The following is a 55,001-nucleotide window of genomic DNA, read 5'->3' as shown; positions in this document are numbered from 1 at the left end:
GACGAGACCGTCCAGCCGGGCCACGGCGGCCGCCGCCCGTGCCGGGTCGTCCGGCGACAGCAGGGCGGCGAGGCCGCCGGAGCGCTGGACCAGCCGCGGATAGGCGGACGGGAGCAGGGCAGCGGGGAGCTCCCAGACACCCCAGCGGGCGACCGGCTCCAAGTAGGTGGTGACGCCGATGAGCGGTACGGACATGGCGGGGCCCTCCGGTCGGCCGCCTTCGGGCGGACCCGGTTCAATGGTGCTGAGAAATACCTTTGCGTTCCGATGGGCTGCCGCGCAAGCGGTCAGGCCAGGAATCCGCGCAGCAGCGCCGCCGTGCCCGCGCAGTGTTCGCGCATCAGGGCGCGTGCCGCCTCGGCGTCCCCGTCGAGCACCGCTTCGACGAGCGCGGTGTGCTGATGCTGCGAGTGCTCCAGGTTCCGTACGAGTAGCGGTATGCAGTCCAGCAGGTCGTTCACCGTGGCCCGGACGGCCGCGTACTGCGCGGCCAGCGTGGCGGATCCGGACAGTTCCGCGAGTGTCAGGTGCAGGAGCGTGTCGCGCCTGCGGTAGTCGGGCAGAGGTGCATCGTGTGTCGCAGCCAGAGCCGTACGCAGTCCTTCCGCGCCCTCGTCGGTCAGCCCGTGCATGGCGCACAGTTCGGCCGCCCCGGTCTCCAGCACCTCGCGGAAGCGCAGGAGGTCCTCGACGTCGACGGCCGCCACCCGGCGCCGCAGCTCGTCCTCGCCGGGGCTGCCGGTGCGCGGGAGCACGAACGTACCGCCGTACCTCCCGCGTCTGCTCTCCACCAGCCCCTGGTCCTGCAGCACTTTCAGGACCTCCCGCAGGGTGACGCGGCTGATCCCGAGCCGCTCGGCGAGCTCGCGCTCCGCGGGCAGCCGCTCGCCACCCGGCACCAGACCGAGCCTGACCACCTGCAGGATCTGTTCGAGCGCTTCCTCGAAGCCGTTCCCCGCCCGCACGGGCCGCAGGACAGGCCGCAGCGCCGGCTGCGGTCCCTCGATGGGCTCGCTTTCCTCCGCCACGTCCCGGCTTCCCTTCCCAACAATGGTTCTCACGCCTACCTTAGACCGACCGGCTGACCGAAGGAGGATCTTCCCGTGGCAGACCGCACAGCCCCGCTCGCGGTCGAGGAGCTACGGCTTCTCGTCGAGAGCGGTGAGATCGACACCGTCGTCCTTGCCTTCCCCGACATGCAGGGGCGGCTGCAGGGCAAGCGGTTCGCCGCCGCCTTCTTCCTCGAAGAGGTCATGGAGCATGGCACCGAGGGATGCAACTACCTGCTCGCCGTCGACACCGACATGAACACCGTCGACGGCTTCGCGATGTCCTCCTGGGAGCGCGGATACGGCGACTTCGCCATGCACGCCGACCTCACGACCCTGCGCCGGGTCCCCTGGAACGACGGCACGGCCATGGTCATCGCCGACCTCGCGTGGGAGGACGGCTCGCCCGTCGTCGCCGCCCCCCGCCAGATCCTCCGCCGCCAGCTGCAGCGCCTTGCCGAGCACGGTCTCACCGCCCATGCGGGCACCGAGCTCGAATTCATCGTCTTCAAGGACACCTACGAACAGGCCTGGAACCGCAACTACCGCGATCTGACCCCCGCCAACCAGTACAACGTCGACTACTCGGTCCTCGGCACCGGCCGCATCGAGCCCCTGCTGCGCCGCATCCGCAACGAGATGGCGGCCGCGGGCCTGACCGTCGAGTCCGCCAAGGGCGAATGCAACCCAGGCCAGCACGAGATCGTGTTCCGTTACAAGGAGGCACTGGTCACCTGCGACCAGCACGCCGTCTACAAGACCGGCTCCAAGGAGATCGCCGCCCAGGAGGGCGTCGCGCTCACCTTCATGGCCAAGTTCAACGAGCGTGAGGGCAACTCCTGCCACATCCACCTCTCCCTCCAGGACGCCGACGGACGCAACGTCATGGCAGGCGAACAGGGCGGCATGGCACCGGTGATGCGCCACTTCCTCGCCGGACAGCTCGCCGCCCTGCGCGTCTTCTCCCTGCTCTACGCGCCGAACATCAACTCGTACAAACGCTTCCAGCCCGGCTCGTTCGCCCCGACCGCCGTCGCCTGGGGCCACGACAACCGCACCTGTGCCTTCCGTGTCGTCGGCCACGGCCGCTCGACGCGGTTCGAGAACCGGCTGCCCGGCGGTGACGTCAACCCGTATCTCGCCGTCGCCGGAATGATCGCCGCCGGCCTGCACGGCATCGAGCAGAAGCTCGAACTCCCCGATCCCTGCGAGGGCAACGCCTACACCGCCGCGTACGACCACGTTCCCACCACACTCCGCGAAGCCGCCGACCTCTGGGAGAAGAGCGACCTGGCCAGGGCGGCCTTCGGCGAGGACGTCGTCGCGCACTACCGCAACATGGCGCGCGTCGAACTCGACGCCTTCGACGCCGCGGTGACCGACTGGGAGCTCCGCCGCGCCTTCGAACGTCTGTGAGGAGCGACATGACCACCGAGATCACCAAGACCGCCGAGATCACCGAGCACCTGGTTCTCGACCCCGCGACCGAGGAAGTCGTGGCGGCCGTCCCGGCCACCACCGCCGCCGAGGTCGACGCGGCCGTCGTACGGGCAGCCGCCGCGCAGCTCACCTGGGCGGCGATGGCCCCCGCCGACCGCGCCCGGCTGCTGCGCCGCTTTGCCGTCGTTGTCGACGAACACCGCGAGGAACTGGCCCGGCTGGAGGTCCGCGAGGCCGGTCACACCCTCGCCAACGCCCGCTGGGAGGCGGGCAACATCCGCGATCTGCTCGACTTCGCCGCCGGGGGAGTGGAGCGGCTGAGCGGCCGGCAGATCCCGGTCCCCGGCGGCATCGACCTCACTCTGCTCGAACCTCTCGGTGTCATCGGCGTGATCGCCCCGTGGAACTTCCCCATGCCGATCGCCGCCTGGGGCACCGCCCCCGCGCTCGCCGCGGGCAACGCCGTCATCCTCAAACCCGCCGAGACCACCCCGCTCACCGCACTGCGGCTCGCCCGGCTGGCCGTGGAAGCGGGCCTTCCCGAGCACCTCTTCCAGGTGCTGCCCGGCGCGGGCGATGTGGCGGGCAACGCCCTCGTCGAGCACCCTGGCGTCGCCAAGATCGTCTTCACCGGCTCCACCCGCGTCGGCAAACAGATCATGGCCAGGTGCGCCGCGCGCGTGAAGCGGCTGACCCTCGAACTCGGCGGCAAGAGCCCCAACATCGTCTTCGCCGACGCCGACATCGAGGCCGCCGCGGCAGCCGCCCCCATGGCGTTCCTCGACAACGCGGGCCAGGACTGCTGCGCCCGCACCCGCATTCTCGTCGAACGCTCCGTCCACGACCGCTTCCTCGGACTCCTCGCCCCAGCCGTCGCCTCGGTCGTCGTCGGCGACCCGTTCGACGAGAAGACCCGGATGGGCCCGCTGATCTCCCGGACCCAGCGGGAACGCGTACGGTCGTACGTCCCCGAGGGAGCGAACGCGATCCGCGGCAGCGCCCCCGAGGGTCCCGGCTTCTGGTTCCCGCCCACCGTGCTGACCGACGTCGAACCGGACTCCCCGGTGGCCACCGACGAGGTCTTCGGACCGGTCGCGGTCGTCCTGCCCTTCGAGGACGAAGCGGACGCCGTGCGACTCGCGAACGCCACCGAGTACGGCCTCGCCGGCTCGCTCTGGACTCGTGACGTCGGCCGCGCGCTGCGCGTCTCCCAGGCGGTCCGGGCCGGGAACCTGTCCGTCAACTCCCACTCCAGCGTCCGCTACTGGACCCCGTTCGGCGGATACAAGCAGTCCGGTCTCGGCCGGGAACTGGGCCCCGACGCCCTCACCGCCTTCACCGAAACCAAGAACGTCTTCATCAGCACGGAGGTCTGAACCGGCATGACCACAGACACCGAGAACATCTGCCGCCGCCTGGCCGGCCGCACCGCCGTCATCACCGGCGCCGGCAGCGGCATCGGCCTCGCCACCGCCCGCCGCCTGGCATCCGAGGGCGCCCACGTCGTCTGCGCGGACATCGACGAGAACGCGGGCAAGGCCGCGGCCGACGAGGTGGGCGGCCTCTTCGTACGCACCGATGTCACCGACCCCGAACAGGTCGAGGCGCTCTTCAAGGCCGCCTACGACACCTACGGCTCCGTCGACATCGCCTTCAACAACGCGGGCATCTCGCCGCCCGACGACGACTCCATCCTCACCACCGGGCTCGAGGCATGGAAGCGCGTCCAGGACGTCAACCTCACCTCCGTCTACCTCTGTTGCAAGGCCGCCCTGCCCTACATGCGACGGCAGGGCCGCGGTTCGATCATCAACACCGCGTCCTTCGTGGCGATCATGGGGGCGGCCACCAGCCAGATCTCGTACACCGCGTCCAAAGGCGGCGTCCTCGCCATGTCCCGCGAGCTCGGTGTGCAGTTCGCCCGTGAAGGCATCCGGGTCAACGCACTCTGCCCCGGGCCGGTCAACACCCCGCTGCTCCAGGAGCTGTTCGCCAAGGACCCGGAGCGCGCGGCCCGCCGGCTGGTGCATATCCCGATCGGCCGGTTCGCCGAGGCGACGGAGATCGCCGCCGCGGTCGCGTTCCTCGCCAGCGACGACTCCTCGTTCGTCAACGCCACCGACTTCCTCGTCGACGGCGGAATCTCCGGCGCGTACGTCACGCCCGTCTGATCCCGTCCGCTCCCGTGCGGGACGACGCTCCGGGCAGGCGCCCGCGCACGCCTCAAGCAGCCTGCCTGGAACTCCCGTTGACAGCGGAACTCCAGAGTGGAGGCATGAGCGGCGCGACCCCGCCCGGCCGGTATCCGGACGCCGCCGCACCGGGGTACCGGCCGAGCGCGGGACGGCACCGCACGGGCCGCCTACACGCCCTGGTGCCGCACTCCCCGCCTCGGCCGACAGGTCAGAGGAACGTCTGCCCCTCGCCCCGGTACGTCGGCACCGTCGCCGTCACCCGGTCGCCCTCGATCAGCTGCAGCTCGTTGAAACGCTCGCACAGCTCACCGGCCTTCGCGTGCCGGAACCACACCTTGTCGCCGATCAGCAGATCGTCGGCCGGGGCGCCGAGCAGCGGCGTCTGCACCTCGCCCGGACCCTCCTGCGGGTCGTAGCGCAGCCCCTCCGGCAGATACGGGACAGGCAGCCGGTCCGCACCCGCGGCCCCCGATGCCGGGTAGCCGCCGCCGAGCACCGTCACCACACCCACGCCGGGCCGCCGCACCACGGGCTGCGCGAACAGCGCCGCCGGGCGGGCGGTGAACGACGTGTAGTTGTCGAACAGCCGCGGCACGTAGAGCCCCGACCCGGCCGCGATCTCGGTCACCGCGGACTCCGCCGCCGTGTGCTGCACGCTGCCCGTACCGCCGCCGTTCACGAACTCCAGGTCCGGCGCCACCGCGCGCACTGCCCGGACCGCCTCCGCCCGGCGGGCTGCCAGCTCCTTGCGGGCCGTCGCCTGCATCAGCCGGATCGCCCGGGACCGCAACGGCCGGCCCGCGACCGCGTCCCCGACCCCGGCGATGTGCCCCTCGTACGCCATCAGACCGACCAGCCGGAAACCGGGCCTGCGCGCCACCGAGCGCGCCAGCTCCGCCAGCTGGGCGGGGGAGCGCAACGGCGAACGCCGCGCCCCGATCCTGACCCGGCCGCCGAGCAGCTGCAGCGAGGTGTCCAGCTCCAGACAGACCCGGATCTCCTCCTGGCCACCGGCCCGCGCCGCATCGATCAGTTCCAGCTGTGCGTGGTCGTCCACCATCACCGTCACCGCGGCGGCGAGCTTCGGGTCGGCGGCCAGCTCGGCGAAGGCGGACCGGTCGGCCGACGGGTAGGCCAGCAGGACGTCGTCGAACCCGGCCCGGGCCAGCCACAGCGACTCGGCGAGTGTGAACGACATGATCCCGGCGAAGCCCGGCCGTGCGAGCACCCGCTCCAGCAGGGTCCGGCAGCGCACCGACTTGCTCGCGACCCGGATCGGCTTGCCCGCTGCCCGGCGGACGAGATCGTCGGCGTTCGCGTCGAAGGCGTCCAGATCGACGACGGCGATGGGGGCGTCGAGGTGGGCGGTGGCCCGGTCGTAGCGGGTCCGGTCAGCGGCGCGGGCAGTCATGGCCGCAGCTTGCCAGACGCCACTACCGCTGGGTAGGGGGACGATCCGGGCAGATCCCGAGGGGCTGCGACGCCCCGCTCCCACCCGACCCCTCCCAGCCCGTAGAGTGACGGGCACGCGGTCACCAACGGGCCTGCCTGTGAAGGTGATCCGCGAGCGGTACGGATCGTGGACCAGGGGGGCGGATGAGTACCGAGGCGCAGCGCGCTCCCGTGCCGCCCCGCCCGACGACGCCGCCCCGCCCGGCCGGACCCCCGGCCCTGCCCACCGCGTCCCCGGCCCAGGCGACCCCCGGCCCGAATCCGGCGCAGCATCCCGCTCCACCGCAGAGCCAGAACCAGAACCAGAACCAGAACCGGACCGAGAGCCGGCCCCGGAACCCGGCCCCGGAGCAGAGGCCTGTGGAGACGACCACCCGGCTCCGTCCGGTGAGCCCGATGGCCGCCCCCGCCCCCGCACCCCCTCCGCCCCGCCCCGAGGTGCCGCCCGCCGCTACCCGCCGTCGGCCGGTCGGTGCCGTCGATCTCACACCGCGGCCCGGCGCGACACCGCCCCCGCCGTACCCGGGCGGCCCTCTCCCGTACCCCCACGGCCACCGTCCGTACCCCGCTCCCGAGACGCCCGCCGAGACCACCACCCGGCTGCGCCCCGTCCCCACCCGTCACCCGGCCAGGGCCGCGGCCGCGGCGGCCTGTGTCGTGCTCGGGCTCGGGCTGATCGGCGGCGCCGTCACCGGGGCCTATCTCACCAGCGAGTCCTCTGCCGATCCCGTTGCCCGTGACCCCTACGTCACCGGCCGCACCGCCTGGCGTGACATCCCCGTGGACACCCTTTTCCCGCGCACCCTCAAGGGCGAAGGCGCGGGTCCCGGCGGTGCGGACCGGGTCTGGACCCGGATCGGCGTCGCCCCGGACAGCGGCTGCACGAGCGGGCTCGACCCCCTGCTCCTCAAGACGCTCCGACCGGTCGGCTGCGAACGGCTGCTGCGAGCCACGTACGCCGACGCCACGTCGAGCAGCGTCACCACGGTCGGCATGGTCTTCACCGAGGGCGGAACGGACGAGATGAGGGCGCTGAGCACTCGCTTCACCGACCAGCACCTCGACATCCGCACCGACCTCATGCCCCGTACGTACGCCGTCAAGGACACTGCTGCCGCCGGGTTCGGCGACGGACAGCGCGCCACCTGGACCGTCCATGTGCTGACCGAGGTACCGGTCGTCGTGTTCGCCGTCTCCGGCTTCGCCGACGGGCGTACGGTCACCCATCCGCAGCCCGTCGCCAAGGCGCTGGCCGCGGACTCCACGGCGGCCGTGGCGCAAGCCGGTCTCGGTCATGAGGCCAAGGGCATCGCCGACCGGATCGAGCGCGGGCTGCGCCGGACCGTCACCGACCTCTCGGAGAAGCCGCGATGAGCAGCCGACGCCCTCACCGCCGCGCACTCGGCGCGGTCTGCGCCGCCACCGCGTTCGCGCTGCTGCCCGCCGTTCCCGCCCGCGCGGACACGATCCGGCCCCAGCAGTGGGGCCTCCAGGCGCTCCACACCGACCGGGCCTGGCAGACCACCAGGGGCAAGGGGGTCACCGTCGCCGTCGTCGACACCGGGGTCGACGGCAGCCTCCCCGACTTGGCGGGCCAGGTGCTGCCCGGCAAGGACATGATCGGTTTCGGCGCGGGGCGCGGCGACCGTTCCTGGGCCCGGCACGGCACCGCGATGGCCGGCATCATCGCGGGCCGCGGTCACGGCATCGGCCGCGGCGACGGGGTGCTCGGCATCGCCCCCGAGGCGAAGATCCTTCCGGTCAGGGTGATCCTCGAAGCCTCCGACCCGTCCCGCGCCAAGGCCCGCGAGTCCCGCGGTACGGCCCTGGCCGACGGCATCCGCTGGGCCGCCGACCACGGCGCCGACGTCATCAACCTCTCCCTCGGCGACGACAGCGAGTCCGCGCACCCCGAGGGCGGTGAGGACGCCGCCATCCAGTACGCGCTGAAGAAGGGTGCCGTCGTCGTCGCGTCGGCGGGCAACGGGGGCGAGAAGGGCGACCACATCTCGTATCCCGCCGCCTACCCCGGTGTGATCGCGGTCGCCGCCGTCGACCGGTACGGCTCGCACGCGGCGTTCTCCACCCGCCGCTGGTACGCCACTGTCAGCGCCCCCGGCGTCGACATCGTCGTCCCGTCCCCCGACCGTCACTACTACATCGAGTGGGGAACCTCGGCCGCCTCGGCGTTCGTCTCCGGCGCGGTCGCGCTGGTCCGGGCCGCACACCCGGGGCTGTCGCCCGCCCAGGTCAAGAAGCTCCTCATGGACACCGCGCGCGACTCACCCGAGGGCGGCCGCGACGACTCCCGGGGCTACGGCATCGTCGACCCGGCAGCCGCGATCAAGGCGGGCGGCGCGCTCCGCCCGGCCGGGATCAAAGCCGATTCGGCCGCGTCCGCCGACTCCGCGAAGGCCGGCTACAGCAGCCGGTACTTCGGTCCGGGCCCCACCTCGCGGCACAAGGGCGAAGCTCCCGTCGGCTGGCTCGCCCCGGTCGCGGGCGGCCTCGGAGCCGTACTGCTGGCGCTGGCCGTACTGCTGTGGCGCGGCAGGAAGTCCTCCGTGCGCCGCTGAAGCAGAGCCGGGGCGCGCTCACCGCGCCTCGTCGAGCACCCTCACCGCGGCCTTCGCGACCGACTCCACCCGCTCGATGCCCGTCTCCTTCGTCGGCTGCTCGGCGGAGAGCACCGCCACCAGATACGTGTGCCCGTCGGCCTTCACCCGCCCGATGCTGTTGATGTCCCACAGCCCGGTGGCGCTCCGCGGCATCCAGCCGTTCTTCAGCGCCCAGTCGCTGCCCGCCGCCGACACCCCCCAGTGCTGGTCGGCCGCCACGTGGCGCATCAGCCCCTGCAGATACGTACGGGAGGCCCCGGTCAGCTTCGAGTCCGTACCGAACACCGTCTGCAGCAGCTTCAGCTGATCCGCCGACGTCGTCTGTGTCAGTCCCCAGGCCTGGGCGGCGGTCGTACGCGTCAGACCGAACCGCTCGTTGGCTGCGTCGAGTCCGGCGGCCCCGCCGATCGCCCGCATCAGCGAGGTCGCGGCGTCGTTGTCACTGTTCTCGATCATGGTGACGGCCCGGCTGCGCTCGTAGCCGGTGAGCTTCCGCTCGTCGTCCTGGGCCTGGAGCAGCAGTGCCGCGAGGATGTCGACCTTCACGATGCTCGCGGTGGCGTACATCCGCTTCCCGTACACCGCGCCGGCGCCGCTGCCGGTGTCCAGCACCGCGGCCGACATGGTGGAGTCACCGGTCAGCGGCGCCACCACCGCTGCCAGCTCCGCGTCGAGATCCACCTGGGGCTCCTTGCTCGTCACCACCGGGCCCGGCGGCGTCGGAGCCGGTGAGTCCGTGGCCGACGACGCGGGCGCCGTCGACGATACGGAGGCGACGGGACGGGGCGCCGCATCCGAGGGCCGGCCCATCAGATACATGCCTCCCGCGGCCGAACCTGCCGGCAGGACCACGGCCGTCATAGCGGCGGACAGCACGGACGTGCGCACCCCCGGCATCGGCATCGGCAGGGACATGGAGCGGACGCTGGGAAGAGGACCTGGCAGCGGGCTGTGGCGCACCTGAGGGCATCGTGAGAAACCGCACCGACTACGCTCGCCCTGTGGCGATGAAGAACATTCCGGACCCCGGTTACTCCGACGACGACGGCACGGCCGACCCCGCACTCACCGCGGCGCTCGCCGCCTGGGCCGAGGACCGGACGGCCGTCGGCCCGGTCCTCGAAGCGCTGAAGGGAACCAGGCTCCTGGTCCCCGTCGTCGCCGTCCTCGGAGAGGTGGAGCAGGACGAGGAGGACAGTCGCGAAGCGCCCGGCAAGGGTGGTGGGCGACGGGTGGGCGGGCTGCGCCGCGAGAAGACGAGTGACATGGCCGTCCCCACCCTCCAGGCCGGAGACCGTCGCGCACTGCCCGCTTTCACCTCCACCGCCTCGCTGGCCCGCTGGGACCCGAAGGCCCGCCCCGTCGCCGTACCCCTGCACCAGGCGCTGCAGGCGGCCGCACACGAGAAGGCGGACACGGTCGTGCTCGACCTCGCCGGTCCCGTGGCGTACGAACTGACCGGCTCCGCGCTGCTCGCCCTTGCCGAGGGCCGTACCAGCGCCGACCCGCTGGACGACCCGGCGGTCACCTCCGCGGTACGCGACGCGGTCGCCGCCGAGCCCGCCGTGCTCCGCGCCCACCTCGTCCCGGGACGGTCGGGCGGCACTCTCGCCCTGGTCCTGGCGCCCGAAGCGGCCCCCGCCGAGACGGCCCGCCGGGTTGCGGAATCGCTCGCCGCCGACGAGGTCCTGCGGGCACGCCTGGTGCGGGGCCTGGACCTCGCGCTCCTTCCGGCCGACACGGTCGCGCCCGGTGAGCCCCTCTTCACACGCTGATCACTGAGACCGACCGGCCCACCCCGCCCCGGGGTGTGCGGAGTTCAGCTGGGCGTGACGCGGAGATGCAGTGAGCCCCTGCCCGGACGCGGGCAGGGGCTCACGGTCGTACGGAGGGAACGAGAGGGACGGTGGCTCAGCCGAAGACGGGGCCGGTGTACTTCTCGCCGGGGCCCTGGCCCGGCTCGTCCGGTACCAGCGAGGCCTCGCGGAACGCCAGCTGCAGCGACTTCAGTCCGTCCCGCAGCGGCGCCGCGTGGAACGAGCTGATCTCCGTGGCGCTCGCGTCCAGCAGGCCGGCCAGCGCGTGGACCAGCTTGCGGGCCTCGTCGAGGTCCTTGTGCTTGTCGCCGTCCTCGGTGAGGCCGAGCTTCACGGCGGCCGCGCTCATCAGGTTGACGGCGACCGTCACGATCACCTCGACCGCGGGGACCTCGGCGATGTCGCGGGTCATGTCGTCGAAGCCGGGGGTTTCACTGCTGGGGGTCGCGTCGCTCATGCGCCATACGATAGGCCCACGCCGGCCCGGCTCCGTCTGCGGGAGTGGGCTGCGGCAGTCGGTTAGCGCCCGCCTTGGCGAGCTGCTAACCTGGTGTAACGACCGGCTGGGCAGCTATGAGCCCGGCCCGCAAGTGGAGGCTCCGATCTCCCACCTGACCATCCTCCGGGACGGCAGGTCACCGGTCAGGTGGCGCCCATCGTTCCGTACGGACGATGGAGCCGCCCGATAGCCCCGCGGTTGGCCGCGGCGGTGTTCCGGTTTTCCAGGAGCCCCGCCTGCGTCCCGTCCGGGGCATTTTTCATGCACTGGTGCGGTTGGTCTCACGAAACAGACGTTACGTGGCTGTCCGCCAGGCGGCCGCGTGGTGCTACCGAGGAGGATCCATCAGCGCCGAGCCCCGCATTAACGACCGGATTCGCGTTCCCGAGGTGCGACTTGTCGGTCCCAGCGGCGAGCAGGTCGGGATTGTTCCGCTTGCCAAGGCCCTGGAACTCGCACAGGAGTACGACCTCGACCTGGTCGAGGTGGCGGCGACCGCCCGTCCGCCCGTGTGCAAGCTCATGGACTACGGGAAGTTCAAGTACGAGTCGGCCATGAAGGCCCGTGAGGCGCGCAAGAACCAGGCGCACACGGTCATCAAGGAGATGAAGCTCCGGCCGAAGATCGACCCGCACGACTATGACACCAAGAAGGGTCACGTCGTCCGGTTCCTCAAGCAGGGCGACAAGGTCAAGATCACGATCATGTTCCGTGGTCGTGAGCAGTCCCGCCCTGAGCTGGGCTTCCGTCTGCTCCAGCGTCTCGCTTCGGATGTCGAGGAACTCGGCTTCATCGAGTCGAACCCGAAGCAGGACGGCCGGAACATGATCATGGTTCTGGGCCCGCACAAGAAGAAGACCGAAGCCATGGCCGAGGCCCGTGAGGCCCAGGCCGCCCGCAAGGCGGGGCGTCAGGGTTCCACCCCGGACGCCGAGGCTGCTGCGGAAGAGGCTGCCCAGGCTCCGGCCGAGGCGCAGCCCGAGGCTTCGGCCGAGACACCTTCCGAGGCGTGACCTCAGGGGGCGCCATCCAGGCGGCCCCGGGTCCCCTCGGGATCCCCACCAAGATCTGACGCCCCTGCTGTCCGGTGCCTGCACCGCGAGGGGCGCCACTTACGAGGAGAGAACGGCGCGATGCCGAAGAACAAGACGCACAGCGGTGCCAGCAAGCGATTCAAGATCACCGGCTCCGGCAAGGTGCTCCGCGAGAAGGCCGGCAAGCGCCACCTGCTCGAGCACAAGTCGTCCAAGAAGACCCGCTCGCTGACCGGCACGGTCGTCGTGGCTCCGGCCGACGCCAAGAAGATCAAGAAGCTTCTCGGCAAGTGAGGTTCGGCCCCCGGTGAATCCGGGGGCGCGACCTCGATCACACCGGGACCAATTCGTTTCCGGGCCGTGTGAGTCCAACCACGGCCCCGCTACAAGGAGTTAACAAGTGGCACGCGTCAAGCGGGCAGTCAACGCCCACAAGAAGCGCCGGGCAATCCTCGAGGCCGCCAGCGGTTACCGCGGTCAGCGCTCGCGCCTGTACCGCAAGGCCAAGGAGCAGGTCACCCACTCCCTGGTCTACAACTACAACGACCGCAAGAAGCGCAAGGGCGACTTCCGTCAGCTGTGGATCCAGCGCATCAACGCCGCTGCCCGCCAGAACGGCATGACGTACAACCGCCTCATCCAGGGTCTGAAGGCCGCCAACATCGAGGTGGACCGCAAGATCCTGGCCGAGCTCGCGGTCAACGACGCCAACGCGTTCGCCGCTCTCGTCGAGGTTGCCCAGAAGGCTCTCCCGAGTGACGTCAACGCCCCGAAGGCCGCCTGATCCAGGGCACACTTCTTGGCTTTTGAGCCGGACCCGCAGGCGCTCGTCGTCTGCGGGTCCGGTGCGTTGGACCCCTTGTTCCGTACCTCCGCACGCAGAGAGGCCCGCTGCCGACCATGGCCACCCCCGAACTGATCTCCCCGCGGTCGCCGCGCGTCGCCGCCGCCCGGCGCCTCGCCCGCCGCAATTTCCGGGGCAAGGAGCGACGGTTCATCGCCGAGGGGCCGCAGGCCGTGCGCGAGGCCGCCGGGCACCGCGGCAGTGACGGCGAGCCGACCCTGCTTGAGCTCTTCGCCACCGTCGAGGCGGCCGAGCGGTACGCCGACATCATCGACGCCGCCCACGCGGCCGGCGCCCGGGTGCACCTCGCGGACGGCGACACGCTCGCCGATGTGTCGCAGACCGTCACCCCGCAGGGACTCATCGGCGTCTGCCGGTTCCTCGACTCGCCGTTCGAGTCCGTCCTCGCCGCGAAGCCCAGCCTGGTCGCCGTCCTTGCGCACGTACGCGACCCCGGGAACGCCGGTACGGTGCTGCGCTGCGCCGACGCCGCGGGCGCCGACGCCGTCGTCCTCACCGACGCCTCCGTCGACCTGTACAACCCCAAGTCCGTGCGTGCCTCGGTCGGCTCGCTCTTCCATCTGCCGGTCGTCGTGGGCGTACCGGTCGAGCAGGCCGTCCAGGGGCTGCGGGACGCGGGAGTACGGATCCTCGCCGCCGACGGCGCGGGCGACGACGACCTCGACGACGAGCTCGACGCGGGCACCATGGGCGGTCCCACCGCCTGGGTCTTCGGCAACGAGGCGTGGGGGCTGCCCGAGGAGACCCGGGCGCTGGCCGATGCCGTCGTCCGGGTGCCGATCCACGGCAAGGCGGAGAGCCTCAACCTCGCCACCGCGGCGGCGGTCTGCCTGTACGCCTCGGCCCGCGCCCAGCGCCCCCGCCGTACCGCCGGCTGACCGCCCCCGTACCCCGCCGACCGGCGCACCTCAGCAGTGCGCCCCCACAGGGTGTCGCTCCGTCACCGACGACTAGTAGGGTGGCGAACTCGGGGGCCCACTGCACCGGTTCGAGAGGTGGGGTACGGGAATATGTCTGTCGGCATGAGCAGGCCGCGCGAGACACACGCGGCCGACGTGCGCGCCGACCGGGGTCCGGACGGTGAGAGCGCCCCGGCGGACGGTGAGGGCACCGGCCCCGCGGAGGACACCGTCGCATCCGGCATCGACCCGGACGACTTTCCCGACGGACTCGTCATCGCGGACAGGACAGGCCGGGTCATCTGCTTCAACGCGGCGGCCGCCCGGATCACCGCCGTACCCGGGGCCGCCGCACTCGGCCGCCCGCTGGAGCACGTACTGCCGCTGGAGGACCTCAAGGGCCGACGCTGGTGGGCCCTGACCGATCCGTACGGCGGCCTCGCCACCCGGGTCGGCCAGCCCGAGCGAAACCTGCTGCTCCCAGGCGGCCGCGAGGTCCTGGTCGCCGCCCGTTACGTCCGTGAGTACCCGACCGGTCCGGTACGCCGGCTGGTGATCAGTCTGCGCGGCACCGAGGCCCGTCGCCGCACCGAGCGCAGCCACGCCGAACTGATCGCGATCGTCGCCCACGAACTGCGCTCCCCGCTGACCTCCGTCAAGGGCTTCACCGCGACGCTGCTGGCCAAGTGGGAACGGTTCACCGACGACCAGAAGCGCCTGATGCTGGAGACCGTCGACGCCGACGCCAACCGCGTCACCCGGCTCATCGCCGAGCTGCTCGACATCTCCCGGATCGACTCCGGCCGCCTGGAGCTGCGCCGCCAGCCGGTCGACCTCTCCGCCGCCGTGGAACGCCACGTCCAGGCCCTCACCGCGAGCGGCCAGGCGCCCGACCGCTTCCTCGTCCGCACCCGGCAGCCGCTGCCCGCAGTGTGGGCCGACCCGGACAAGGTCGACCAGGTCCTCGGCAACCTGCTGGAAAACGCGGTGCGCCACGGCGAGGGAACCGTCACCATTGAAGTCGCCCCCGCACCCGCGAAGAGCGACGAGAAGGGAACAGCCGTCACCGTGAGCGACGAAGGCCCCGGCATTCCCGAGGAGTCGATGGGCCGCGTCTTCACCCGCTTCTGGCGGGGGAGCAAGCGCGGCGGTACGGGGCTGGGCCTCTACATCGTCAAGGGCATCGTCGAGGCGCACGGCGGCACGATCACGGTCGGCCGCGGCCCCGGCGGCGGCGCAGAATTCCGATTTATTCTGCCCGTGGGGGCTCCGGCCTATCTGAAATAGGAGCGTCCGCGAGGCAATCCGGCAGGGCGGTGGCGGGCGACGGGAGGGCCTGAGCAGCCCGCGGGCTTTCTCCACCCCTCGTGGCCTTTAGACTCGACCTTTGGCACCTTTGCGTCCTCCAGTCGTCGAGCGGGGCCGCGGGGTCCGGGGTGTCCCCGGTTCAGAGCAGTACCAGCCAATCGGAAGCACGGGAAGAGATGTCGGCACCGAACAAGTCGTACGACCCAGTCGAGGTCGAGGCACTGAAACCGGAAGAGATCGAGCGCATGCGGGACGAGGCGTTCGCCGCCTTCGCCGCCGCGGGCGACCTCGACGCGCTCGCCCAGGCGAAGACCGCGCACACCGGTGGTACCTCGCCCCTGTCCCTCGCCAACCGGGAGATCGGCGCACTGCCGCCGCAGGCCAAGGCCGAGGCGGGCAAGCGTGTGGGCCAGGCCCGCGGCGCCGTGAGCAAGGCCCTTGCCGCGCGTCAGGCGGAGCTGGAGGCCGAGCGGGACGCCCGTGTGCTGGTGGAGGAGGCGGTGGACGTCACGCTGCCGTACGACCGCACCCCGGCCGGCGCCCGCCACCCCCTGACGACCATCATGGAGCGCGTCGCGGACGTCTTCGTGGCCATGGGCTACGAGATCGCGGAGGGCCCCGAGGTCGAGGCGGAGTGGTTCAACTTCGACGCGCTGAACTTCGTGCCCGACCACCCGGCCCGGCAGATGCAGGACACCTTCTTCGTCCAGGGCACCACGCCCGACGGGAAGCCGACCACGGGCGACGAGTCCGGCATCGTGCTGCGTACGCACACCTCGCCGGTCCAGGCCCGCACCCTGCTCGACCGCGAGCCGCCCGTTTACGTCGTCTGCCCCGGGCGGGTCTACCGCACCGACGAGCTCGACGCGACTCACACCCCGGTCTTCCACCAGATCGAGCTGCTCGCCGTCGACGAGGGCCTCACCATGGCGGACCTCAAGGGCACCCTCGACCACATGGTCCAGGCGCTTTTCGGCCCGGAGATGAAGACCCGGCTTCGGCCGAACTTCTTCCCGTTCACCGAGCCGTCCGCCGAGATGGACATGGTCTGCTACGTCTGCCGCGGCACGTCCGTCGGCAACCCGGACCGCCCCTGCCGCACCTGCGGCAGCGAGGGCTGGATCGAGCTCGGCGGCTGCGGCATGGTCAACCCCAAGGTGTTGATCGCCTGCGGCGTCGACCCCCAGAAGTACAGCGGATTCGCCTTCGGGTTCGGCATCGAACGGATGCTGATGTTCCGCCACAACGTCGAAGACATGCGAGACATGGTCGAGGGTGACGTCCGGTTCACCCGGCCGTTCGGGATGGAGATCTGATGCGGGTCCCGCTTTCCTGGCTGCGGGAGTACGTCGACCTGCCGGCGACGGAGACCGGCCGTGACGTACAGGCCAAGCTCGTCGCCGTGGGGCTGGAGGTCGAGACCGTCGAGCACGTCGGCGCCGGCCTCAAGGGCCCCCTGGTCGTCGGACAGGTACTGACCATCGAGGAGCTGGAGGGCTTCAAGAAGCCCATCCGCTTCTGCACCGTCGACGTCGGCTCCGCCAACGGCACCGGTGAGCCGCAGGAGATCGTCTGCGGAGCCCGTAACTTCGCCGTGGGCGACAAGGTCGTCGTGGTCCTCCCCGGAGCCGTGCTGCCCGGCGACTTCGCGATCGCCGCGCGCAAGACGTACGGCCGGACCTCGCACGGCATGATCTGCTCCACCGATGAGCTCGGCATGGGCGACGACGGCACGCACGGCATCATCGTGCTGTCGCCGGAGCACGAGGTCGGCACGGACGCGATCGAGCTCCTCCAGCTCGTCGACGAGGTCCTGGACATCGCCGTCACCCCTGACCGCGGCTACTGTCTCTCGATGCGCGGTGTCGCCCGTGAGACCGCCATCGCGTACGGGCTGCCGCTGCGCGACCCGGCTCTCCTCGACGTGCCCGCGCCGAACGCCTTCGGCTACCCGGTGAAGGTGGCCGACCCGTTCGGCTGCGACCGGTTCACCGCGCGCACCGTCGTCGGCCTGGATCCCGAGGCGCGTTCCCCGATCTGGATGCAGCGCCGGCTGCAGAAGGCCGGGATGCGACCGATCTCGCTCACCGTCGACATCACCAACTACGTGATGCTGGAGCTCGGCCAGCCGCTGCACGCCTACGACCGCACCCGTATCGACGGGCCGATCGGGGTGCGCCGCGCCCAGCAGGGCGAGAAGCTCACCACGCTCGACGGCACGGTCCGCGTCCTGGACGCCGAGGACCTGGTCATCACCGACAACCGCGGGCCGATCGGTCTCGCGGGGGTCATGGGTGGCGCCAACACCGAGATCGCCGACGCCCGGAGCGGTGAGAACACCAGCACCGAGGTCGTCATCGAGGCCGCGCACTTCGACGCGATCTCGATCGCCCGGACCGCACGCCGCCACAGGCTGTCCTCCGAGGCGTCCAAGCGCTTCGAGCGCGGCGCCGACCCGCAGGCCGCGGCCGCCGCCGCGCAGCGCACCGTCGACCTGCTGGTGCTGCTCGCGGGCGGCACCGCCGAGGCCGGCGTCACCGAGGTCACCGCTCCGTCCGCGCCCCGCACCATCGTGATGCCCGCGGACCACCCCGATCGGGTGGCCGGTGTCGTGTACGGCCGCGAGACCGTCGTACGCCGCCTCCAGCAGGTCGGCTGCGACGTCTCCGGGCAGGACGAGCTCCTCGTCACCGTGCCGTCCTGGCGGCCCGACCTGAGCGAGCCGAACGACCTCGCCGAAGAGGTCATCCGGCTGGAGGGCTACGAGAACCTCCCGTCGACACTGCCGACGCCGCCGTCCGGGCGCGGGCTCACCGACCGCCAGCGGCTGCACCGCAGGGTCGGCCGGGCACTCGCCGGAGCCGGCTATGTCGAGGCGCTGAACTACCCGTTCATCGGCGACGCGGTGCTGGACCAGCTCGGGTTCGACGCCGACGACGCCCGCCGCCGTACGGTCAAGCTCGTCAACCCGCTCTCCGACGAGGAGCCGGCGCTGCGCACCACGCTGCTGCCGGGCCTCCTCGGCGCACTGCGGCGCAACGACGGCCGCGGCAGCCACGACCTGGCGCTCTTCGAGACGGGGCTGGTCTTCCGGCCGACCGGCGAGGAGACCGCGGCCGTACGGCTGCCCGTCGACCGCCGTCCCGGCGACGAGCAGATCGCCGGGCTGAACGCGGCGCTGCCGCATCAGCCGCGCCGCGCCGCCGTCGTCCTCGCGGGCGCCCGCGAGCAGGCCGGCTGGTGGGGCAAGGGCCGCCCGGTGGACTGGGCGGACTCCATCGAGGCCGCTCGTGCCATCGCCCGCGAGGCGGGTGTCGAGCTCATCGTCCGGAACGACCAGCACGCGCCGTGGCACCCCGGCCGCTGCGCCGCGCTGTTCGTCACGGCGAACGACGCGGAGGCCCTCGTCGGGCACGCCGGTGAGCTGCACCCGGGCGTCATCAAGGAGCTCCACCTGCCGGAGCGGACCTGCGCCATGGAGATCGACCTCGACCTCCTGGAGCAGGCCGTCGACGGCGCGCTCCAGGCGCCTCGGATCTCCACCTTCCCGGTGGCGACCCAGGACGTCGCGCTGATCGTGGCGCAGGACGTGCCCGCCGCCGACGTGGAGCAGGCGCTGCGGGAGGGCGCGGGTGAACTCCTCGAATCGCTGCGGCTGTTCGACGTGTTCACCGGCGAGCAGATCGGCGAGGGCAGGAAGTCCCTGGCGTACGCGCTGCGGTTCCGTGCGCCGGACCGCACCCTGACCGTCGACGAGGCCACGGCCGCCCGCGACGCGGCGGTCGCGCTGGCCGCGGAGCGGACGGGCGCGGTGCTGCGCGGCGCGTAGCGCGCCGACGGCGACCGGCCATCGAGGCCGAACCGGCCGCAGAAGGTGAGGAGGGGGCGTATCCGGCTACCGGATACGCCCCCTCCTTCTGTGCTCGCCGAGCGGCGGGGGACCGCACGCGGGCCCCGGCCCGGCCCGGGGGAACCCGGTTCCGGTCCGACCCCGCAGCCACCCTCCGATCAGTGGGCAGTGGGTCGTGCGATCCTGCGTCGTCCGCGCTGCCATGGAGTGTCGGGCAGGTCGGCAGAGCGAACGACGCGGGTGCGGGCCGTCAACTGTACGAGGGGGAGCAGACGACCCGGCCGCCTCTTGCGAGGCGACTGATTCAACCGATTCGTACCCCGGCGCACCAGAGTGCGCGGCGGGACGGTTCGGGCATTCCGTTCACACCCCGTGTGAAACGTGCTCCACTGGGGCGACAGGCCTTAGGAGGGGCAATGGAGCCCAACATCCTGCTCGAAGCCCTCATCGACGAGGCGGGCGTCTCCCGGGCAGGTCTTGCCGCGCACATCAATCAGGCCGGGCGTGCCCGCGGACTGTCCCTGCGGTACGAACACACGGCCGTGGCCCGCTGGTTGAAGGGCCAGCGGCCCCGCGGACAGGCGCCCGACCTGATCTGCGAGGTGCTCGGCGACCGGCTGCGCCGACCGGTCTCCCTCGGCGACATCGGCATGGCGACCCGCGGCGGCGGGGGCGCGGTCGTGCCGGGCTCGGCGCTCACCGGCTTCGTCGAGCGGGCCACCGCGTTGTGGCGCTCGGACGAACAGCAGCGCCCGCACGTCCTCGCCGCGGCCACGGTCACCGGTACGACAGCGGTGATGCCCGTGTGGGAGTGGGAGAACCCGCCCGAGGACGCCGACGTCTCCCGCGCCGGTCCGATACGCGTCGGCATGGCCGACATAGCGATGCTGCGTGCCGCCCGCACCCATTACGAACTGATGTACCGCAGGGCCGGCGGCATCGCGACGCGTTCCCGCATCGTCGGTTTCCTCAACGCCGAGACCGCCCCGCTGCTGCGCGGCGGTTACAGCGACGCGACCGGCCGCCGGCTGCACCGGGCGACCGGCGGGCTGGTGGCCGTCGCGGGCATCTGCGCGTACGACTCCGACGCGCACGGTCTCGCCCAGCGCTACTTCTACCAGGCGCTGCGGCTGGCCAAGGCGAGCGGGGACCGGGGGCTCGGCGGGTATGTGATCGCCCTGCTGGTCAACCAGTCGCTGTTCCTCGCCGATTACCGGCAGTCCGTCGCCTTCGCGGAGGCGGCGCTGCGGGCGGCGGGACGGCACATCACGCCGGCGCTGGCGGCCGATCTGTACGCGATGCAGGCGAAGGCGTACGCACACCTCGGCGACGGCCGCAGCGCCCTGGAGTGCATCCGGCGAGCCGAGTCCGATGCCGAGCGCATCCGCCCCGGCCATGAACCCGACGAGACGGGGTACGTCGAACCGGGCCTGGTCAATGTGCAGGTGGCGGAGGCCCTGCTCAGCCTCGGCGATCTGCCGGCGGCTCGGGAGCACGCCGCGGCGGCGGTCAGTACCCCGGCGCACGACCGGGGCCGGGTGCACCGGCTGGCCATGCTGACCCACATCGAGCTGCGGCAGGGGGAGGCGGACCGGGCGGCGGGCACGGCCGCGGAGATGGCGGAACGGGCCCGGGGGATGGAGTCGCAGCGGCTGCGGGACCGGCTGCGGGCGGTGCGCGAGGATCTGATCGGGAGCGGCTGCGCCGACGCGGAGGAGGCCGTCGAGCTGATCGACGGGGCGTTGCGCGTACCGCTGTGAGGGTACGGGACGTACGCCGGGAACGTTCCCCTCCGGCGCTGCTCCTGCTGCCATGTTGCCACCAACGTGTCGGAAGGTGGCAGAACTGTGCAGTGGACGAATCTGAACGAACAAACTGTGTATGAGAACCGCTGGTTCCGGGTCAATCTGGCGGATGTCGTTCTTCCCGACGGCCGTCACCTCGACCACTACCTCGTCCGGCTCCGGGCCGTCGCCGCGGCGACCGTCGTCAACGAGGCCAACGAGGTACTGCTGCTGTGGCGGCACCGGTTCATCACCGACAGCTGGGGCTGGGAGCTCGCCGCCGGTGTGGTCGAGGACGGCGAGGACATCGAGGCAGCGGCCGCCCGGGAGATGGAGGAGGAGACCGGCTGGCGCCCGGGCCCGCTGCGGCCGCTGCTGACCGTGGAGCCGTCGAACGGCCTCACCGACGCCCGGCACCACCTCTACTGGGCCGAGGAGGCGACCTGGACCGGCCCCCCGCAGGACGATTTCGAGTCGTCGCGCCGCGAATGGATCCCGCTCAAGCTGGTACCCGACATGATCGCCCGGGGCGAGATCCCGGCCGCCAACATGGTGGCCGGGCTGCTGATGCTCCATCACTTACGGATCGGGTGAGGCGTGCAGCACACGCGATCGGGGCCGGCCGGGACATCCCCGGCCGGCCCCGCAGGCGGTACGACGACCGGCAGGTCAGGAGTACGGGTAGAAGCCCGAGCCCGTCTTGCGGCCGAGCCGGCCCGCGTCGACCATGCGCTGGAGCAGCGGGGGAGCGGCGTACAGCGGTTCCTTGAACTCGGCGTACATCGAGTCGGCGACCGAGGCCACGGTGTCCAGGCCGATGAGGTCGGAGAGCTTCAGCGGGCCCATCGGGTGGGCGCAGCCGAGCTCCATACCGTTGTCGATGTCCTCGCGGCTGGCGATACCCGACTCGAACATCCGGATCGCGGAGAGGAGATACGGGATCAGCAGAGCGTTGACGACGAAGCCGGAGCGGTCCTGGGCGCGGATCGGATGCTTGCCCAGCACGTCCTGCACCAGTGCCTCGGACCGCCGGACCGTCTCGTCGGACGTGGTCAGCGCGGGGATCAGCTCGACGAGCTTCTGCACCGGGGCCGGGTTGAAGAAGTGGATGCCGATGACCTGGTCCGGGCGGGAGGTCGCCACAGCCAGCTTCACCAGCGGGATGGAGGAGGTGTTGGAGGCGAGAATCGCGTCCTGCCGGGTCACCACCTGGTCGAGCACCTGGAAGATCTCGGTCTTGACCTGCTCGTTCTCCACGACGGCCTCGATCACGAGATCGCGGTCGGCGAACTCGCCGAGGTCGGTGGTGAAGCTGAGGCGGTTGAGTGTCTCGTCGCGCTCCTCCTCGGTGATCTTCCCGCGTTCGGCGGCCTTCGAGAGGGAGTTGTGGAGCCTGGTGCGACCGATCTCCAGCGCCTCGCCGGTGGTCTCGGCCACCATGACGTCGAGTCCGCTGCGGGCGCACACCTCCGCGATGCCTGCGCCCATTTGGCCACAGCCCACCACTCCGACGCGTGCAATGTCGGCCATAGAGTCCGTCACCTCGTGCCTTTCGCTGGTCTCCGTTCGGCGGGCTCCCGTCTGATTCCGGTCCCCGCCTCGACCCCCCGACGTTACTCCGCGGCTTACGGGTCACGACGGGCCGGGGCGGGCATGCTCTGCGTTACCCCCGATGCCGGGGTGACGGACGAGGACACAGAGACGGCAGGTGCAACGAAATGCGGCAAATGGCTCGAAGGGGCTTTGTGGCGGGTGCGGCCGGGGTGGTCGCGGGGATGATGACCTCGGTCGCGGGTGCGGCCGAGGCCGTCGCCGTACCACGGGACGTGCCGGCTCTGTCCGGGGCGGGTGCGTTGCCCGGGCCGGGTGTGGACCTCCCGCGCGTCGCCCGGCGCGAGATGCGCGGTATGTGGGTCGCCACCGTCGCCAACATCGACTGGCCCTCGGCGCCCGGTCTGACGGCGGCGGCGCAGCGGGCCGAGCTGATCGCGTACCTCGACGAGGCCGTCGCCCGGCGGCTGAACGCCGTCGTCCTGCAGGTCCGGCCGACCGCCGACGCCCTGTGGCCGTCCTCCTACGAGCCGTGGGCCCAGTACCTCACCGGCGTCCAGGGGAAGAACCCCGGCTGGGACCCGCTGGGCACTGCCGTCCGCGAGGCGCACCGCCGCGGCCTGGAACTGCACGCCTGGTTCAACCCGTACCGGGTCGCCAACCACACGGACCCGTCCCGGCTGGTCCCCACCCACCCGGCGCGGCTGCACCCCGACTGGGTCCTGCCGTACGGCGGAAAGCTCTACTACAACCCCGGACTGCCCGAGGTGCGCCGCTTCGTCCAGAACGCCATGCTCGACGCGGTCCGCCGCTACGACATCGATGCCGTCCACTGGGACGACTACTTCTACCCGTACCCGGTCGCCGGACAGGTCTTCGCCGACGACGCCACCTACGCGAAGTACGGCGCGGGCTTCCCGGACAAGGCCGCCTGGCGCCGCGACAACACCGACAAGCTGGTCCGCGAGATGTCCGCGGGGATCAAGAAGATCAAGAAGCACGTCCAGTTCGGGATCAGTCCGTTCGGTGTCTGGCGCAACGCGGGCACCGACCCGCTCGGCTCGGACACCAGGGCAGGGGTGCAGACCTACGACGACCTGTATGCCGACACCCGCGGTTGGGTCAAGAAGGGCTGGATCGACTACATCTGTCCGCAGATCTACTGGAACATCGGCTTCGCCGCCGCTGACTACGCCAAGCTGCTGCCCTGGTGGGACGCGGTGGTACGGGGCACGGGTGTCGACCTCTTCGTCGGCGAGGCGCTCTACAAGGGCGGTGACCCCGCCCAGCCCGCCGCCTGGCAGGACCCGGCCGAGCTCTCGCGCCACATCGACCTCGCCGCCCGCTACGACCAGGTCCGCGGGCATGTCTACTTCTCGGGCAAGGACGTGGTCGCCGACCGGGCAGGCATGATGGCGCGCGTCGTGGCGGACCACTACCGCAACAGAGTGCGCCCTCCCCGCTGACCCGAGGGGTCCGAGGCGGAGGGGGCGCACCGAGGGGTGGCGCGGTCGGGGCGGTGCCGTGTGCCCGGGGAACCTACGGGGTCTCCGGGCTCCGGTGCAGGACTCCGGTGTGCTGGACGATGGTGTCGGGACCTGGCGAAACCAGGTGTTCGTGTCCGTCCTCGGAGCGGACGCGGTACGGGGGAGCGCCCTTCTCCCCGAGCACTTCGAGGATCTCTGCGACCCGGTCGTGCTGCCCCACGGTCCTGCCGTGCGTCAGCAGCCGGTCGCCCGCGTGTGCCTCCATCTGGAGTGACCTCCTCACGGGTGACGGTCCATGTCGACAAGTCTATGACCGGATCCGCCCGCGCACCGGGCGTACCAGTGGCTCTTTTCGGACCGGGCGGGAACCGGTCGCGGCCCCGGTTGCCATGGCAGGTGCGTCCGGGCCGTCGTGGGCCACGACGGAGACCCCCTGGCGCCGCGCCCCCGCCCGCTGGGTGGCCGCGATGCAGACGAGCACGGCCACCGCCGCCACCGGTGCGGCCGCCGAGGCCTTCTCGCCGAGAAGCAGGAACGACCACACCAGAGTCAGCAGCGGCTGCGCGAGCTGAAGCTGGCTCGCCCGGGGGACCCCGATCTCCGCCATGCCGCGGTACCAGACGTACAGGCCGACAAAGGTGGAACCCGCCGCCACCCAGACCAGGCCGATGGCCCCGTGCGTGGTCAGCCGCACCGGCTCGAAGGAGAGCGCGACCGCCGCGCCCGCCACCATCAGCGGCGCCGCGAGGACCAGTGCCCAGCCGATCACCTGCCAGCCCGGCATGACCTCGGCCAGCCTGCCGCCCTCGGTGTACCCCGCCGCGCACACCAGCAGCGCACCGAACAGACAGAGATCGCCGGAGGAGAGCGCGCCGCCGCTCTGCTGCACGGTGAACACGATCACCACGGCCGCGCCGGCCAGTGCCGCGATCCAGAAGGTACGCGGCGGACGCGACCCGGTCCGCAGTGACGAGAGGACTGCCGTGGTCAGCGGCAGCAGCCCCACCACCACGGCCGCGTGCGAGGAGGTGGAGGTCTGCAGGGCCAGCGTGGTCAGCAGCGGGAACCCCACCACCACACCGCCCGCGACGACCGCGAGTCCGCCCCGGTGACGGCGGTCGGGCATCGGGACCCGTCCCGCAAGCAGCACGGAGCCCGCGATCAGTGCGGCGAGCAGGCTGCGCAGGGTCACCAGGGACCAGGGGCCGAAACTCTCCAGTCCCCAGACCGTGGACGGGAAGGTCAGCGAGAAGGCGACGACGCCGAGCCCGGCGAGGAGTGTGCCGCTCCGGCCCGCCGATGAGGCAACCGCTGCCGAAGGGCGAGTAACCGCTATCGCTACCTGACGGGTAGCGCTATCCTTTGCTGTCATGCAAGAGCGTAGCAGCGTGGCTGGACTGGTGAGTTCCCTTCGAGGTGAACTGAACCGCTACTCACCTGGTGGGAAGCTGCCGTCCAGTCGGGCACTCGTGGAGCGATATCGAGTCAGTCCGGTGACTGTCTCCCGGGCGATCGCGCAGCTCGCCGCCGAAGGGCTCGTCGTGACCCGCCCCGGCTCCGGCGCCTTCCGGGCGGAGCCCCGTGCCGACGTGCCCCCGCCCGGCGACACCTCCTGGCAGGAGGTCTCCCTCAGCGGCGACGGCGGACCGGAGGTCGTGCCCCGTACCGTCGACGCGTCCGGCGTCCTGGTCACGCTCACCGCACCACCGCCCGGCGTCATCGAGCTGAACGGCGGCTACCTCCACCCCTCGCTCCAGCCCGAACGGGCGCTCGCCGCCGCCCTCGCCCGGGCCGGCCGCCGCCCCGGAGCCTGGGGCCGGCCGCCCACCGACGGGCTCACCGAGCTCCGTGCCTGGTTCGCCCGCGAGATCGGACCCGCGCTCACCGCCGCCGACGTACTCATCACCGCGGGCGGCCAGAACGCCCTGGCCACCGCTCTGCGCGCCCTCGCCCCGCCCGGCGCCCCCGTCCTCGTCGAATCGCCCACCTACCCGGGCATGCTGGCGGCCGCCCGTGCCACCGGACTGCGTCCCGTTCCGGTTCCGGTCGACGCCGACGGGGTCCGCCCCGATCTGCTGGCCGCCGCCTTCGGCGCCACGGGCGCTCGCGTCTTCGTCTGCCAGCCGCTCTTCCAGAACCCGACCGGCGCGGTCCTCGCCCCGGACCGCCGGCGTGAGGTCGTCCGGATCGCCCGCGATGCGGGGGCGTTCGTCGTCGAGGACGACTTCGCACGCCGTCTCGTCCACGACGACGCGGGCCCGCTGCCCGCGCCGCTCGCCGCCGACGACCCCGACGGCGTCGTCGTCCATGTCTGCTCCCTCACCAAGATCACCTCGCCGAGCCTGCGGGTGGGTGCGCTGGCCGCCCGGGGGCCGGTGCTGGAACGGCTGCGGGCCATCCAGATCGTCGACAGCTTCTTCGTCCCGCGCCCGCTCCAGGAAGCCGCGCTCGAACTGGTCGGCTCCCCGGCCTGGGGTCACCATCTGCGTGCCGTGTCGACGGAGCTGAAGAACCGGCGGACCGCCATGACGACCGCCCTGCGGCTCGAACTGCCCGACCTGGCGCTCCCGCGCATCCCCGCGGGCGGCGGCAGCCTCTGGCTGCGGCTGCCGGATTCCGAAGCCGGCCCCGGCGAGGCGGCGTTGGTCTCGGCCGCCCTGCGCGCGGGCGTCGCGGTCGCGCCGGGCCGTCCGTACTACTGCGCCGAACCCGCGTCCGCCCAGGTGCGGTTGAGCTTCGCCGCGGTTGCCGGGGCGGGCGAGATCGCCGAGGGCGTACGACGGCTGCGCACCGCCTGCGACAAAGTCTTCGCCGCCCCCGGCCGCCGCGACCTATCCTCCGGGCATGGCTGACATCCTCCAGGAGCGTTACGAGATCTCGTCCGACCCGGCTCGGCTGGACCCGGCCCGGATCCACCACTGGCTTTCCACCGACGCCTACTGGGCGCTCGGACGTACCCGCGAGGTGCAGGATATGGCCATCGCCGGATCGCTCAACTTCGGCGCGTACGACACCACGTCAGGAGAACAGGTCGGCTACGCCCGGGTCGTGACCGACCGCGTCACCTTCGCCTGGCTCTGCGATGTGTACGTCGACCGGTCGGCCCGCGGCCACGGGCTCGGGACGCGGCTCGCCGCCGCCGTGCGCGACCACCTCGCCCCGACCGGCATCCGCAGGCTCACCCTCGCGACCGACGACGCCCACGGCGTCTATGCGAAGGCCGGGTTCCAGCCGCTCAAGGACCCCGAGAAGTGGATGTACTTCCGGTTCGACCGCCCCGGAGCCGTCTGAAAGTCGCCCTCTTGACCTGGGGGCGTTCGGCTCCACGATCTCGGCCAGGAGTGTTCGAGTCTCGCTCGTCGCCGCGGCGCGCAGCTCTTCCCCGCTCGTCGAGCGCTTCGACGACGACCGGCCGCTCGATCAGGCCGGCTGGCACGAAGTGCAGCTCGCCACAAGGGCGTTGGCGCCCCTGGGTGCGCGCTGATCGAGGCGGTGTGCGAGGCGCTGTGACCCGTTGACGGGCCGGTTTCCCGGCCCGCCGAGAGGTCACTTCACCGTGACGGCGTCGCCGGTGGAGACGACCTTCATGGTCGTGGTCGTACCGAGGAACGCCCAGCGCCAGCTGCCCGAAGCGGCGGCCTTCACCGTCGCACGGAGGTGGCCCTTGCTGTCCGTGGTCGCCGTCTTCACGGTGCTGTAGGCGCCGCCGGGCTTCTTGTACTGAAGCTTCACCACCTGCTTGGTGAACGCGTGGTACTTGAGGTCCGTCCAGTTGGCCCGTGACAGCTTTCCGGTGACGGTGAGCGTGCCACCCTTGCTCACCGGCTCGGGCGTGGCGTCCGTGGTCAGGGTCGCGGCGCGCTTCACCTTGAACGAGCCGATGGCGTCGGAGATCCAGTAGTCCCCGTCGTTGGCGTGGACCGTCGCGTCGACCCGCCAGTTCCCCGCGACCGCGTTGGCGTCCCAGCCCTCGTTCCCGCTCCCGTAGGAGTCGATCCACGACGGGTCGATCTGCATCGTCGCGGTGCACACGGACGTCGTCGTGCTGACCTTCTTGCACGATGTACCGAGGTGGTCCACCGGCCCGTAACCGTTGGTCCGGTTGAAGGCGGAGACACTGCTGACCTGCTTCACGCCCGAGTTGTCCTTGATCGTCATGGCGATCGTGAACTTCTTGACTTTCGTGACCCCGACGATCACGTTGCTGCCGCCGTTCACGACGGTCCTGGTGACCCGGATGTCACCGCGCCCCTCCGCGTGTGCGGCCGGCGCCACCACGACCGCGGTGGCCACCGCTCCCACCGCAGCGAGCACGGCAATTCTTTTCCGCATGTCCCTCCCCTGTCTCCCCGCCCCGTGGCGGGGGAGACAGGGTAGCGATCAACCGGATGCCCGCGTGAGGCGTGGTGCCCACAGGGGCGGGGTCCGGACCCCGGGGACCGCGACACACGGCCCCGGGAAGGCGTGCGCCGCGGTGGATCCGGGTGGCGCGAACCGGGCCGCGTCTCGGCTCACGCGAGTTCCGTGGGCTCTTCCTGAAGCCCGGACCCGATCTGCTCCCGCAGCTCCAGTCCGTCCGCGTGACCGTGCACCCGGACGGCCAGGTCGGTGGTGGCGCGGACCACTTCCTCCGGCTCGCCGGCGAGGGCAAGCGTGCATTTCGTCTCGCTGGGGTATTCCCGGCAGTCGGCGACCTTCCGCATGAGGCACCTCCCTGCTCCCTTCCACTCTAGGGCGGTGTGCACGCCGGGGAGGGGGGAGCGGGGAGGGGCCAGTGCGCTCACAGCCGTACGGAACTGCGCTCACGGCCGTACGGAACTGTCCGGCTTCGCCCGGTGCGGCTGGTCATTCACCCTTGTGTGCGGCGGCGGCGAGCGTCAGGGCCTCCGCGATGCCGGTCTCCGCGGCGACCTTGTCGATACCGAGCCCGGTCAGCACTCCCTCGCCGTCCTCGTGCTCCAGGAGCGCGAGCAGGATGTGCTCCGTGCCGACATAGTTGTGCCCCATCCGCAGGGCCTCCCGGAACGTGAGCTCCAGTGCCTTGCGTGCCCCGGCGTCGTACGGAATGAGGTCCGGGAGCTCCTCGGCCGCGGGCGGCAGCGCCTCGGTCGCGGCCTGCCGGACGGCGTCCAGCGAGACGCCCTGCGCCTTGATGAACGCCGCGGCGAGCCCCTCCGGCTCACTGAGCAGCCCCAGCGTCAGATGCTCCGTACGCACCTCGTCGTTGCGTGCGGCGCGGGCCTCGTTCTGCGCTGCCATCACGACGTTCCGCGCCCGCTCGGTGAACCGGCTGAACCCCTGGCTGGGGTCGAGATCCGACGGCTCGCCGGGATCCTTGGCGACAAAGCGCTTCTGGGCCGCCTGCCGGGTGACTCCCATGCTCTTCCCGATCTCCGTCCAGGAGGCTCCCGAGCGGCGCGCTTGATCGACGAAGTGGCCGATCAGGTGGTCGGCCACGTCGCCGAGGTGATCGGCGGCGATGACCGCGTTTGAGAGCTGTTCGAGAGCGTTGGGGTGAACTTTCTTGATGGCTTCGATCAGTTCGTCGAGCCGTACCGGATTCGTCATGCTCACTGGTTTCGCCATGTGTCAACCGTAGGTTGACAGTCGTGATGTGTCAACCATCGGTTGACAGTGCAAGGAGGGAGTGGCGACGCTCGGCCCTGCGGGCGGCTCGGTCGGCCCGTTGCTCGGCCGGGCCCAGTCATCGGCCGACCTCGCCCGGCGGGAAGTGGCGGGTGGCCCGGTCCGTCATCCGCAGGCTCATATGGGCCCGTACGGGTCGCAGCGCGTTCTCCGGAAAGGTGCCCAGGGCGGCGTCGAGCCGAGTCGTCACCTCCGCGTCCGCCGCGTCCGTGTGGAGCCCGGAGTGCAGGGTGACCAGGTCGAAGGGGCGGTCGCCATGAGTGGCGCCGTCCCGGTCGATGGCGCCGGTGACCGAGTCGTCGTCCTGGGTGGGCAGGTTGCCGGGATGGAAGTCCTGTGGACCGCATCAGCCCCGGCCGGACGGGGAAGTCGGCGCCGACGGACGCGACCCGGCGCTCGCGTGCCGCAGCGCGGCGACCGTGTCCGCGCGGCGGCTCATGGAGGCAGTATCCGGGGCCGTCGCTCCGCAGAGGGAGGCGGAGCGAGGGAATGTCGACGCGGCCGGCCGGCCGCCCGGTGAGGGGCGCGTCGAGGGTAAGTGGCTGGTCCGGTCCGTCATGGTCGAGCCGGTCCGTCGTCGTGCCCGGCAGCGGCTTCTGGACCGTGACCACGGCGTGGCCGACCTGGGCAGCCGACTCGGCCGCGGGGGCCGGGAAACCCGCTAAGCGGAGTGCGTCGACGACGGCGAGCGGGTCGGCCCGGAGCTCGGTGAGCCGGGTGTGCGGCCGCCACTTCAGTCCGGGCAGGGGCCCGCCACGACCGGACGGACGCCGGTCCGGACGTGCAGGGCTGCCGCCATGAACACGGCATCCAGTCGCACGGCGCGTACCCGGCTCCGGTCGGAAGGATTCAACGGGCGATTGTCGCCGCAGTTACCGGCATGGGTGTCGCCGCGGACCCGAACGGTCCCGTCGGGCGGGCGCGGTGGGCGCGGCGCGAACGAGCGCCCGGCCCCCGCTGACCGATCAGCGAGAGGCCGGGGCGCCGGCGGGTCCCTCGTGCGGTCAGAGGACGCCGGAGTCCGCGATGGTGACCTTGGCCTGGGTCTTGCCGCTCTGCGAGCCGTAGCTCTCGATCTTCTTGACCAGGTCCATGCTCTCCTGGCCCTCGACCTCGCCGAAGACGACGTGCTTGCCGTCCAGCCACGACGTCACGATCGTCGTGATGAAGAACTGGGAGCCGTTGGAGTTGGGGCCCGCGTTCGCCATCGACAGCAGTCCGGGCTTGTCGTGCTTGAGCTTGAAGTTCTCGTCGGCGAACTTCTCGCCGTAGATGCTCTTGCCGCCGCGGCCGTCACCGCTGGTGAAGTCGCCGCCCTGCAGCATGAAGTCCGGGATGACCCGGTGGAAGGACGAGCCCTTGTAGCCGAAGCCCTTCTCGCCGGTCGCCAGCGCACGGAAGTTCTCCGCCGTCTTCGGAACCACGTCGTCGAACAGGTTGAACACGATCCGCCCGGCGGGCTCGTCATTGATGGTGATGTCGAAAAAAACCTTGGTCGTCATGGATCCATCCTGACATCACCGCAGTCGGCCACCAGCCGACGGGGTGGCCCGAGCGTCGGATCGCCCAGCCGGTACTCGAACGTGAGTGCGAGAATGGGTTGTGTGCGGACGATCGGAAGGTTGGGCTGACCATGCGTCAGAAGCCTTTGTGCAGTGGCTCTTTGCCCCGCTCCAGAGCGAGTGCCGCACTGATGTGTCACGCACGGTGACCGCCTCCCGTCGCTGCGCCCGACCCACGGGGGGAAGCCCCCTGCCCGGTCGTCGCCCTGTCCCGGGTCTCCGGGGGCCTCCCGGGACGACGTTGTCACCCGTTCGGACGGGCGCCTGTTGCCCGGCACGTTCGACGCCGTTCGTATGGCACTGGGTCTGCCGGCCGCCGGCCCCACGCCATGAGTCACCCTGCCCAGGAAGGGTCTGTCGATGCCAGGTGTCACCATCCATCGGCAAAGGCGTGGCGCCATGTGCGCCGCGGGGGTCCTGCTGCTCGCCTCCACGGTCACGACCAGAGGTTCGGCCGTGGTCGAGTTGCCCGACGGAGGACCGTCCGCAGGCGGCGGGACGACGTTGACCTGGAAGCCCTGTGCAGGTGAGGGCCGGCAGGGATTCGAGTGCGCAGTGGCGAAGGCGCCACTCGACTACGCCCGTCCCCGGTGGCGCACCATCGACCTGGTGGTGATCAGGCACCGGGCCACCGCTCCCGGGCGGCGGGTCGGATCACTGTTCTTCAACCCCGGGGGGCCCGGCCGTCCCTGACGCAAGAGCCGGTACGGGCGCGAAGTAAGAGGCCGCCCCACCTGTGTGCGCGGCCTCTCAGCCCGGAACGGGCGCCGGGGTGCGTCACTGGCAGGGCGGACCGGGACTCAGTTGGCTGTTCCGGCCGCCCTAGGACCGACGACGGGGCTTGCCCCGCCTGCCGGTCTTGGGGCCGCCGGAGCCGCTCCGCGGGTTCTTGCCGGCCGGCTTTCCGGCTGTGGACTTTCGCTGCGCGCCGCCTGTGTCGGGGCGCTTGCGCTGCTTCGGCTGTGCCGGGGTGGGGTTGCGCCCCCGCGAGCTGTTGACGGTCCGCCCGCGGACGATCCCGATGAAGTCCTCCACCAGGTCGGTGGTTTCTTCCTCCGGCCACGACAGCGCGACGCGCGACTCGGGGGCGTCCGTGAGCGGCCGGTACGTGAGGTCCTTGCGGTGGTGCAGGCGTGCGAGTGACTGAGGGACCACGAGGAGGCCCACCCCGGCCGCCACCAGCTCGATGGCGTCCGCCGTCGTGGCCGGACGCTCGATCGCGGGCCGGCCCGGCGGACGCTCCCAGTCGAGGGTGTCGTCGAGGGGGTGCAGCACGACGTCGTCGGCCAGATCCGCTCCGGACACCTCGTCGACCGTGGCCACGATGTGGTCCTTCGGGACCACGACCACCGTCGTCTCGGTGTAGAGGGGGATCGCGCTGAGGTCCGTCCGGTCGATCGGCAACCGCACAAAACCTGCGTCGGCGCCGCCGCTCCGCAACAGGTCGGATGCTTCGGCGGCGGCCACCGCGACGAGAGTCAGTGGGATGTCGGGCAGACGCTCGTTCCAGATGCGCACCCACTTGGTCGGCGTCACGCCTGGGACGTATGCGAGCCGGAACGAGAGGGGTGCATCGGAGCCTGTCACTCCGCCAGGTTACCGGTCGTGGTCGGAGGTATCGCACACGCTCGCTACTCTTGACACCATGACGTCGCACCAGACCACCCAGACGATGAAGCCCGCAACCGCGGCAAAGAAGCTGGGTGTGTACCTCGAGGCCACCCCCGCCGAATTCCAGGAGGGTGTCGTCTCGCGCAGCGAGCTCAATGCGCTGCAGGCCGATCCGCCCGAGTGGCTGCAGGAACTGCGGCGCAACGGACCGCACCCCCGCCCGGTGGTCGCGGCGAAGCTGGGCGTCTCCATCGCGGGTCTCGCACGTGGCGGAGTCACGGACGCCCTCACCACGGAGCAGATCGACGCGCTGAAGAAGGACCTTCCCGAGTGGCTGCAGAAGGAGCGCGCCACCCAGGTCGAGGTCCGGAAGGAAGCGGCGCGCATCAAGGAGAGGAACGCGGAGCGAGCCGGTCAGCCCCAGCGACCGCGCCCCTGACCTCCTTCTCTCGAAGTTCGGACTCGACGACGCTGTCGGTGGTCACCAGGCCTGCTCGCGAGGCCGGACGCTGTTCAGCTCAGATGCACCGGCAGTGAGTCCACCCCGTACGCGAGTGCGCGGGCGGCAGCCTTCCCGACGACCCGGGAGTCCTGGTGGCCACACCGGCGCGCAGGTGTGACAAGGGGGGTGGCCGTCAGGTGGCGGCGGCCATCGCCCCCGCGTGTGCCGTCGTCATTCGCCCCGCCAGATGTTGTCGAAGGCCGCATCCTCGATGACTCGTCGTTGACGTACGGCCTCCAGTTCCATCAGGGCGTCATTGACTGCGGCCAGCACGGTCACCACCGCGTCGTCGACCGTGCTCGGGAAGTCCCCGGTCCACTCGTCCCGGATCCCGATGGCCGCCGCGAGGGCGGCGAGGACAGGCTCGTCCGATGTCCAGCGGTTCGCCGCCTCGCGGCGGGCGGGCGAATCGACCAGCACCGTCCGACCGCTCCGGAAGGGCAGCCCGCGACGGGGCTGCCGAGTGAGCTGCCCTTCCGTCTCGAGCGCGGCCAGATAGGCGGCGGCCAGGCCGCGACCTCTGCGCCACAGCCAGTCCTCGACCGATTCGTACGGCGCTTCTCGGATCAGCGACGCCGCAGCCTCGTCCAGGAGGCGATCGGCTATGGGGGGCCGGAGGCACGGCACGATCTGGTTGACGTCCAGTCTGATGGCCTCGGCACCGAGGAGGTCGATCATCTCGGCTCCCGCGAGCGCGAGCGAGAGGTCGCCCTGCTCCACAGGGTGACCTGGCGCCATGTCCATGACGGCGATCGAGAGGTCCCGCGGTGTGGTCATGAAGGGCTCCACGTCAGAGGCATCGGTAGCGATGCGTCGCCGAGCAGCTGGTCCGGCGTCCGGTGTGACGCCGGGCGGCAAGGTCGGCTGCCGTTGTCGGAGGCCGCGGCGATCGCCGAGCGGATGTGCTGCGTGCAGCCGACTGGCGGGAAGCCCGGCCGACGCCGTCCATCGGGATCAGATTACTGATCGTGCGGCCGGTGTGTGAGGAAAAGGCACTTCTGCCCGTTGCCGGGCTTTCCCGATAACGAGCTTACGGAGCGAGGGCGGCAGCTGCATCCTGCGCCGGTGCCACCATGCTGCCCTGGCCGCCGCCCCCCTGGCCGCGCCGGCCCGAGTGCTGGGAGGCGCGCCCGCGGGAGTGCCCCAGGCGGGGCAGGAGGCGGACCATTGGTGTGTGGGACAACCTGGGTGAAGCCGCTGAGCGGAGCATCGCCCGGCATCGCGGTTCCTGCGTGTCCTGGGCGGGCTGTGACCGGGGGCAGTCATACGTCGCCGCGTGGCGACTCGCGGAAGCTTTGCATAAACGTGCGGCGATACGTATAATCATGCCATCAATGAGGAGGATTCCGATGGCGGTACGTGCAGCAGTGGCAGGCGCGAGCGGGTATGCCGGCGGGGAGCTGCTCCGTCTGCTGCTCGTTCACCCCGAGGTGGAGATCGGTGCACTCACCGGCAATACCAACGCCGGCCAGAAGCTCGGCACGCTGCAACCGCATCTGCGGCCGCTCGCGGACCGGGTGCTCCAGCCGACCACGCCCGAGGTCCTCGGCGGGCACGACGTCGTCTTTCTCGCCCTGCCGCACGGGCAGTCCGCCGCCGTCGCCGAGCAGCTCGGTGACGAGGTGCTCGTCGTCGACATGGGCGCCGACTTCCGGCTGAAGGACGCCGGTGACTGGGAGAAGTTCTACGGCTCGCCGCACGCCGGGAGCTGGCCTTACGGTCTGCCCGAGCTTCCCGGTGCCCGGGCCGCGTTGGCGGGTTCCAAGCGGATCGCGGTGCCCGGCTGCTATCCGACAGCCGTCTCCCTCGCGCTGTTCCCGGCGTACGCGGCCCAGCTCGTCGAGCCCGAGGCCGTCGTCGTCGCCGCGTCCGGTACCTCCGGGGCGGGCAAGGCGGCCAAGCCGCACCTGCTCGGCTCCGAGGTGATGGGCAACATGTCTCCGTACGGCGTCGGCGGTGTCCACCGGCACACGCCCGAGATGATCCAGAACCTCAGCGCGGCCGCCGGTGAGCCGGTCACGGTTTCCTTCACGCCGACCCTCGCGCCCATGCCCCGCGGCATCCTCGCCACGTGCAGCGCGAAGGCGAAGCCGGGCGTGAGCGCCGAGTCCGTACGTACCGCCTATGACAAGGCCTTCGCGGACGAGCCGTTCGTCGACCTTCTTCCCGAGGGGCAGTGGCCCGCCACCGCGTCCGTGTACGGCTCCAACGCCGTGCAGATCCAGGTCGCGTACGACGAGGCAGCCTGCCGGATCGTCGTCATCAGCGCCATCGACAACCTTGCCAAGGGCACCGCGGGCGGCGCCCTGCAGAGCATGAACATCGCCCTCGGACTTCCCGAGGACACAGGACTTTCCACGATCGGAGTGGCACCGTGAGCGTCACGGCAGCACAGGGGTTCTCGGCGGCGGGTATCGCCGCGGGAATCAAGGAGAGCGGTAACCCGGACCTGGCCCTCGTGGTCAACAACGGCCCGCGTCGCGCCGCCGCGGGAGTCTTCACCTCCAACCGCGTCAAGGCCGCCCCCGTCCTCTGGTCGGAACAGGTCCTCAAGGGCGGCGAGGTCACCGCCGTCGTCCTCAACTCCGGTGGCGCCAACGCCTGTACGGGCCCGCAGGGCTTCCAGGACACGCACGCCACCGCCGAGAAGGCCGCCGAGGTCCTCATCGGTCACAGCGCCGGTGAGATCGCCGTCGCCTCGACCGGGCTGATCGGCACGCTGCTCCCGATGGACAAGCTGCTGCCCGGCATCGAGACCGCCGCCGCGGCGCTCAGCGAGCACGGCGGCGAGAAGGCCGCCATCGCCATCAAGACCACGGACACGGTCCACAAGACCGCCGTCGCGGGCGGCGAGGGCTGGACCGTCGGCGGCATGGCCAAGGGCGCGGGCATGCTCGCACCGGGGCTCGCCACGATGCTGGTTGTCCTCACCACCGACGCCGACGTCGACGCCGCCGGTCTCGACTCCGCGCTGCGCGCCGCGACCCGCACCACCTTCGACCGGGTCGACTCCGACGGCTGCATGTCGACGAACGACACCGTGCTGCTGCTGGCCTCCGGGGCCAGCGGGATCACCCCGGAGCAGAGCGAGTTCGCGGAGGCCGTACGGGGCGTCTGCGCCGACCTGGCCCGCCAGCTGATCGGCGACGCCGAGGGCGCCTCCAAGGACATCCGGATCGAGGTCATCAACGCGGCGACCGAGGACGACGCCGTCGAGGTGGGCCGTTCCATCGCGCGCAACAACCTCCTCAAGTGCGCCATCCACGGCGAGGACCCCAACTGGGGCCGGGTCCTCTCCGCGATCGGCACGACGAAGGCCGCATTCGAACCCGACCAGCTCAATGTCGCCATCAACGGCGTCTGGGTCTGCAAGAACGGCGGGGTGGGCGAGGACCGCGACCTCGTCGACATGCGCTACCGCGAGGTGAAGATCACCGCCGACCTCGCCGCAGGCACCGAGTCGGCCGTCATCTGGGCCAACGACCTCACCGCGGACTACGTCCACGAGAACAGCGCGTACAGCTCATGAGCGCCGCGAGGAAGCACACCGCACTGCCGAAGGCGCAGATCCTCATCGAGGCGCTGCCCTGGCTGACCCGGCACAACGGCAAGACCATCGTCATCAAGTTCGGCGGCAACGCGATGGTCGACGAGGAGCTGAAGGCGGCCTTCGCGCAGGACGTCGTCTTCCTGCGGCAGGCCGGCCTCAAGCCCGTCGTCGTGCACGGCGGCGGCCCGCAGATCAGTGCCCAGCTCGACAAGCAGGGCCTGGCCAGCGAGTTCAAGGCAGGGCTGCGTGTCACCACGCCCGAGGCGATGGACGTCGTACGGATGGTGCTGGCCGGACAGGTCCAGCGCGAGCTCGTCGGCCTGCTCAACCAGCACGGACCGCTCGCCGTCGGCATGACCGGTGAGGACGCGCACACCATCACCGCCACCCAGCACCGGCCCACCGTCGACGGCGAGGTCGTCGACATCGGCCGGGTCGGCGAGATCACCGCCATCGACACCGGGGCCATCCAGGCGCTGCTGGACGACGGCCGGATCCCGGTCATCTCCTCCATCGCCCGCTCCGCCGACGACAACCACGTCTACAACGTCAACGCCGACACCGCGGCCGCCGCACTCGCCGCCGCGCTGAACGCCAAGACGCTGATGGTCCTCACCGACGTCGAGGGTCTCTACGAGGACTGGCCCAACAGCGACGACGTGATCAGCCGGCTCACCGCCGGCGAGCTGGAGAAGCTGCTGCCGGAGCTGTCCAGCGGCATGGTGCCGAAGATGCAGGGCTGTCTGCACGCCGTGCGCAACGGCGTCGAGACCGCCCGTGTCATCGACGGCCGGGTCCAGCACTCGATCCTGCTGGAGATCTTCACCGACGAAGGAATCGGCACGATGGTCGTGCCCGACGCACAGCCAGGAACAGCCGCACGGTCAGGGACAGAGGGGGAAGCATGACCAACGCCGAGCTTTCACAGCGGTGGCAGGGCTCGCTCATGGACAACTACGGCACCCCGCAGCTCTCCCTGGTCCGCGGCGAAGGCGCCCGCGTGTGGGACGCCGACGGCACCGAGTACCTCGACTTCGTCGGCGGCATCGCGGTGAACGCGCTGGGCCACGCCCACCCCGCCGTCGTCGAGGCCGTCTCCGCCCAGATCGCCTCCCTCGGCCATGTCTCCAACCTCTTCATCGCCGAACCGCCGGTCGCCCTCGCCGAGCGGCTCCTGCACCTTTTCGGACGGACCGGCCGGGTCTACTTCTCCAACTCGGGCGCCGAGGCCAACGAGGCCGCCTTCAAGATCGGCCGGCTGACCGGGCGGACCCATATGGTCGCCACCGACGGCGGCTTCCACGGCCGGACCATGGGGGCCCTCGCCCTCACCGGCCAGCCCGGGAAGCGAGAGCCGTTCCTCCCGCTGCCCGGCGACGTCACCCATGTCCCGTACGGAGATGCGGAAGCCCTCCGCGCCGCAGTGACCACCGAGACCGCGCTGGTGATCATCGAACCCATCCAGGGCGAGAACGGTGTGGTCGTCCCGCCCAAGGGCTACCTGGAGGCCGCCCGGGAGATCACCCGGGCCACCGGCACCCTGCTCGTTCTCGACGAGGTGCAGACCGGTATCGGCCGGTGCGGCCACTGGTTCGAGCACCAGGCCCACCAGAGCATCGAGCCCGACATCGTCACCCTCGCCAAGGGCCTGGGCGGCGGGCTGCCGATCGGCGCCACCGTCGCCTTCGGCGCCACGGCCGACCTGCTGAAGCCCGGTCAGCACGGCACGACGTTCGGCGGTAACCCGATCGCCTGCGCTGCCGGTCTCGCCGTGCTGGACACCCTTGCCGCCGGTGGCGCCCTGGATCGGGTGAAGCGGCTCGGCGAGCGGATCCGGGAGGGTGTCGAGGGGCTGGGGCACCCATTGGTCTCCCACGTCCGCGGCTCCGGACTGCTCCTGGGTATCGTGCTCACCGAGCCTCTCGCACCTCAGGTGCAGCAGGCGGCTCAGGGAGCCGGACTCCTGGTGAACGCGCCCGCCCCCGATGTCGTACGGCTGATGCCGCCGCTGATCATCGGTGACGCGGAGGTGGACGCGTTCCTCCAGGCACTGCCCGGCGCTCTCGACGCGGCACACGGGGACGGACCATCCGGAGAGAAGCGCTCCGGAGAATGAGGCGACGACGATGACCGAGGCGCAGGAATCCGAGTACGGCGGGCAGTCCGTGCCGCAGACCCGCACGGCACGCCACCGCCGGATCGTGGACATTCTGAACCGGCTGCCGGTGCGCTCGCAGAGCCAGCTGGCCAAGCTCCTCGCCGACGACGGGCTGAGCGTCACCCAGGCGACGCTCTCCCGGGATCTGGACGAGCTGGGCGCGGTGAAGATCCGTAACACCGGCGGCGAGCTGATCTACGCGGTGCCGAGCGAGGGCGGTTTCCGTACCCCGCAGGCGCCGCTCGGCGAGTCCGCCAAGGAGGAGCGGATGCGGCGCCTCTCCGCCGAACTGCTCATTTCGGCGGAGGCCTCGGCCAACCTTGTGGTGCTGCGTACGCCTCCGGGCGCGGCCCAGTTCCTGGCCTCGGCCATCGACCAGGCCGAGCTGCAGGACATTCTTGGCACGATCGCGGGCGACGACACGTTGATGCTGATCAGCCGTGATCCGGCGGGCGGTCAGGCACTCGCCGACCATTTGCTGCGGCTGGCGCAGAACGGCCGCTGAGCCCACGCGGGCCTTTCTCTCCCGGATCGGGACGGACCCCGAGGGCCCGGGCCGACCCGGGAGAGGGGCCCCGGGGCGCCCGACGGCTCATCCCGCGGCGGGCATGCCAGGCAGCGGGAGCGGCAGCCCCGGAAGGCCGTCGATGCTGGTGGCGACGTGCTCCTTCTTCTCGAAGTACTCGCTGAGCGAGGCGTCGTCCTCGCGGGCGAAGCGCTGGGCGTGGAGCGGCCGGTCCTCGTCGTAGGACATGAAAGGCACGGCGAATCCGCAGGTGTCCCGGATCAGCTCGGCCGTCACCACGATGATCGCGCGCAGCCCGTGCGGTGTGGGGTCGACGCCGGGGAAGTGGGCGAGTAGGCCGGTGAACCGCGGGTCGTCGCGGAAGACGGGCTCGCCGCGGCCGTGCACCCGCACGATGTTCGGCGGGCCCTGGAAGGCACACCACATGAGGGTGATGCGGCCGTTCTCGCGGAGATGCGCCACGGTCTCCGCATTGCTCCCGGCAAAGTCCAGATAAGCCACGGTCCGCTCGTCGACGACCGCGAAGGAGCCGCTGACGCCCTTGGGGGAGAGGTTGACCGTGCCGTTCCCGTCGAGGGGCGCGGTCGCCGTGAAGAAGATGTGCTGCTCTTCGATGAAGGCCCTGAGCCGTCCGTCGATACGTTCGTACGTCTTTCCCATGAGGTGATTATCGGCGCCACTGCGGCGCCCGGTAGGGGCATTTCAGCCGGTGGGACGCCGCTGGCGGACCGTCGCGCGGAGGTGGGCCCGCAACAGCCGCTCCGCCGCCACGCGCAGCGCACGCGGTCGGTCCGCCCCGGTCCTGACGAGTAGCCACTCGTGCGGTATCCGGTCGGCGTCCGGCAGCAGAGCCTGTGTCACCGCCCGGACGACGGCGGGTGACGGGTCGTCGAGGAGGGGCCGCAGCTGCTCGTACCGCACCGCGTCGAGCGCGCGCAGGCCGGTGACGGCGTGGACGCGGACTGCGGGCACAGGGTGCGTCGCCAGAGGGCCGCGCGGTGCCGGGCCCGGCATTTACGGTCCCGGATCGAACCTTCGGGTGTGCCGTTCGGCAGCGTCTTTGACAAATAATACGGAGGGCTGCATAGTTATGCCTATCAGGGATTGCGCCGTAAGGAGAAACCCGTGACCGAGCGCGTCGCACTCGCCTGCACGGGCGACACGTTCGACCAGTCCAAGGCGCAGGGCTTCACCGAGATCTTCGGCCTCTCGTCGAAGATCGCCGCGAAGCGTGACCTGGCCTGACGCCGACCCGTTTACGTCACCGCCTCCCCGTTCCTCCACGGCGGGGAGGCGGTCGCACATCCACCCCCTGGCACTTCCGAGGAGCACGCAGTGAGCAACGGCACCGGCAACAGCGACGTACGCCTCTGGGGCGGCCGTTTCGCCGACGGCCCGGCCGAGGCGCTGGCCAAGCTGTCCGCCTCCGTCCACTTCGACTGGCGGCTCGCGCCGTACGACATCGCCGGATCCCGCGCCCACGCGCGTGTCCTCAACAAGGCGGGCCTGCTCACCGCGGACGAACTGGCCCGCATGATCGCCGGTCTCGACCAGCTCGAAGCCGATGTCGCCGACGGCTCCTTCACCGGCACCATCGCCGACGAGGACGTCCACACCGCGCTGGAGCGCGGCCTGCTGGAGCGCCTCGGCAAGGACCTCGGCGGCAAGCTGCGCGCCGGCCGGTCCCGCAACGACCAGGTCGCCACCCTCTTCAGGATGTACCTGCGCGACCACGCCCGGATCATCGGCGGTCTGATCGCCGAGCTCCAGGACGCCCTGGTCGGTCTCGCCGAGGCGCATGCGGACGTCGCCATGCCGGGCCGTACGCATCTGCAGCACGCCCAGCCCGTCCTCTTCGCCCACCACGTCCTGGCCCATGTGCAGTCCCTGTCCCGGGACGCCGAGCGGCTGCGGCAGTGGGACGAGCGCACGGCCGTCTCCCCGTACGGCTCCGGCGCACTCGCCGGTTCGTCCCTGGGGCTCGACCCGGAGGCGGTCGCCGCCGACCTCGGCTTCGAGAACGGTTCCGTCGCCAACTCCATCGACGGCACGGCCTCCCGCGACTTCGTCGCCGAGTTCGCGTTCATCACGGCGATGATCGGCGTCAACCTCTCCCGGATCGCGGAGGAGGTCATCATCTGGAACACGAAGGAGTTCTCCTTCGTCACCCTGCACGACGCCTTCTCCACCGGCTCGTCGATCATGCCGCAGAAGAAGAACCCGGACATCGCCGAGCTGGCCCGCGGCAAGTCCGGTCGGCTCATCGGCAACCTGACGGGCCTGATGGCCACGTTGAAGGCCCTCCCGCTCGCGTACAACCGCGACCTCCAGGAGGACAAGGAACCGGTCTTCGACTCCTGCGACCAGCTCGAGGTCCTGCTGCCCGCCTTCACCGGCATGATGGCCACGCTCACCGTCAACCGCGAGCGGATGGAGGAGCTCGCACCGGCCGGCTTCTCACTCGCTACGGACATCGCCGAGTGGCTGGTCAAGCAGGGCGTGCCGTTCCGTGTCGCGCACGAGGTCGCGGGGGAGTGCGTCAAGGAGTGCGAGCAGCAGGGCATCGAACTCGACGAACTCACCGACGCGCAGTTCGCGAAAATCTCCGAGCACCTCACCCCCGAGGTCCGGACGGTCCTCAACGTGCCGGGCGCGCTGGCCTCCCGCAACGGGCGCGGCGGTACGGCCCCGTCGGCCGTCGCCGCCCAGCTCGCCGAGGTCAAGGCCGACCTTGCCGTCCAGCACGCATGGGCGACCGCGAAGAGCTGACAGCAGCCCGGGCGCAGGTGACGAGGCGGGGAGCGGTCGTGCGCTCCCCGCCTCGTCGCGTCCGTACGGGCGGGCGGCCGAAGACCGACGAGGGGGTCCGGGGTGTGGCCGACCGCGACGTCACCGCCGTGACGGTGAGGACGCCGGCACCCGTACGTGCCGGGCCGATGACCACCGGTCCGCTCCCGCGGGTGCTCATCCGGCTGAAATTCCCGGACGGCATGGAAGCCGACCTGCCGGCCGGACTCGACCAGGTCTGCGCAGGTCCGAGGGGCGAGGCCCTGGCAGGACCGGCCCGCTCCCGGCCGGTGAGGGCCCGATCGGCCGAGTCCCGCGGCTGGACGCGCGTGAATCCGGCTGCGTTACGTTGGCGGGGAGCACCCCATCGACGAGGAGCCCGCGATGCCTTTCGGACGCCTGGCCTCGGCCACGACCCCGACCGCCCATATCGGGCTCGGCCTGGCCGCGGTCGGCAGGCCCGGCTACATCAATCTCCACCGCGACCGGGACCTGCACGAGGACCGGAGCGTCGACGCCCTGCGCGAACGCACCCATGAACTGCTCGACGCCGCCTATGCCCAGGGCGTCCGCTACTTCGACGCCGCCCGCTCCTACGGCCGCTCGGAGGAGTTCCTCGGCGCCTGGCTGGCCGCCCGTCCCGAGGTACGAGATGTGGTCATCGGCAGCAAGTGGGGCTACACCTACACCGCCGACTGGAACATCGACGCCGAGGCGCACGAGGTCAAGGACCACAGCCTCGCCACGTTCGAGCGGCAGCGCGCCGAGACCGACGCGCTGCTCGGCGACCGGCTCGACCTCTACCAGATCCACTCCGTGACCGCCGACAGCCCGGCCCTCACCGACAAGGAACTCCACGCGCGGCTCGCCGAACTCGCGGCCGACGGAGTCAGCGTCGGACTCTCCACCAGTGGCCCCGCCCAGGCGGACGCCATCCGGGCCGCACTCACCGTCAGGGTCGACGGCGCACCCCTCTTCCGTACCGTCCAGGCCACCTTCAACGCCCTGGAGACCTCGGCCGGTCCGGCGCTCGCCGAGGCGCACGAGGCCGGGCTGACCGTGATCGTCAAGGAAGCCATGGCCAACGGGCGCCTCGCCGGAACGGATGCTCCCGCGATCGTCCAGGAGATCGCAGCCGAGGCGGGCCTCGGAAGCGACGCGGTCGCGCTCGCGCTGGTGCTGCACCAGCCGTGGGCCGGCGTCGTGCTCTCCGGCGCGGCGACGGTCACCCAGCTGGCCGGCAACCTGCACGCCCCGCTCGTCGGCCTCGACGAGGAGCGGCGGTCCCAGCTCGACGCGCTGGTCGAGGAGCCCGACGCGTACTGGCGCCACCGCGCCGCGCTGCCCTGGAGCTGATCGGCGGCGCACCAGCCGATTCCTTGATCACCGGCCGTTCTGTCACATCGGCGCCGTTCCACGCGTCAATGGTGTGACGGCACGCGACGGAGGAATGGGTCTGTGGACGAGAACGAGTTTCTGGCGGCACGCTTCGAGGAGAACCGGACCCATCTGAAGGCCGTGGCCTACCGGATGCTCGGCTCGCTGAGCGAGGCGGAGGATGCCGTCCAGGAAGCGTGGATCCGGCTCAGCCGCTCCGACGACCGGCAGATCGACAACCTGGGCGGCTGGCTGACCACGGTCGTCGGCCGGGTCTGCCTGGACATGCTGCGCTCCCGCCGGTCCCGGCGGGAGGAGCCGCTGGAGGCAGGGACACCCGACGGGCACACCCCCGATCCGGTCCTCGGCCCGCAGCCCGGCAGTGACCCCGAGCAGCAGGCGCTGATCGCCGACTCGGTCGGGCTCGCGCTGCTCGTGGTGCTGGAGACCCTGGGCCCCGCCGAGCGGCTGGCGTTCGTGCTGCACGACATGTTCGCGGTGTCGTTCGACGAGATCGGGCGCATTGTGGACCGCACCCCGGCCGCGGCCCGGCAGCTCGCCAGCCGGGCGCGCCGCCGGGTCCAGGGTGTGGACCCGGCGCCCGACCCCGATCTCAGCCGCAGACGCGAGGTCGTCGAGGCGTTTCTGGCCGCCGCCCGGGGCGGCGACTTCGACGCACTCGTCGCCGTGCTCGACCCGGACGTGGTGGCACGGTCCGACAGCGGCGCGGGTGGTGTGGGTGCTCCGTCGCTGGTGTGCGGAGCCGCGTCGGTGGCCCGCCAGGCGATGATGTTCGCGCCGTTCGCCCGGTCCTCGCAGATGGCTCTCGTCGACGGGGCCCTCGCGGTCATCTCGACCCGCGAGGGGCATCGGTTCTCGGTCATGCGGTTCACGATCGAGCGGGGCAGGGTCACCGAGCTGTACGTGATCAATGATCCGGCCCGACTTCCGGAGCTGGATCTGACCGTGCTCAACGACTGAGAAGGGCCGGGGGCGGACCGGGGCTCAGTTCCCGTCCCGGTCCGTTGCCCACTGGGCGAGCGCGTCGAAGTCGGCACGCTCCAGCCCGATCCGAGGATCGATCTGGAGCAGCAGCGACCGGCCCGGCCCTTGTCGGGTGATCCACGCCCGGTCCCGCTCGGTTATCTCGTCGTCGACCCACGCGAACGGCCGCCCGGCCGCGTACGCCACGACGTACTGCGTCTTCCAGAGCGTCCCGTCCGGCGCGCTGCCGTGCATCGCCGGCCAGTCGATGTACGGCAGCGGCGGCAGTCCGAGATGCGGGCCGATCCACTCGTTGGCCTCGTCCTCCCAGGTTGTCGCCCAGACCAGGGTGTAGCGGTCGGTGAGCGCCAGCAGCTCCGCCCCGTGCGCCGGGTTGAGCAGGACGGGCAGTGCCGGCCCCTCGGTCCACCCCGTCGGCCGCATCCGGTGTTTCGTATATCCGGCGGGGGTGTGTCGGCGTGACAGTGCCGCGTACGGATTGAGCGGACCGTCGATGTCGATCAGCAGCAGCGGCTTCATGGCGCCATGGTCCCGCCTCATGGCGGGAGGATCGACGCATTATTCGATGAGACATTCTTGTCTCATGTGGGTTAGTGTTGTCTCATGACTCTTGACCGTGAGCAGGTTCTGCGCAGCGCCGCCGCACTGCTGACCCGTAAATCGACCGCCACCATGGACGAGGTCGCCCGGGCGGCGGGCATCGGGCGCGCCACTCTGCACCGGCACTTCGCCGGACGGGACGCCCTGGTCAGAGCATTGGAGAACCTCGGGATCCAGGAGTTCGAAGCGGCCCTGGACGCTGCCGCGCTCGACGAGGGAACCTCGGAGGAGGCGCTGCGCCGGCTGATCGCGGCCGTTGAACCGAGCGCCGGACTGCTGTCCTTCCTCGTCACGGAGAACCAGCTCTTCGAGGGCGCAGAGGTGAACGACGGCTGGAACCGGACGGACGCACGGGTCTCCGCCTTCTTCCGGCGCGGTCAGGAGCGCGGCGAGTTCAGGATCGACCTGACCCCGGCCTGGCTGACCGAGGCCCTCTACGGGCTCATCTCCACAGGTGCCTGGGCTGTCCAGGCGGGCCGGGTTGCCGGACAGGACTTCCAGTACATGATCGTCGAGTTGCTGCTCGGCGGAGCACGCCGGAGCGTGGAGCAATGACCAGCACCGACCAGCACGCGGAGACCTCGCACGAACTGCGTCGCCCCGGGCGGTGGATCGCGCTGGCCGTCCTCGTCCTCGCCGTGCTGCTGGTGGCCGTCGACGCCACGGTCCTCGGGCTGGCGACACCGTTCCTCACCGAGGATCTCCAGCCGACCGGAACCCAGCTCCTCTGGATCGGCGACGTCTACTCGTTCGTCATCGCCGGACTCCTGGTCTCCATGGGCAGCCTCGGTGACCGCATCGGCCGCAAGAAGCTGCTGCTGAGCGGCGCCACCGCGTTCGGGGCGGTCTCCGTGCTGAACGCGTACGCGAGCAGCCCCGAGATGATGATCCTGGCGCGGGCGCTGCTCGGGGTCGCCGGCGCCACCCTGATGCCGTCCACCCTCGCCCTGATCCGCAACCTCTTCAACGACCCGCGCGAGCGCAGCTTCGCCATCGGTATCTGGGGGGCCATGGCATCGGCGGGCGCGGCCGTGGGCCCCGTCGTCGGAGGATTCCTGCTCCAGCATTTCTGGTGGGGCTCGGTCTTCCTGATCAATCTGCCGGTGATGGTGGTCCTCGTGGTCGTCGGCATCCGTATGATTCCGGAGTCGAAGAACCCGGCGCCCGGCCCCTGGGACCTGGTCAGTGTCGCGCTCTCCCTGATCGGCATGATCGGTGTCGTGTACGCGATCAAGGAGCTGGCCGCGCACGGGGTGAGCTGGGAGGTCGCGGTCTCCGGCATCGGCGGTGCGGGCGCGCTCCACTGGTTCGTCCGCAGGCAGTTGACGCTCCCCGAGCCCCTGCTGGACATGCGGCTCTTCCATCACCGGGGCTTCTCGGGCGCGGTCCTCGCCGACCTGCTCACCATCCTCGGCCTGTCCGGTCTCGTCTTCTTCCTCTCCCAGTTCCTGCAACTGGTCCAAGGACGCGGACCGCTGGAGGCCGGGCTCGCTGAACTGCCCGCGGCCGTCGGCGCGGTTGCCTGCGGTCTGGTCGCGGGCATGGCCGCCCGCCGCTTCTCGGTCCGGTCCGTGGTCTCCGCCGGACTGGCGGCGGTCGGCGTCGCACTCGCCGCCGTCACCTTCGTCCACCAGGAGACCGGCTATCCGCTGATCGGTCTGCTGCTGCTGGTCGTCGGCATCGGCGCGGGCTTCGCCTTCACCGTGACCTCCGACGTGATCCTCTCCAGCGTCCCGAAGGAGCACGCGGGCTCCGCGTCCGCGGTCTCCGAGACGGCGTACGAACTCGGCGCGGCCCTGGGTATCGCCCTGCTCGGATCCATCGTCACCGGCGTCTACCAGGGCTTCGTCACCCCGAACGGCATCCCGGCCGAGCCCGCCGCGGCTGCCCACGAGTCACTGGGTGGCGCGGTCGAAGCGGCCCACGGCCTGCCGCAGGCGCAGGGGAACGCCCTGGTCTCCGCGGCGCAGGACGCGTTCGTCGACGGGCTGCACATTTCCGCGGGCGTCGGCGCTGTGGTCCTGCTGGCGACGGCCGTCGCCTCCTGGTTCCTGCTGCGCGGCCAGGCGCTGGAGGAGGAGATCGAACACCCTTAGGACGTGTTGGGGCCATCCTGCTACGGCCATTCGGGTTGTCCCGACATACGGAAGGGCCCGTGCCGCCGAACGCGGTACGGGCCCTTCCGAACGTCCGATCAGGCGGCCTTCGCCTTCGTCGCATACATGTCGACGTACTCCTGGCCCGACAGCCGCATCACCTCGGCCATCACGGAGTCCGTCACCGCCCGCAGGACATAGCGGTCACGGTCCATGCCCTCGTACCGGGAGAACTCCATCTGCTCGCCGAAGCGGACCGTCACCTTGCCGGGACGGGGCAGACCGGTACCACCGGGCTGCAGCTTGTCCGTGCCGATCATCGCGAACGGCACCACCGGCGCGCCCGTCATCAGCGTCAGCCGGGCGATGCCCGTACGACCGCGGTAGAGACGGCCGTCGGGGGAGCGGGTGCCCTCCGGGTAGATGGCGAACGCCTGGCCCTCCTCCAGCACCCGACGGCCCGTCATCAGTGCCGCGACACCGCCGCGTCCGCCGTCCCGGTCCACCGGGATCATGCCGCAGCCGGTGAAGAACCAGGCCATCAGCCGGCCCTTGAGACCCTTGCCCGTCACGTACTCGTCCTTGCCGATGTAGAACACCGGCCGGTCGCAGCAGATCGGCATGACCATCGAGTCGATGAACGTCAGATGGTTGCCCGCGAGGATCACCGGACCGTCGCCGGGAATGTTCTCCACGCCCTCCACCTGGGGGCGGAACATCAGGCGCAAGATCGGTCCGAGCACTGCCTTGATGAGTGCGTGTCGGGACAACGGTTCCTCCGGTGTAGTGGCCGGCCGAGGCGCGGGATCGTGACGGTCCATGCAGGTGAGGACGATACTCGCGGGTACTCGCTGATCGCACATCGGGTTCATCGAGTCGACACGCAGCGTTGGTGTGTGTTTCCGCCATGTTCGTCCATGAGCTGCCGTCCCGACGGTGTGGCTGCCTACGATCGGGCCTCGCTCGACGATGCCACACATCACATGCGAGGGAGCATTCATGACAGAGCGTGCGCAGGCGAACCCCGGTCGCCGGACCGTCCTGGGAGCGGGAGCGGCCGTACTCGGCGCGGCTGCGCTCGGACTTCCCGGCACGGCGGACGCCGCCGAGCGGTCCAGTGGCCACGGCGGCGACCACGGCAGCCGGCTGGACCTTCCCGTGCCGACCGTCATCGGCCACCGCGGCACGAGCGGCTACCGACCCGAGCACACCCTCGGCTCGTACCAGCTGGCCCTCGACATGGGCGCGCACATCATCGAGCAGGACCTGGTCCCCACCAAGGACGGCCATCTCGTCTGCCGCCACGAGAACGACATCACCGCCACGACCGATGTATCGGCCCACCCCGAGTTCGCCGGCCGCAGGACCACCAAGAAGGTCGACGGGGTCTCCCTGACCGGCTGGTTCACCGAGGACTTCACCCTCGCCGAGCTGAAGACGCTGCGCGCCAAGGAGCGCATACCGGGCAACCGCCAGAAGAACACCCTCTACGACGGCCGCTGGGAGGTCCCCACCTTCGAAGAGGTGCTCCAGTGGGCCGACCGCGAGGGCCGCAGGCGCGGCAAGCAGATCTGGCTGTACGTCGAGACCAAGCACCCCACCTACTTCCGGGGCCTCGGGCTCGGCCTGGAGGAGCCGCTCGCCAAGCTGCTGCGCCGCTACAACCGCCACCGCACGCAGTCCCCGCTGATCCTTCAGTCCTTCGAACCCAGCAGCATCCAGCGGCTGTCGAAGCTCGTCGCCTCCCCGCGCGTCGTCCTGCTCTCCGGCACCGGATCGCGGCCCTGGGACTTCGTCGCGACCGGCGACCCGCGCACGGTCGACGACCTCGTGACCCCCGCGGGGCTGAAGTGGATCGCGTCCTTCGCACAGGGCATCGGCCCCACGCTGGACCTGATCATTCCCAAGGACGCGTCGGGCCGGCTCACCACGCCGACCTCCCTCGTGCAGGACGCGCATGAGGAGGGCCTGATCCTGCACCCGTACACGATGCGCAACGAGAACTCGTTCCTGCCCGCCGACTTCCGTCGCGGCACCGACCCCAACGCGTACGGTGACGCCTTCGGCGCGTTCCGGACGTACTTCGCGACCGGTATCGACGGGATCTTCTCCGACAACCCGGACACCGCCCTGCTCGCCGCCGAGGACTTCACGCAGAACTGACACAGCGCCCCGCGTCAGCACCTGGCCGGCCATGCCCCGGTCGGGTGATGCGCCCCGCGGACGGCAACCGCCCGTCCGCGGTGGCGCGTCGGGTGAGGCATGACGCTTCCCGCGGACGCCGCCGCCACCGCCGTCGTGCGCGCCCTGTACCCCCTCGTCAGCGCCGAGGCGATGGCCGAGGCCGGCTGCGCGGCAGCGGGCGCGGCCGTCGAACCCGCCGATCTCGAACAGACCGTCTGGCTGCGGCTGCTGGAACTGCTCGCGGACCGGACACCGCCGGCCGACCCGGCCCGCTGGGTCCGCGACACCGTACGGGAGGAGGCACGCCGCGCCCGCCGTACCGCGCGGCGTGAACGTCCGTACGCCGATGGGACCGTCCCGGACCCGGCCGACTGCCCCGAGCGGTCCGCCGTCGGTGCCGACGAACGCCGCGCGCTGCACGCCGCGGTGGAGCGACTGCCCGGACGGTGCGCGAGCCTGCTGGCGGCGATGCTCGCCCCGAGCGATTCCACATACAAGGAAATCGCAGGGAAGTTGGGTATGTCACAAGGCAGTTTGGGGCCGATCCGTTCCCGATGCCTTGGATGTCTGCGCAGAATGCTCGCGGCGGAGGTTGCCGTTCCTTGACTGCGGGGATAGGAGCAGGAGCAACCGGTGGACCAGGTGAGCGGGAGGCATGCACACATGGGCATGAGTGTGATCATCTCGGCGGCGACCGCGGAGGACGCCGAACAGATACTGAAGCTTCAGTACCTCTGTTTTCAGAGCGAGGCGGAGCTCTACGGGAATTACCGCATTGACCCGCTGGTCCAGACCCTCGACTCGGTCCGGGACGAAGTGACCGCGAACCTGGTGTTCGTGGCACGGCTCGGTGACGAAGTCGTCGGCTCAGTACGCGGATCCACCGATCCGGACGGCACCGGAGAGATAGGGAAGCTCTGTGTGCACCCCCGGCTCCAGGGGCACGGGCTCGGCGCCCGGCTGCTGAACGCCGCGGAGTCCGCACTCGCCGATCAGCGGTCGGCCACCCGGTTCCGGCTGCACACCGGGCACCGCAGCGAGACCAATCTGCGGCTCTACCGGCGAGCGGGTTACGCCCCTGTGGGCAGCGCCACCGGTCAGGACGGTGTCCGGCTGATCCTTCTGGAGAAGGACGTCGCCGAACAGGCCTACGTCGCCAGCGCCTAGGGCCCTGGCTGGCAATGTTTGCCGCATGAGGAGCGTCGTCCGGCGCGTGCGATCGCAGGGCGGCCGGGCATCCTTGTGGCGGAGCTACCAGGGCTTGTGGTCAACGCGGCGAGCGGGCGTGCCGGGCGGCGCGGCGGGGCAAGGCTTGCCGGGAGGGGCGCCAGGGGTGTTACGCGTTCTTCGCGCGACGCAGCCAGATCATCCCGGTGACCGGCAGGATCACCGGGATGAACAGGTAGTCCCTGCCGAGGTACGACCAGACGGTGGCATCAGCGAAGGCGGACGGCTCGACCAGCGTCCACGTACCGACGATCAGTACGCCCGCGAGCTCGGCGGCGCAGCACACCAGCGCCGTCCGGCGGGCCTTCTCGCCGCCGCGCACCAGCGAGTACGTGATGAAGCCGTACACCAGCGCGGCGACGGCCGACAGCACATAGGCGAGCGGCGCCCTGCCGAAGTCCAGGATCATCTGGACGATCGCGCGGGAGGCGGCGGCCACGGTGAACACCCCGTAGAACCAGACCAGTACGCGGCCCGGTCCGGTGCCCAGCTGGAAGCCGGTCTTCTCGCCGGCGGCGCGGCGATCGGTGTCGGTCACGTCAGCTTCCCCAGATGTCGTAGAGCCGTACTTGCAGGACGGCCAGTACGACCGCGCCCGCGGCCACCGTCACCGAGCCCCACCGGGTCCGCTCGGCCAGCGACAGGAAACCCGCTGCGGGCACGGCCGCGAAGGCGCCGATCAGATAACAGATGAAGATCGTCATGCCCTGCTCCGGCCGGTCGCCCCGGGCCAGCAGCACGATGCCCACCACCAACTGGGCCAGCGCCAGCAGCGACACCACGGCCATTCCGATGAAGTGCCAGTCCTTGGTCGGCTGGTCCCGGTAGGCGGCGAAACCGCACCAGGCGGCGAGGGCGAGCGCGGCCACGGCGACCGCGACCGTCAGGGCGACAAGCATGAGGCGAGGGTATTACGGACCGGACGGCGTCCCGCGTGCGCCCCCGCGCCCGGGCCGGCCGATGCGGATGCGCGTGCAGATCCGCGCCCGGGCGCTGCGTCCGACAGCAGCGATCAAGGCCGTGGCCTTGGCCACAACGCACGACACGTGCGGGCTGCTCGACGATGGGTTCCCCCTGCCCAGTCGCCCGTATCGTCGCAGGTCACGGACGGTGTCATCGGGAGCGCGGCCGTCCGGTGGAGCGGTCCATGGACTGACCGGAAGTGTCCGCTATTCGGACACGCGGGCTCGGTGGAACCTGACGTCTGTTTTACTTGCGCCATGACCACGACGAGCAGCCGCATCCTTGCGACCGAGGCGATCACCACGCCCGGTGCTCGTTGTATGTGTCGAATGCGCGCCTTCTGAGGGCCCCCGCCTGAGCCTCGCGCCCCGAAGCGAGACCGAGCCCCTGCCGTCCGCACCCAGCGGAACGAGCCTGCCCCCGCATGCGCTGCCCCGGTCCCCCGCCGCCCGCAGCCCTGCCGAGACCCACGGGCCCGAACATCCGAGTCCGAACAGTCTCATCAGACGAACGCCCCGTGCCCGGCGGACACCGCGCCGTGCACTCGACAGTGACGGAAACCCTGTGATCACCACTACGGGCCTCACGAAGGTCTACCGGTCGCGCGACCGTGAGGTCGCCGCTCTGGACGGCGTCGACCTGCACGTCCGCGAGGGCGAGGTGTACGGCGTCATCGGACAGAGCGGCGCCGGCAAATCCTCCCTGATCCGCTGCATCAACCTGCTGGAACGCCCCACCGCCGGCACCGTGACCGTGGCCGGCCAGGACCTCACCGCCCTCGCGGGCCGGGGCCGCCGGGCCGGCAAGGGGCTGCGCGAGGCGCGCAGCCGCATCGGCATGGTCTTCCAGCACTTCAACCTGCTGGCCTCGCGCAACGTCCAGGACAACATCGAGCTGCCGCTCGAGATCCTCGGCGTCCAGGGCCGGGAGCGCACCCGCAAGGCCCTCGAACTCCTCGACCTGGTCGGTCTCGCCGACAAGGCGAAGGCGTACCCCGGCCAGCTCTCCGGCGGTCAGAAGCAGCGCGTCGGCATCGCCCGCGCCCTCGCCGGGGATCCCAAGGTGCTGCTTTCCGACGAGGCGACCTCCGCCCTCGACCCCGAGACGACCCGCTCCATCCTGCAGCTGCTGCGCGACCTCAACCAGCAGCTCGGCCTGACCGTCCTGCTGATCACGCACGAGATGGACGTCGTCAAGACGGTCTGCGACTCGGCCGCGCTCATGCGGAAGGGACGCATCGTCGAGTCCGGCACCGTCGGCGAACTGCTCGCCACCCCCGGCTCCGAACTGGCCCACGAGTTGTTCCCGGTCGGGGGTACGGCCTCCGGCCCCGACCGCACGGTCGTCGACGTCACCTTCCACGGCGAGGCGGCGTCCCAGCCGGTGATCTCCCAGCTCGCCCGCACGTACAACATCGACATCTCGATCCTGGGCGCCGCGATGGACACCGTCGGCGGCAACCAGATCGGCCGGATGCGGATCGAGCTGCCCGGCCGTTTCGAGGAGAACGTCGTACCCATCGGCTTCCTGCGCGAGCAGGGCCTGCAGGCCGAGGTCGTGGACACGCCCGCCGCCGACATCCCCGTACAGACTCCCGCCCCGCTCGCCCAGACCCCGCTCGCCAAGGAGGTGGCCAAGTGACCTGGTCCGAAATGCAGCCGCTGCTGTCCCAGGGAACCGTCGACACTCTTTACATGGTGCTGTGGTCCGCGCTCGTCACCGTCCTCGTCGGACTGCCCCTCGGCGTGCTGCTGGTCCTCACCGACAAGGGCGGACTGCTCCAGAACGCCGTGGTGAACAAGGTCATCGGCGTGATCGTGAACATCGGCCGCTCGCTGCCGTTCATCATCCTGCTGATCGCCCTGATCCCCTTCACCACCTGGGTCGTCGGCACCTTCATCGGCCCGACCGCGATGATCGTGCCGCTCGCCGTCGGCGCCATCCCGTTCTTCGCCCGGCTCGTCGAGACATCGATCCGCGAGGTCGACCACGGGCTCGTCGAGGCCGTCCAGTCGATGGGGGGATCCATCCCGACGATCGTCCGCAAGGTCCTGCTGCCGCAGGCCCTGCCGTCGCTCGTCTCCGGGATCACCACCACCGTCATCGTGCTCATCGGGTACTCCGCGATGGCCGGCGCGGTCGGTGGCGAAGGGCTCGGCTCCAAGGCCGTCACCTACGGATTCCAGCGATTCGACAACCGGTTCATGCTCATCACCGTCGCGCTGCTCATCGTCATCGTGACCGCGGTCCAGCTGATCGGCGACATCGCCGTACGCCTGCTGGCCCGCCGGGGCCACACCGCCTCCTGAGACTTTCTCTCCGCTCACAAGCCCGAACTCCTTGTCCGGGCGCACCACCCTCACCACCAGAAAGAGGCACTTTTCGTGCGTAAGAACATCAAGATCACCGCAGCTGCCGCCGCCACCGCCGCCCTCGCCTTCGGCCTCACCGCCTGCGGCACGTCGTCCGACCCGGCCTCCAAGAGCGAGACCGGCGCGAAGGCCGACACCTCCAAGGCGCTCGTCGTCGCCGCGTCCCCGACGCCGCACGCCGACATCCTGAACTTCGTCAAGAAGAACCTGGCGGCCAAGGCGGGCCTCAAGCTCGAGGTCAAGGAGTTCACGGACTACGTCCTGCCGAACACCGCCACCGAGAACGGCCAGGTCGACGCCAACTTCTTCCAGCACCAGCCGTACCTCGACGACTTCAACAAGAAGAACAACACCCACATCGTCGCGGTCGCCGATGTGCACCTGGAGCCGCTCGGCCTCTACTCCAACAAGGTCAAGGACCTCAAGGACATCAAGGCCGGTCAGACCATCGCCGTACCGAACGACACCACCAACGAGGGCCGCGCTCTTCAGCTCCTCGCCGCGAACGGCCTGATCACCGTCAAGGACGGCGTCGGTACGAACGCCAAGATCAGCGACATCACGGACAAGAAGGGCCTGGAGTTCAAGGAGCTGGAGGCCGCAACCGTCCCCCGCGCCCTGAACGATGTCGACGCCGCCGTCATCAACGGCAACTACGCCATCGAGGCCAAGCTCAAGCCCTCCAAGGACGCCCTTGCGCTGGAGAAGGCGGACGGCAACCCGTACGCCAACATCCTCGCCGTGAAGGAGGGCAACGAGAAGGACGTCCGCGTCCAGAAGCTCGTGAAGCTCCTCCACTCCGACGAGGTCAAGAAGTTCATCGAGGACACCTACCAGGGCTCGGTCATCCCCGCCTTCGGTGCCCTCGGCAACTCCTGACATCCGTACCGCATCCGCGTGGCCGAGCCCCGCGCACCCCGCCGGGGTGCGCGCGGGGCCCCCCTGGGGGCCCGCGCAAACGGAAAGAGCCAAACCAGCTGGAATGTA

The 55,001-nt window shown here is 70.8% G+C and carries 58 protein-coding genes and 2 pseudogenes (1 of these 60 running past the window's edge); 38 read left to right on the top strand and 22 right to left on the bottom strand.

Going from position 1 to position 55,001, the window contains the following annotated elements; translation table 11 throughout:
• A protein-coding gene (locus tag AB0N06_RS01415) for a gamma-glutamyl-gamma-aminobutyrate hydrolase family protein (protein ID WP_366132736.1) crosses the window boundary here: on the bottom strand, positions 1-195 show its start. The gene continues 501 nt to the left of window position 1, outside the view; 195 of the gene's 696 nt are visible here — the first part of the coding sequence; the start codon lies at positions 193-195; its stop codon lies off the left edge, out of view.
• Positions 196-287: 92 nt separating this feature from the next.
• Complete coding sequence (locus AB0N06_RS01410; RefSeq protein WP_366132735.1) at positions 288-1,028, bottom strand: FCD domain-containing protein; 741 nt, start codon at positions 1,026-1,028, stop codon at positions 288-290.
• Between the two features lie 75 nt (positions 1,029-1,103).
• Between AB0N06_RS01410 and AB0N06_RS01405 the strand changes: the two genes are divergently transcribed.
• Genes AB0N06_RS01405 through AB0N06_RS01395 form a run of 3 tightly spaced genes read left to right on the top strand, consistent with a single transcriptional unit; the run spans position 1,104 to position 4,660 of the window.
• Complete coding sequence (locus tag AB0N06_RS01405) at positions 1,104-2,465, top strand: glutamine synthetase family protein (RefSeq protein ID WP_366132734.1); 1,362 nt, start codon at positions 1,104-1,106, stop codon at positions 2,463-2,465.
• 8 nt (positions 2,466-2,473) lie between these two features.
• Complete coding sequence (locus AB0N06_RS01400; protein WP_366132733.1) at positions 2,474-3,865, top strand: aldehyde dehydrogenase family protein; 1,392 nt, start codon at positions 2,474-2,476, stop codon at positions 3,863-3,865.
• A gap of 6 nt (positions 3,866-3,871) precedes the next feature.
• On the top strand, positions 3,872-4,660 hold the full coding sequence (locus AB0N06_RS01395) for a 3-oxoacyl-ACP reductase (RefSeq protein ID WP_366132732.1): 789 nt from the start codon (positions 3,872-3,874) through the stop codon (positions 4,658-4,660).
• A gap of 232 nt (positions 4,661-4,892) precedes the next feature.
• Here the strand turns inward: AB0N06_RS01395 and AB0N06_RS01390 are convergent, their stop codons facing one another.
• Positions 4,893-6,095 carry an amino acid deaminase/aldolase gene (locus AB0N06_RS01390; protein ID WP_366132731.1) on the bottom strand — a complete coding sequence of 401 codons (1,203 nt, stop codon included), beginning with the start codon at positions 6,093-6,095 and terminating at the stop codon, positions 4,893-4,895.
• A gap of 437 nt (positions 6,096-6,532) precedes the next feature.
• Between AB0N06_RS01390 and AB0N06_RS01385 the strand changes: the two genes are divergently transcribed.
• Together AB0N06_RS01385 and mycP are read left to right on the top strand one after the other, a co-directional pair.
• Positions 6,533-7,510, top strand: coding sequence for a hypothetical protein (locus AB0N06_RS01385; protein ID WP_366132904.1), 978 nt, complete (start codon positions 6,533-6,535; stop codon positions 7,508-7,510).
• The gene (mycP, locus tag AB0N06_RS01380) at positions 7,507-8,712 is read left to right on the top strand and encodes a type VII secretion-associated serine protease mycosin (protein ID WP_366132730.1); all 1,206 of its coding nucleotides are present in this window, start codon (positions 7,507-7,509) and stop codon (positions 8,710-8,712) included. The genes AB0N06_RS01385 and mycP overlap by 4 nt, the downstream gene beginning before the upstream one ends.
• Positions 8,713-8,730: 18 nt before the next feature.
• On the opposite strand, the gene AB0N06_RS01375 is transcribed toward mycP, so the two are convergent.
• Complete coding sequence (locus tag AB0N06_RS01375) at positions 8,731-9,435, bottom strand: serine hydrolase (protein WP_366132729.1); 705 nt, start codon at positions 9,433-9,435, stop codon at positions 8,731-8,733.
• A 10-nt stretch (positions 9,436-9,445) separates the two neighbouring features.
• Here AB0N06_RS01375 and AB0N06_RS01370 point away from each other — a divergent pair, with 10 nt between their 5' ends.
• Positions 9,446-9,718, top strand: coding sequence for a hypothetical protein (locus AB0N06_RS01370; protein ID WP_366132728.1), 273 nt, complete (start codon positions 9,446-9,448; stop codon positions 9,716-9,718).
• Between the two features lie 37 nt (positions 9,719-9,755).
• Complete coding sequence (locus AB0N06_RS01365; protein WP_366132727.1) at positions 9,756-10,529, top strand: SseB family protein; 774 nt, start codon at positions 9,756-9,758, stop codon at positions 10,527-10,529.
• A 136-nt stretch (positions 10,530-10,665) separates the two neighbouring features.
• Here AB0N06_RS01365 and AB0N06_RS01360 read toward each other — a convergent pair whose 3' ends face one another.
• Positions 10,666-11,028: a DUF1844 domain-containing protein gene (locus AB0N06_RS01360; protein ID WP_366132726.1), complete on the bottom strand. Its 363-nt coding sequence runs from the start codon at positions 11,026-11,028 to the stop codon at positions 10,666-10,668.
• Positions 11,029-11,369: 341 nt separating this feature from the next.
• Here AB0N06_RS01360 and infC point away from each other — a divergent pair, with 341 nt between their 5' ends.
• The 9 genes from infC (at position 11,370) to AB0N06_RS01315 (ending at position 21,404) form a co-directional block, all read left to right on the top strand.
• Entirely contained in the window at positions 11,370-12,083 is a 714-nt protein-coding gene (infC, locus tag AB0N06_RS01355) for a translation initiation factor IF-3 (protein WP_366132725.1), read from the top strand.
• 120 nt (positions 12,084-12,203) lie between these two features.
• Complete coding sequence (gene rpmI, locus AB0N06_RS01350; protein ID WP_030918579.1) at positions 12,204-12,398, top strand: 50S ribosomal protein L35; 195 nt, start codon at positions 12,204-12,206, stop codon at positions 12,396-12,398.
• Between the two features lie 106 nt (positions 12,399-12,504).
• Positions 12,505-12,888, top strand: a complete 384-nt coding sequence (rplT, locus tag AB0N06_RS01345) for a 50S ribosomal protein L20 (protein ID WP_003970214.1) — start codon at positions 12,505-12,507, stop codon at positions 12,886-12,888.
• 116 nt (positions 12,889-13,004) lie between these two features.
• A complete protein-coding gene (locus tag AB0N06_RS01340; protein WP_366132724.1) occupies positions 13,005-13,847 on the top strand; it encodes an RNA methyltransferase in 843 nt (280 codons plus the stop codon).
• Positions 13,848-13,979: 132 nt separating this feature from the next.
• Positions 13,980-15,155, top strand: coding sequence for a PAS domain-containing sensor histidine kinase (locus AB0N06_RS01335; RefSeq protein WP_366132723.1), 1,176 nt, complete (start codon positions 13,980-13,982; stop codon positions 15,153-15,155).
• 197 nt (positions 15,156-15,352) lie between these two features.
• Positions 15,353-16,492, top strand: coding sequence for a phenylalanine--tRNA ligase subunit alpha (gene pheS / locus AB0N06_RS01330; RefSeq protein WP_358859871.1), 1,140 nt, complete (start codon positions 15,353-15,355; stop codon positions 16,490-16,492).
• Positions 16,492-19,005 carry a phenylalanine--tRNA ligase subunit beta gene (gene pheT / locus AB0N06_RS01325; protein WP_366132722.1) on the top strand — a complete coding sequence of 838 codons (2,514 nt, stop codon included), beginning with the start codon at positions 16,492-16,494 and terminating at the stop codon, positions 19,003-19,005. Before pheS ends, pheT begins: the two co-directional genes overlap by 1 nt.
• Before the next feature lie 437 nt (positions 19,006-19,442).
• Positions 19,443-20,786, top strand: a complete 1,344-nt coding sequence (locus AB0N06_RS01320; protein WP_366132721.1) for a transcriptional regulator — start codon at positions 19,443-19,445, stop codon at positions 20,784-20,786.
• An 87-nt stretch (positions 20,787-20,873) separates the two neighbouring features.
• Positions 20,874-21,404 (top strand): NUDIX domain-containing protein, encoded by a 531-nt coding sequence (locus AB0N06_RS01315; RefSeq protein WP_266987746.1) that lies wholly within the window; start codon positions 20,874-20,876, stop codon positions 21,402-21,404.
• 75 nt (positions 21,405-21,479) lie between these two features.
• Here AB0N06_RS01315 and AB0N06_RS01310 read toward each other — a convergent pair whose 3' ends face one another.
• Positions 21,480-22,340, bottom strand: coding sequence for a 3-hydroxybutyryl-CoA dehydrogenase (locus tag AB0N06_RS01310; RefSeq protein WP_358859867.1), 861 nt, complete (start codon positions 22,338-22,340; stop codon positions 21,480-21,482).
• 188 nt (positions 22,341-22,528) lie between these two features.
• On the opposite strand from AB0N06_RS01310, the gene AB0N06_RS01305 reads away from it, so the two are divergent.
• Positions 22,529-23,827 carry a family 10 glycosylhydrolase gene (locus AB0N06_RS01305; protein WP_366132720.1) on the top strand — a complete coding sequence of 433 codons (1,299 nt, stop codon included), beginning with the start codon at positions 22,529-22,531 and terminating at the stop codon, positions 23,825-23,827.
• A 73-nt stretch (positions 23,828-23,900) separates the two neighbouring features.
• On the opposite strand, the gene AB0N06_RS01300 is transcribed toward AB0N06_RS01305, so the two are convergent.
• Together AB0N06_RS01300 and AB0N06_RS01295 are read right to left on the bottom strand one after the other, a co-directional pair.
• Positions 23,901-24,113, bottom strand: coding sequence for a DUF1918 domain-containing protein (locus tag AB0N06_RS01300; protein ID WP_366132719.1), 213 nt, complete (start codon positions 24,111-24,113; stop codon positions 23,901-23,903).
• 42 nt (positions 24,114-24,155) lie between these two features.
• On the bottom strand, positions 24,156-25,220 hold the full coding sequence (locus AB0N06_RS01295; protein ID WP_366132718.1) for a DMT family transporter: 1,065 nt from the start codon (positions 25,218-25,220) through the stop codon (positions 24,156-24,158).
• Between AB0N06_RS01295 and AB0N06_RS01290 the strand changes: the two genes are divergently transcribed.
• The 3 genes and pseudogenes from AB0N06_RS01290 to AB0N06_RS01280 all read left to right on the top strand — a co-directional run.
• Positions 25,219-26,700: a PLP-dependent aminotransferase family protein gene (locus AB0N06_RS01290; protein WP_366132717.1), complete on the top strand. Its 1,482-nt coding sequence runs from the start codon at positions 25,219-25,221 to the stop codon at positions 26,698-26,700. The two genes, AB0N06_RS01295 and AB0N06_RS01290, sit on opposite strands and share 2 nt — an antisense overlap.
• Complete coding sequence (locus AB0N06_RS01285; protein WP_366132716.1) at positions 26,693-27,139, top strand: GNAT family N-acetyltransferase; 447 nt, start codon at positions 26,693-26,695, stop codon at positions 27,137-27,139. Before AB0N06_RS01290 ends, AB0N06_RS01285 begins: the two co-directional genes overlap by 8 nt.
• A 37-nt stretch (positions 27,140-27,176) precedes the next feature.
• Positions 27,177-27,326: pseudogene (locus tag AB0N06_RS01280) on the top strand (histidine phosphatase family protein); the annotation flags it as partial.
• A 68-nt stretch (positions 27,327-27,394) separates the two neighbouring features.
• Here AB0N06_RS01280 and AB0N06_RS01275 read toward each other — a convergent pair.
• The 6 genes and pseudogenes from AB0N06_RS01275 to AB0N06_RS01250 form a co-directional block, all read right to left on the bottom strand.
• Positions 27,395-28,180 carry a hypothetical protein gene (locus AB0N06_RS01275; RefSeq protein WP_366132715.1) on the bottom strand — a complete coding sequence of 262 codons (786 nt, stop codon included), beginning with the start codon at positions 28,178-28,180 and terminating at the stop codon, positions 27,395-27,397.
• A gap of 179 nt (positions 28,181-28,359) precedes the next feature.
• Complete coding sequence (locus tag AB0N06_RS01270; protein ID WP_366132714.1) at positions 28,360-28,551, bottom strand: DUF1059 domain-containing protein; 192 nt, start codon at positions 28,549-28,551, stop codon at positions 28,360-28,362.
• Between the two features lie 142 nt (positions 28,552-28,693).
• Complete coding sequence (locus tag AB0N06_RS01265) at positions 28,694-29,434, bottom strand: Clp protease N-terminal domain-containing protein (protein ID WP_366132712.1); 741 nt, start codon at positions 29,432-29,434, stop codon at positions 28,694-28,696.
• Between the two features lie 118 nt (positions 29,435-29,552).
• On the bottom strand, positions 29,553-29,684 hold the full coding sequence (locus AB0N06_RS01260) for a hypothetical protein (RefSeq protein ID WP_366132711.1): 132 nt from the start codon (positions 29,682-29,684) through the stop codon (positions 29,553-29,555).
• Between the two features lie 15 nt (positions 29,685-29,699).
• Positions 29,700-29,774 (bottom strand): annotated as a pseudogene (locus AB0N06_RS01255) (hypothetical protein); the annotation flags it as partial.
• Positions 29,775-30,498: 724 nt separating this feature from the next.
• Positions 30,499-30,996 carry a peptidylprolyl isomerase gene (locus AB0N06_RS01250; protein ID WP_366132710.1) on the bottom strand — a complete coding sequence of 166 codons (498 nt, stop codon included), beginning with the start codon at positions 30,994-30,996 and terminating at the stop codon, positions 30,499-30,501.
• A gap of 459 nt (positions 30,997-31,455) precedes the next feature.
• Here AB0N06_RS01250 and AB0N06_RS01245 point away from each other — a divergent pair, with 459 nt between their 5' ends.
• Positions 31,456-31,749: a hypothetical protein gene (locus tag AB0N06_RS01245; protein WP_366132709.1), complete on the top strand. Its 294-nt coding sequence runs from the start codon at positions 31,456-31,458 to the stop codon at positions 31,747-31,749.
• Positions 31,750-31,878: 129 nt separating this feature from the next.
• Here AB0N06_RS01245 and AB0N06_RS01240 read toward each other — a convergent pair whose 3' ends face one another.
• Positions 31,879-32,643 carry a LysR family substrate-binding domain-containing protein gene (locus AB0N06_RS01240; RefSeq protein WP_366132708.1) on the bottom strand — a complete coding sequence of 255 codons (765 nt, stop codon included), beginning with the start codon at positions 32,641-32,643 and terminating at the stop codon, positions 31,879-31,881.
• Positions 32,644-32,701: 58 nt separating this feature from the next.
• Here AB0N06_RS01240 and AB0N06_RS01235 point away from each other — a divergent pair, with 58 nt between their 5' ends.
• Positions 32,702-33,106 carry a DUF5997 family protein gene (locus tag AB0N06_RS01235; RefSeq protein ID WP_366132707.1) on the top strand — a complete coding sequence of 135 codons (405 nt, stop codon included), beginning with the start codon at positions 32,702-32,704 and terminating at the stop codon, positions 33,104-33,106.
• Between the two features lie 234 nt (positions 33,107-33,340).
• On the opposite strand, the gene AB0N06_RS01230 is transcribed toward AB0N06_RS01235, so the two are convergent.
• Positions 33,341-33,946, bottom strand: coding sequence for a GPP34 family phosphoprotein (locus tag AB0N06_RS01230; protein ID WP_366132706.1), 606 nt, complete (start codon positions 33,944-33,946; stop codon positions 33,341-33,343).
• A 572-nt stretch (positions 33,947-34,518) separates the two neighbouring features.
• Between AB0N06_RS01230 and argC the strand changes: the two genes are divergently transcribed.
• The 5 genes from argC to AB0N06_RS01205 are packed head-to-tail and all read left to right on the top strand — an operon-like array spanning position 34,519 to position 39,382.
• Complete coding sequence (gene argC / locus AB0N06_RS01225) at positions 34,519-35,547, top strand: N-acetyl-gamma-glutamyl-phosphate reductase (protein WP_366132705.1); 1,029 nt, start codon at positions 34,519-34,521, stop codon at positions 35,545-35,547.
• Entirely contained in the window at positions 35,544-36,698 is a 1,155-nt protein-coding gene (gene argJ, locus AB0N06_RS01220) for a bifunctional glutamate N-acetyltransferase/amino-acid acetyltransferase ArgJ (RefSeq protein ID WP_366132704.1), read from the top strand. The genes argC and argJ overlap by 4 nt, the downstream gene beginning before the upstream one ends.
• Positions 36,695-37,627 (top strand): acetylglutamate kinase, encoded by a 933-nt coding sequence (gene argB, locus AB0N06_RS01215; RefSeq protein WP_366132703.1) that lies wholly within the window; start codon positions 36,695-36,697, stop codon positions 37,625-37,627. The genes argJ and argB overlap by 4 nt, the downstream gene beginning before the upstream one ends.
• Positions 37,624-38,835 carry an acetylornithine transaminase gene (locus AB0N06_RS01210; protein WP_366132702.1) on the top strand — a complete coding sequence of 404 codons (1,212 nt, stop codon included), beginning with the start codon at positions 37,624-37,626 and terminating at the stop codon, positions 38,833-38,835. The genes argB and AB0N06_RS01210 overlap by 4 nt, the downstream gene beginning before the upstream one ends.
• A 10-nt stretch (positions 38,836-38,845) precedes the next feature.
• Positions 38,846-39,382, top strand: coding sequence for an arginine repressor (locus AB0N06_RS01205; protein WP_037698928.1), 537 nt, complete (start codon positions 38,846-38,848; stop codon positions 39,380-39,382).
• 87 nt (positions 39,383-39,469) lie between these two features.
• On the opposite strand, the gene AB0N06_RS01200 is transcribed toward AB0N06_RS01205, so the two are convergent.
• Entirely contained in the window at positions 39,470-40,063 is a 594-nt protein-coding gene (locus AB0N06_RS01200) for a pyridoxamine 5'-phosphate oxidase family protein (protein WP_366132701.1), read from the bottom strand.
• Positions 40,064-40,105: 42 nt separating this feature from the next.
• Positions 40,106-40,375 carry a hypothetical protein gene (locus AB0N06_RS01195; RefSeq protein ID WP_366132700.1) on the bottom strand — a complete coding sequence of 90 codons (270 nt, stop codon included), beginning with the start codon at positions 40,373-40,375 and terminating at the stop codon, positions 40,106-40,108.
• 363 nt (positions 40,376-40,738) lie between these two features.
• On the opposite strand from AB0N06_RS01195, the gene argH reads away from it, so the two are divergent.
• From argH to AB0N06_RS01180, 3 genes are all read left to right on the top strand, one after another.
• A complete protein-coding gene (gene argH, locus AB0N06_RS01190) occupies positions 40,739-42,172 on the top strand; it encodes an argininosuccinate lyase (RefSeq protein ID WP_366132699.1) in 1,434 nt (477 codons plus the stop codon).
• Positions 42,173-42,574: 402 nt separating this feature from the next.
• Positions 42,575-43,546, top strand: coding sequence for an aldo/keto reductase (locus AB0N06_RS01185; RefSeq protein WP_366132698.1), 972 nt, complete (start codon positions 42,575-42,577; stop codon positions 43,544-43,546).
• Positions 43,547-43,648: 102 nt separating this feature from the next.
• Positions 43,649-44,548 carry a sigma-70 family RNA polymerase sigma factor gene (locus tag AB0N06_RS01180; RefSeq protein ID WP_366132697.1) on the top strand — a complete coding sequence of 300 codons (900 nt, stop codon included), beginning with the start codon at positions 43,649-43,651 and terminating at the stop codon, positions 44,546-44,548.
• A 24-nt stretch (positions 44,549-44,572) separates the two neighbouring features.
• Here the strand turns inward: AB0N06_RS01180 and AB0N06_RS01175 are convergent, their stop codons facing one another.
• On the bottom strand, positions 44,573-45,091 hold the full coding sequence (locus AB0N06_RS01175; protein WP_366132903.1) for an HAD domain-containing protein: 519 nt from the start codon (positions 45,089-45,091) through the stop codon (positions 44,573-44,575).
• An 84-nt stretch (positions 45,092-45,175) separates the two neighbouring features.
• On the opposite strand from AB0N06_RS01175, the gene AB0N06_RS01170 reads away from it, so the two are divergent.
• Positions 45,176-45,727 carry a helix-turn-helix domain-containing protein gene (locus tag AB0N06_RS01170; RefSeq protein WP_358862073.1) on the top strand — a complete coding sequence of 184 codons (552 nt, stop codon included), beginning with the start codon at positions 45,176-45,178 and terminating at the stop codon, positions 45,725-45,727.
• Complete coding sequence (locus AB0N06_RS01165) at positions 45,724-47,268, top strand: MFS transporter (RefSeq protein ID WP_366132696.1); 1,545 nt, start codon at positions 45,724-45,726, stop codon at positions 47,266-47,268. The genes AB0N06_RS01170 and AB0N06_RS01165 overlap by 4 nt, the downstream gene beginning before the upstream one ends.
• 98 nt (positions 47,269-47,366) lie before the next feature.
• Here the strand turns inward: AB0N06_RS01165 and AB0N06_RS01160 are convergent, their stop codons facing one another.
• Complete coding sequence (locus AB0N06_RS01160) at positions 47,367-48,038, bottom strand: lysophospholipid acyltransferase family protein (protein ID WP_358862075.1); 672 nt, start codon at positions 48,036-48,038, stop codon at positions 47,367-47,369.
• Between the two features lie 229 nt (positions 48,039-48,267).
• Between AB0N06_RS01160 and AB0N06_RS01155 the strand changes: the two genes are divergently transcribed.
• The 3 genes from AB0N06_RS01155 (at position 48,268) to AB0N06_RS01145 (ending at position 50,619) form a co-directional block, all read left to right on the top strand.
• Positions 48,268-49,431: a glycerophosphodiester phosphodiesterase gene (locus tag AB0N06_RS01155; protein WP_366132695.1), complete on the top strand. Its 1,164-nt coding sequence runs from the start codon at positions 48,268-48,270 to the stop codon at positions 49,429-49,431.
• Between the two features lie 99 nt (positions 49,432-49,530).
• Complete coding sequence (locus AB0N06_RS01150) at positions 49,531-50,058, top strand: sigma-70 family RNA polymerase sigma factor (RefSeq protein WP_366132694.1); 528 nt, start codon at positions 49,531-49,533, stop codon at positions 50,056-50,058.
• Between the two features lie 57 nt (positions 50,059-50,115).
• Positions 50,116-50,619, top strand: a complete 504-nt coding sequence (locus AB0N06_RS01145; RefSeq protein WP_366132902.1) for a GNAT family N-acetyltransferase — start codon at positions 50,116-50,118, stop codon at positions 50,617-50,619.
• A gap of 169 nt (positions 50,620-50,788) precedes the next feature.
• Here AB0N06_RS01145 and AB0N06_RS01140 read toward each other — a convergent pair whose 3' ends face one another.
• Both AB0N06_RS01140 and AB0N06_RS01135 read right to left on the bottom strand, forming a co-directional pair.
• On the bottom strand, positions 50,789-51,217 hold the full coding sequence (locus AB0N06_RS01140; RefSeq protein ID WP_358862079.1) for a hypothetical protein: 429 nt from the start codon (positions 51,215-51,217) through the stop codon (positions 50,789-50,791).
• 1 nt (position 51,218) lies between these two features.
• Positions 51,219-51,578, bottom strand: coding sequence for a hypothetical protein (locus AB0N06_RS01135; protein ID WP_366132693.1), 360 nt, complete (start codon positions 51,576-51,578; stop codon positions 51,219-51,221).
• A 628-nt stretch (positions 51,579-52,206) separates the two neighbouring features.
• Between AB0N06_RS01135 and AB0N06_RS01130 the strand changes: the two genes are divergently transcribed.
• From AB0N06_RS01130 to AB0N06_RS01120, 3 genes are all read left to right on the top strand, one after another.
• On the top strand, positions 52,207-53,283 hold the full coding sequence (locus AB0N06_RS01130; RefSeq protein WP_366132692.1) for an ATP-binding cassette domain-containing protein: 1,077 nt from the start codon (positions 52,207-52,209) through the stop codon (positions 53,281-53,283).
• Positions 53,280-53,951 (top strand): methionine ABC transporter permease, encoded by a 672-nt coding sequence (locus tag AB0N06_RS01125; RefSeq protein WP_366132691.1) that lies wholly within the window; start codon positions 53,280-53,282, stop codon positions 53,949-53,951. Before AB0N06_RS01130 ends, AB0N06_RS01125 begins: the two co-directional genes overlap by 4 nt.
• A gap of 75 nt (positions 53,952-54,026) precedes the next feature.
• Positions 54,027-54,893 (top strand): MetQ/NlpA family ABC transporter substrate-binding protein, encoded by an 867-nt coding sequence (locus tag AB0N06_RS01120; protein WP_366132690.1) that lies wholly within the window; start codon positions 54,027-54,029, stop codon positions 54,891-54,893.
• Positions 54,894-55,001: the final 108 nt, after the last annotated feature.

The organism is Streptomyces sp. NPDC051020, assembly GCF_040683105.1.
Classification (GTDB): Bacteria; Actinomycetota; Actinomycetes; order Streptomycetales; family Streptomycetaceae; genus Streptomyces.
Note: the sequence above shows the minus strand (reverse complement) of the source record. Positions and strands in the feature narration are given on the sequence as shown.

Coding starts and splice junctions, on each gene's coding strand:
- AB0N06_RS01400 (WP_366132733.1), top strand. CDS start 2,474: ATGACCACCGAGATCACCAAGACCGCCGAGATCACCGAGCACCTGGTT.
- AB0N06_RS01395 (WP_366132732.1), top strand. CDS start 3,872: ATGACCACAGACACCGAGAACATCTGCCGCCGCCTGGCCGGCCGCACC.
- AB0N06_RS01390 (WP_366132731.1), bottom strand. CDS start 6,095: ATGACTGCCCGCGCCGCTGACCGGACCCGCTACGACCGGGCCACCGCC.
- AB0N06_RS01385 (WP_366132904.1), top strand. CDS start 6,533: ATGGCCGCCCCCGCCCCCGCACCCCCTCCGCCCCGCCCCGAGGTGCCG.
- mycP (WP_366132730.1), top strand. CDS start 7,507: ATGAGCAGCCGACGCCCTCACCGCCGCGCACTCGGCGCGGTCTGCGCC.
- AB0N06_RS01360 (WP_366132726.1), bottom strand. CDS start 11,028: ATGAGCGACGCGACCCCCAGCAGTGAAACCCCCGGCTTCGACGACATG.
- rpmI (WP_030918579.1), top strand. CDS start 12,204: ATGCCGAAGAACAAGACGCACAGCGGTGCCAGCAAGCGATTCAAGATC.
- AB0N06_RS01340 (WP_366132724.1), top strand. CDS start 13,005: ATGGCCACCCCCGAACTGATCTCCCCGCGGTCGCCGCGCGTCGCCGCC.
- AB0N06_RS01335 (WP_366132723.1), top strand. CDS start 13,980: ATGTCTGTCGGCATGAGCAGGCCGCGCGAGACACACGCGGCCGACGTG.
- pheS (WP_358859871.1), top strand. CDS start 15,353: ATGTCGGCACCGAACAAGTCGTACGACCCAGTCGAGGTCGAGGCACTG.
- pheT (WP_366132722.1), top strand. CDS start 16,492: ATGCGGGTCCCGCTTTCCTGGCTGCGGGAGTACGTCGACCTGCCGGCG.
- AB0N06_RS01320 (WP_366132721.1), top strand. CDS start 19,443: ATGGAGCCCAACATCCTGCTCGAAGCCCTCATCGACGAGGCGGGCGTC.
- AB0N06_RS01310 (WP_358859867.1), bottom strand. CDS start 22,340: ATGGCCGACATTGCACGCGTCGGAGTGGTGGGCTGTGGCCAAATGGGC.
- AB0N06_RS01305 (WP_366132720.1), top strand. CDS start 22,529: ATGCGGCAAATGGCTCGAAGGGGCTTTGTGGCGGGTGCGGCCGGGGTG.
- AB0N06_RS01300 (WP_366132719.1), bottom strand. CDS start 24,113: ATGGAGGCACACGCGGGCGACCGGCTGCTGACGCACGGCAGGACCGTG.
- AB0N06_RS01290 (WP_366132717.1), top strand. CDS start 25,219: ATGCAAGAGCGTAGCAGCGTGGCTGGACTGGTGAGTTCCCTTCGAGGT.
- AB0N06_RS01295 (WP_366132718.1), bottom strand. CDS start 25,220: ATGACAGCAAAGGATAGCGCTACCCGTCAGGTAGCGATAGCGGTTACT.
- AB0N06_RS01285 (WP_366132716.1), top strand. CDS start 26,693: ATGGCTGACATCCTCCAGGAGCGTTACGAGATCTCGTCCGACCCGGCT.
- AB0N06_RS01275 (WP_366132715.1), bottom strand. CDS start 28,180: ATGCGGAAAAGAATTGCCGTGCTCGCTGCGGTGGGAGCGGTGGCCACC.
- AB0N06_RS01270 (WP_366132714.1), bottom strand. CDS start 28,551: ATGCGGAAGGTCGCCGACTGCCGGGAATACCCCAGCGAGACGAAATGC.
- AB0N06_RS01265 (WP_366132712.1), bottom strand. CDS start 29,434: ATGGCGAAACCAGTGAGCATGACGAATCCGGTACGGCTCGACGAACTG.
- AB0N06_RS01250 (WP_366132710.1), bottom strand. CDS start 30,996: ATGACGACCAAGGTTTTTTTCGACATCACCATCAATGACGAGCCCGCC.
- AB0N06_RS01245 (WP_366132709.1), top strand. CDS start 31,456: ATGTGCGCCGCGGGGGTCCTGCTGCTCGCCTCCACGGTCACGACCAGA.
- AB0N06_RS01235 (WP_366132707.1), top strand. CDS start 32,702: ATGACGTCGCACCAGACCACCCAGACGATGAAGCCCGCAACCGCGGCA.
- AB0N06_RS01230 (WP_366132706.1), bottom strand. CDS start 33,946: ATGACCACACCGCGGGACCTCTCGATCGCCGTCATGGACATGGCGCCA.
- argC (WP_366132705.1), top strand. CDS start 34,519: ATGGCGGTACGTGCAGCAGTGGCAGGCGCGAGCGGGTATGCCGGCGGG.
- argB (WP_366132703.1), top strand. CDS start 36,695: ATGAGCGCCGCGAGGAAGCACACCGCACTGCCGAAGGCGCAGATCCTC.
- AB0N06_RS01210 (WP_366132702.1), top strand. CDS start 37,624: ATGACCAACGCCGAGCTTTCACAGCGGTGGCAGGGCTCGCTCATGGAC.
- AB0N06_RS01205 (WP_037698928.1), top strand. CDS start 38,846: ATGACCGAGGCGCAGGAATCCGAGTACGGCGGGCAGTCCGTGCCGCAG.
- AB0N06_RS01200 (WP_366132701.1), bottom strand. CDS start 40,063: ATGGGAAAGACGTACGAACGTATCGACGGACGGCTCAGGGCCTTCATC.
- AB0N06_RS01185 (WP_366132698.1), top strand. CDS start 42,575: ATGCCTTTCGGACGCCTGGCCTCGGCCACGACCCCGACCGCCCATATC.
- AB0N06_RS01175 (WP_366132903.1), bottom strand. CDS start 45,091: ATGAAGCCGCTGCTGCTGATCGACATCGACGGTCCGCTCAATCCGTAC.
- AB0N06_RS01170 (WP_358862073.1), top strand. CDS start 45,176: ATGACTCTTGACCGTGAGCAGGTTCTGCGCAGCGCCGCCGCACTGCTG.
- AB0N06_RS01165 (WP_366132696.1), top strand. CDS start 45,724: ATGACCAGCACCGACCAGCACGCGGAGACCTCGCACGAACTGCGTCGC.
- AB0N06_RS01155 (WP_366132695.1), top strand. CDS start 48,268: ATGACAGAGCGTGCGCAGGCGAACCCCGGTCGCCGGACCGTCCTGGGA.
- AB0N06_RS01150 (WP_366132694.1), top strand. CDS start 49,531: ATGACGCTTCCCGCGGACGCCGCCGCCACCGCCGTCGTGCGCGCCCTG.
- AB0N06_RS01145 (WP_366132902.1), top strand. CDS start 50,116: ATGGGCATGAGTGTGATCATCTCGGCGGCGACCGCGGAGGACGCCGAA.
- AB0N06_RS01135 (WP_366132693.1), bottom strand. CDS start 51,578: ATGCTTGTCGCCCTGACGGTCGCGGTCGCCGTGGCCGCGCTCGCCCTC.